The 56,764-nt window shown below is 69.0% G+C and carries 50 protein-coding genes, 3 tRNA genes and 2 rRNA genes (1 of these 55 cut by a window edge); 25 read left to right on the top strand and 30 right to left on the bottom strand.

Going from position 1 to position 56,764, the window contains the following annotated elements; translation table 11 throughout:
- On the bottom strand, positions 1-657 hold the 5' portion of the coding sequence (locus tag BLV25_RS03320) for a hypothetical protein (protein ID WP_092730845.1). Its footprint begins 354 nt before the window's first position; the window shows 657 of its 1,011 coding nt (coding positions 1-657); its start codon is at positions 655-657; its stop codon lies beyond the left edge, outside the window.
- A 287-nt stretch (positions 658-944) separates the two neighbouring features.
- On the opposite strand from BLV25_RS03320, the gene BLV25_RS03315 reads away from it, so the two are divergent.
- The 6 genes from BLV25_RS03315 (at position 945) to BLV25_RS17635 (ending at position 8,113) form a co-directional block, all read left to right on the top strand.
- Positions 945-2,162: a substrate-binding domain-containing protein gene (locus BLV25_RS03315; protein WP_092730843.1), complete on the top strand. Its 1,218-nt coding sequence runs from the start codon at positions 945-947 to the stop codon at positions 2,160-2,162.
- 228 nt (positions 2,163-2,390) lie between these two features.
- Positions 2,391-3,515 (top strand): phosphate ABC transporter permease subunit PstC, encoded by a 1,125-nt coding sequence (gene pstC / locus BLV25_RS03310; protein ID WP_092730841.1) that lies wholly within the window; start codon positions 2,391-2,393, stop codon positions 3,513-3,515.
- On the top strand, positions 3,515-5,161 hold the full coding sequence (pstA, locus tag BLV25_RS03305; RefSeq protein ID WP_039399819.1) for a phosphate ABC transporter permease PstA: 1,647 nt from the start codon (positions 3,515-3,517) through the stop codon (positions 5,159-5,161). The genes pstC and pstA overlap by 1 nt, the downstream gene beginning before the upstream one ends.
- Complete coding sequence (gene pstB / locus BLV25_RS03300) at positions 5,154-6,170, top strand: phosphate ABC transporter ATP-binding protein PstB (protein WP_092730839.1); 1,017 nt, start codon at positions 5,154-5,156, stop codon at positions 6,168-6,170. Before pstA ends, pstB begins: the two co-directional genes overlap by 8 nt.
- Positions 6,171-6,174: 4 nt before the next feature.
- Positions 6,175-6,849, top strand: a complete 675-nt coding sequence (gene phoU / locus BLV25_RS03295; RefSeq protein ID WP_021072500.1) for a phosphate signaling complex protein PhoU — start codon at positions 6,175-6,177, stop codon at positions 6,847-6,849.
- A 16-nt stretch (positions 6,850-6,865) separates the two neighbouring features.
- Positions 6,866-8,113 carry an AbrB/MazE/SpoVT family DNA-binding domain-containing protein gene (locus BLV25_RS17635; protein WP_218128599.1) on the top strand — a complete coding sequence of 416 codons (1,248 nt, stop codon included), beginning with the start codon at positions 6,866-6,868 and terminating at the stop codon, positions 8,111-8,113.
- A gap of 33 nt (positions 8,114-8,146) precedes the next feature.
- Here BLV25_RS17635 and BLV25_RS03285 read toward each other — a convergent pair whose 3' ends face one another.
- Both BLV25_RS03285 and BLV25_RS18090 read right to left on the bottom strand, forming a co-directional pair.
- Positions 8,147-9,397, bottom strand: a complete 1,251-nt coding sequence (locus BLV25_RS03285; RefSeq protein WP_143114379.1) for a M24 family metallopeptidase — start codon at positions 9,395-9,397, stop codon at positions 8,147-8,149.
- Positions 9,398-9,450: 53 nt separating this feature from the next.
- On the bottom strand, positions 9,451-11,301 hold the full coding sequence (locus tag BLV25_RS18090) for a UvrD-helicase domain-containing protein (RefSeq protein ID WP_092730835.1): 1,851 nt from the start codon (positions 11,299-11,301) through the stop codon (positions 9,451-9,453).
- Between the two features lie 242 nt (positions 11,302-11,543).
- On the opposite strand from BLV25_RS18090, the gene BLV25_RS03275 reads away from it, so the two are divergent.
- Positions 11,544-11,616 (top strand) — tRNA-Arg (locus BLV25_RS03275).
- Between the two features lie 151 nt (positions 11,617-11,767).
- Here the strand turns inward: BLV25_RS03275 and BLV25_RS03270 are convergent.
- Positions 11,768-12,412 (bottom strand): hypothetical protein, encoded by a 645-nt coding sequence (locus BLV25_RS03270; RefSeq protein WP_092730833.1) that lies wholly within the window; start codon positions 12,410-12,412, stop codon positions 11,768-11,770.
- A gap of 112 nt (positions 12,413-12,524) precedes the next feature.
- Here BLV25_RS03270 and BLV25_RS03265 point away from each other — a divergent pair, with 112 nt between their 5' ends.
- The gene (locus BLV25_RS03265) at positions 12,525-13,082 is read left to right on the top strand and encodes a hypothetical protein (RefSeq protein ID WP_092730831.1); all 558 of its coding nucleotides are present in this window, start codon (positions 12,525-12,527) and stop codon (positions 13,080-13,082) included.
- Between the two features lie 134 nt (positions 13,083-13,216).
- Positions 13,217-13,708, top strand: coding sequence for a DUF5790 family protein (locus tag BLV25_RS03260; protein ID WP_021072493.1), 492 nt, complete (start codon positions 13,217-13,219; stop codon positions 13,706-13,708).
- 98 nt (positions 13,709-13,806) lie between these two features.
- Here BLV25_RS03260 and BLV25_RS03255 read toward each other — a convergent pair whose 3' ends face one another.
- The 3 genes from BLV25_RS03255 to BLV25_RS03245 all read right to left on the bottom strand — a co-directional run bounded on the left by BLV25_RS03255 (position 13,807) and on the right by BLV25_RS03245 (position 17,167).
- On the bottom strand, positions 13,807-14,577 hold the full coding sequence (locus tag BLV25_RS03255) for a creatininase family protein (protein WP_092730829.1): 771 nt from the start codon (positions 14,575-14,577) through the stop codon (positions 13,807-13,809).
- A gap of 25 nt (positions 14,578-14,602) precedes the next feature.
- The gene (locus BLV25_RS03250; protein ID WP_092730827.1) at positions 14,603-16,573 is read right to left on the bottom strand and encodes an ABC transporter ATP-binding protein; all 1,971 of its coding nucleotides are present in this window, start codon (positions 16,571-16,573) and stop codon (positions 14,603-14,605) included.
- A 123-nt stretch (positions 16,574-16,696) separates the two neighbouring features.
- Positions 16,697-17,167: a DUF192 domain-containing protein gene (locus BLV25_RS03245; RefSeq protein ID WP_092730825.1), complete on the bottom strand. Its 471-nt coding sequence runs from the start codon at positions 17,165-17,167 to the stop codon at positions 16,697-16,699.
- Between the two features lie 61 nt (positions 17,168-17,228).
- On the opposite strand from BLV25_RS03245, the gene BLV25_RS03240 reads away from it, so the two are divergent.
- Together BLV25_RS03240 and BLV25_RS03235 are read left to right on the top strand one after the other, a co-directional pair.
- Positions 17,229-17,302, top strand: a tRNA-Val gene (locus tag BLV25_RS03240).
- Positions 17,303-17,521: 219 nt separating this feature from the next.
- Entirely contained in the window at positions 17,522-18,532 is a 1,011-nt protein-coding gene (locus tag BLV25_RS03235; RefSeq protein WP_092730823.1) for an NADP-dependent oxidoreductase, read from the top strand.
- Positions 18,533-18,872: 340 nt separating this feature from the next.
- On the opposite strand, the gene BLV25_RS03230 is transcribed toward BLV25_RS03235, so the two are convergent.
- From BLV25_RS03230 to BLV25_RS03200, 7 genes are all read right to left on the bottom strand, one after another.
- Positions 18,873-19,562, bottom strand: coding sequence for a lipoyl protein ligase domain-containing protein (locus BLV25_RS03230; RefSeq protein WP_092730821.1), 690 nt, complete (start codon positions 19,560-19,562; stop codon positions 18,873-18,875).
- A gap of 100 nt (positions 19,563-19,662) precedes the next feature.
- Positions 19,663-21,039 carry an FAD-binding oxidoreductase gene (locus BLV25_RS03225; RefSeq protein ID WP_021072487.1) on the bottom strand — a complete coding sequence of 459 codons (1,377 nt, stop codon included), beginning with the start codon at positions 21,037-21,039 and terminating at the stop codon, positions 19,663-19,665.
- Positions 21,040-21,158: 119 nt separating this feature from the next.
- On the bottom strand, positions 21,159-22,568 hold the full coding sequence (locus BLV25_RS03220; RefSeq protein WP_092730819.1) for a GntP family permease: 1,410 nt from the start codon (positions 22,566-22,568) through the stop codon (positions 21,159-21,161).
- A 118-nt stretch (positions 22,569-22,686) separates the two neighbouring features.
- Complete coding sequence (locus BLV25_RS03215) at positions 22,687-23,655, bottom strand: alpha-ketoacid dehydrogenase subunit beta (RefSeq protein WP_092730817.1); 969 nt, start codon at positions 23,653-23,655, stop codon at positions 22,687-22,689.
- Between the two features lie 2 nt (positions 23,656-23,657).
- Positions 23,658-24,818: a pyruvate dehydrogenase (acetyl-transferring) E1 component subunit alpha gene (gene pdhA, locus BLV25_RS03210; protein ID WP_092730815.1), complete on the bottom strand. Its 1,161-nt coding sequence runs from the start codon at positions 24,816-24,818 to the stop codon at positions 23,658-23,660.
- Positions 24,819-24,893: 75 nt separating this feature from the next.
- Entirely contained in the window at positions 24,894-26,318 is a 1,425-nt protein-coding gene (gene lpdA / locus BLV25_RS03205; protein ID WP_092730813.1) for a dihydrolipoyl dehydrogenase, read from the bottom strand.
- Between the two features lie 2 nt (positions 26,319-26,320).
- The gene (locus BLV25_RS03200) at positions 26,321-27,895 is read right to left on the bottom strand and encodes a 2-oxo acid dehydrogenase subunit E2 (protein ID WP_092730811.1); all 1,575 of its coding nucleotides are present in this window, start codon (positions 27,893-27,895) and stop codon (positions 26,321-26,323) included.
- A gap of 144 nt (positions 27,896-28,039) precedes the next feature.
- On the opposite strand from BLV25_RS03200, the gene BLV25_RS03195 reads away from it, so the two are divergent.
- The 3 genes from BLV25_RS03195 (at position 28,040) to BLV25_RS03185 (ending at position 32,697) form a co-directional block, all read left to right on the top strand.
- Positions 28,040-28,798: an IclR family transcriptional regulator gene (locus BLV25_RS03195; protein WP_176819427.1), complete on the top strand. Its 759-nt coding sequence runs from the start codon at positions 28,040-28,042 to the stop codon at positions 28,796-28,798.
- A gap of 706 nt (positions 28,799-29,504) precedes the next feature.
- A complete protein-coding gene (locus BLV25_RS03190; protein WP_092730807.1) occupies positions 29,505-30,254 on the top strand; it encodes a helix-turn-helix domain-containing protein in 750 nt (249 codons plus the stop codon).
- Positions 30,255-30,315: 61 nt separating this feature from the next.
- Complete coding sequence (locus tag BLV25_RS03185; RefSeq protein ID WP_092730805.1) at positions 30,316-32,697, top strand: heavy metal translocating P-type ATPase; 2,382 nt, start codon at positions 30,316-30,318, stop codon at positions 32,695-32,697.
- Between the two features lie 45 nt (positions 32,698-32,742).
- Here the strand turns inward: BLV25_RS03185 and BLV25_RS03180 are convergent, their stop codons facing one another.
- Positions 32,743-33,918 carry an inorganic phosphate transporter gene (locus BLV25_RS03180; protein ID WP_092730803.1) on the bottom strand — a complete coding sequence of 392 codons (1,176 nt, stop codon included), beginning with the start codon at positions 33,916-33,918 and terminating at the stop codon, positions 32,743-32,745.
- Between the two features lie 321 nt (positions 33,919-34,239).
- On the opposite strand from BLV25_RS03180, the gene BLV25_RS03175 reads away from it, so the two are divergent.
- The 3 genes from BLV25_RS03175 to BLV25_RS03165 are packed head-to-tail and all read left to right on the top strand — an operon-like array spanning position 34,240 to position 35,774.
- The gene (locus BLV25_RS03175; protein ID WP_092730801.1) at positions 34,240-34,485 is read left to right on the top strand and encodes a sulfurtransferase TusA family protein; all 246 of its coding nucleotides are present in this window, start codon (positions 34,240-34,242) and stop codon (positions 34,483-34,485) included.
- 2 nt (positions 34,486-34,487) lie between these two features.
- Positions 34,488-35,165: a DsrE/DsrF/DrsH-like family protein gene (locus BLV25_RS03170; protein ID WP_256335641.1), complete on the top strand. Its 678-nt coding sequence runs from the start codon at positions 34,488-34,490 to the stop codon at positions 35,163-35,165.
- 39 nt (positions 35,166-35,204) lie between these two features.
- Positions 35,205-35,774, top strand: a complete 570-nt coding sequence (locus tag BLV25_RS03165; protein WP_021074447.1) for a hypothetical protein — start codon at positions 35,205-35,207, stop codon at positions 35,772-35,774.
- Positions 35,775-35,827: 53 nt separating this feature from the next.
- Here BLV25_RS03165 and BLV25_RS03160 read toward each other — a convergent pair whose 3' ends face one another.
- Complete coding sequence (locus BLV25_RS03160; protein ID WP_394327110.1) at positions 35,828-36,937, bottom strand: putative sulfate/molybdate transporter; 1,110 nt, start codon at positions 36,935-36,937, stop codon at positions 35,828-35,830.
- A gap of 164 nt (positions 36,938-37,101) precedes the next feature.
- On the opposite strand from BLV25_RS03160, the gene BLV25_RS03155 reads away from it, so the two are divergent.
- The 3 genes from BLV25_RS03155 (at position 37,102) to BLV25_RS03145 (ending at position 39,431) form a co-directional block, all read left to right on the top strand.
- The gene (locus BLV25_RS03155; RefSeq protein ID WP_092730799.1) at positions 37,102-37,410 is read left to right on the top strand and encodes a hypothetical protein; all 309 of its coding nucleotides are present in this window, start codon (positions 37,102-37,104) and stop codon (positions 37,408-37,410) included.
- Positions 37,411-37,505: 95 nt separating this feature from the next.
- Positions 37,506-38,546, top strand: a complete 1,041-nt coding sequence (locus tag BLV25_RS03150) for a beta-ribofuranosylaminobenzene 5'-phosphate synthase family protein (protein ID WP_039399787.1) — start codon at positions 37,506-37,508, stop codon at positions 38,544-38,546.
- Positions 38,547-38,594: 48 nt separating this feature from the next.
- Positions 38,595-39,431 (top strand): RAD55 family ATPase, encoded by an 837-nt coding sequence (locus BLV25_RS03145; RefSeq protein WP_039399784.1) that lies wholly within the window; start codon positions 38,595-38,597, stop codon positions 39,429-39,431.
- A gap of 96 nt (positions 39,432-39,527) precedes the next feature.
- On the opposite strand, the gene uvrB is transcribed toward BLV25_RS03145, so the two are convergent.
- The 3 genes from uvrB to BLV25_RS03130 form a co-directional block, all read right to left on the bottom strand.
- A complete protein-coding gene (uvrB, locus tag BLV25_RS03140) occupies positions 39,528-41,588 on the bottom strand; it encodes an excinuclease ABC subunit UvrB (RefSeq protein WP_092730797.1) in 2,061 nt (686 codons plus the stop codon).
- 129 nt (positions 41,589-41,717) lie between these two features.
- Complete coding sequence (locus BLV25_RS03135; protein ID WP_092730795.1) at positions 41,718-43,340, bottom strand: DUF402 domain-containing protein; 1,623 nt, start codon at positions 43,338-43,340, stop codon at positions 41,718-41,720.
- Entirely contained in the window at positions 43,337-43,711 is a 375-nt protein-coding gene (locus BLV25_RS03130; protein WP_021072931.1) for a DUF7532 family protein, read from the bottom strand. The genes BLV25_RS03135 and BLV25_RS03130 overlap by 4 nt, the downstream gene beginning before the upstream one ends.
- Positions 43,712-43,871: 160 nt before the next feature.
- Between BLV25_RS03130 and BLV25_RS03125 the strand changes: the two genes are divergently transcribed.
- The 3 genes from BLV25_RS03125 (at position 43,872) to BLV25_RS03115 (ending at position 46,230) form a co-directional block, all read left to right on the top strand.
- Positions 43,872-44,873, top strand: coding sequence for a PrsW family intramembrane metalloprotease (locus BLV25_RS03125; protein WP_092730793.1), 1,002 nt, complete (start codon positions 43,872-43,874; stop codon positions 44,871-44,873).
- 142 nt (positions 44,874-45,015) lie between these two features.
- Positions 45,016-45,435, top strand: a complete 420-nt coding sequence (locus BLV25_RS03120) for an HIT family protein (RefSeq protein ID WP_021072933.1) — start codon at positions 45,016-45,018, stop codon at positions 45,433-45,435.
- Positions 45,436-45,504: 69 nt separating this feature from the next.
- Positions 45,505-46,230, top strand: a complete 726-nt coding sequence (locus tag BLV25_RS03115) for an AAA family ATPase (RefSeq protein WP_092730791.1) — start codon at positions 45,505-45,507, stop codon at positions 46,228-46,230.
- A gap of 53 nt (positions 46,231-46,283) precedes the next feature.
- Here BLV25_RS03115 and BLV25_RS03110 read toward each other — a convergent pair whose 3' ends face one another.
- Positions 46,284-47,183, bottom strand: a complete 900-nt coding sequence (locus tag BLV25_RS03110; protein ID WP_021072935.1) for a transcription initiation factor IIB — start codon at positions 47,181-47,183, stop codon at positions 46,284-46,286.
- A gap of 193 nt (positions 47,184-47,376) precedes the next feature.
- On the opposite strand from BLV25_RS03110, the gene BLV25_RS03105 reads away from it, so the two are divergent.
- Complete coding sequence (locus BLV25_RS03105) at positions 47,377-47,877, top strand: DUF7858 family protein (protein WP_021072936.1); 501 nt, start codon at positions 47,377-47,379, stop codon at positions 47,875-47,877.
- Positions 47,878-48,067: 190 nt separating this feature from the next.
- Here the strand turns inward: BLV25_RS03105 and BLV25_RS03100 are convergent, their stop codons facing one another.
- From BLV25_RS03100 to BLV25_RS03075, 6 genes are all read right to left on the bottom strand, one after another.
- Positions 48,068-48,946, bottom strand: coding sequence for a class I SAM-dependent methyltransferase (locus tag BLV25_RS03100; protein ID WP_092731218.1), 879 nt, complete (start codon positions 48,944-48,946; stop codon positions 48,068-48,070).
- The gene (locus BLV25_RS03095; RefSeq protein ID WP_092730789.1) at positions 48,943-50,148 is read right to left on the bottom strand and encodes a glycosyltransferase family 4 protein; all 1,206 of its coding nucleotides are present in this window, start codon (positions 50,146-50,148) and stop codon (positions 48,943-48,945) included. Before BLV25_RS03095 ends, BLV25_RS03100 begins: the two co-directional genes overlap by 4 nt.
- Position 50,149: 1 nt before the next feature.
- Positions 50,150-50,527, bottom strand: coding sequence for a 6-pyruvoyl trahydropterin synthase family protein (locus tag BLV25_RS03090; protein WP_092730787.1), 378 nt, complete (start codon positions 50,525-50,527; stop codon positions 50,150-50,152).
- Between the two features lie 74 nt (positions 50,528-50,601).
- Positions 50,602-51,615 carry a zinc-dependent alcohol dehydrogenase gene (locus BLV25_RS03085; RefSeq protein WP_092730785.1) on the bottom strand — a complete coding sequence of 338 codons (1,014 nt, stop codon included), beginning with the start codon at positions 51,613-51,615 and terminating at the stop codon, positions 50,602-50,604.
- A gap of 189 nt (positions 51,616-51,804) precedes the next feature.
- Complete coding sequence (locus BLV25_RS03080; protein ID WP_021072941.1) at positions 51,805-52,575, bottom strand: CDP-alcohol phosphatidyltransferase family protein; 771 nt, start codon at positions 52,573-52,575, stop codon at positions 51,805-51,807.
- 6 nt (positions 52,576-52,581) lie between these two features.
- Positions 52,582-52,965 (bottom strand): hypothetical protein, encoded by a 384-nt coding sequence (locus tag BLV25_RS03075; RefSeq protein ID WP_092730783.1) that lies wholly within the window; start codon positions 52,963-52,965, stop codon positions 52,582-52,584.
- A 293-nt stretch (positions 52,966-53,258) separates the two neighbouring features.
- On the opposite strand from BLV25_RS03075, the gene BLV25_RS03070 reads away from it, so the two are divergent.
- Positions 53,259-54,017 carry an FkbM family methyltransferase gene (locus BLV25_RS03070; protein WP_092730781.1) on the top strand — a complete coding sequence of 253 codons (759 nt, stop codon included), beginning with the start codon at positions 53,259-53,261 and terminating at the stop codon, positions 54,015-54,017.
- Positions 54,018-54,049: 32 nt separating this feature from the next.
- On the opposite strand, the gene BLV25_RS03065 is transcribed toward BLV25_RS03070, so the two are convergent.
- From BLV25_RS03065 to BLV25_RS17630, 4 genes are all read right to left on the bottom strand, one after another.
- The gene (locus tag BLV25_RS03065; protein WP_092730779.1) at positions 54,050-54,511 is read right to left on the bottom strand and encodes a hypothetical protein; all 462 of its coding nucleotides are present in this window, start codon (positions 54,509-54,511) and stop codon (positions 54,050-54,052) included.
- Positions 54,512-54,629: 118 nt separating this feature from the next.
- Positions 54,630-54,705, bottom strand: a tRNA-Cys gene (locus BLV25_RS03060).
- Positions 54,706-54,976: 271 nt separating this feature from the next.
- A 5S ribosomal RNA gene (gene rrf / locus BLV25_RS03055) occupies positions 54,977-55,098 on the bottom strand.
- Positions 55,099-55,241: 143 nt separating this feature from the next.
- Positions 55,242-56,764: ribosomal RNA gene (locus BLV25_RS17630) — 23S ribosomal RNA — on the bottom strand; the annotation flags it as partial.

The following is a 56,764-nucleotide window of genomic DNA, read 5'->3' as shown; positions in this document are numbered from 1 at the left end:
CGTTGACGCCTCCTTCAGTCGCTCGGCCGTGGTCGACAGCTCGCCCAGCGCCTCCTCGAGGGCGTCGACGTCGTCCGCGAGCGTCCAGGCGCGCTCGGCGGGCGACTCGAGCCAGGACTCGAACGCCTCGAGGTCGGTTGCGAGGTCGTCGGCCACCCGGACGACGCGCTGTGCGTCGGCCGCCGTCTCGCGCAGGTCGACCGCCGATCGGTGGATGCCCGCGGGCGTATCGAGCCGGTCGCGGGCGGCCCCGACCGTCTCGCCGAGTTCGGCGGTGCGACGCTGGAGGGCGGCGAGGCGGTGCTCGAGCGTCCGCAACCGGTCCCGAACGACGACGAGGTCGGTCACCGGATCGGCCGCCGCTCGAACGTCGTCGGCCGCGCGGGCGGCGAGGTCGACGCGCGTCTCCGCGGTGGCGACGATCTGCGACACGTCCGAGACGGTCGCCCTGACGGCGTCGCCGGTGAGGACGCCGTCGTCGGCGAACGGATCCAGGTCCCGGCGGATCGCGGCCGGATCGTGGTCAGCTTCCTCGGCGACCGCCGTGACGACCGCCTCGACGGTCGGCTCGCGTTCGAGGAGCGACTGTGCAGTCGACGCCGCGTCGGTAGCAGCCGGATCGGCGGCGGACGGCTCGGGACGGTCTGTCTCGGTCACGAACGGGATTTCATCATACGCTTATGTATACGTTCCGTCAGAACCGATCGTTACGGACCGTTTCACCAAATACCGGTCCGATCGGCTATATAGGGCTCCGGAGCGTTCGTATCTGGACGCGCCACTCAGTAGCGTTTCATACCACTCAACGGGGATATTCGCCGGTCCGTAGCGGACGGTTCCGATCGGGACGGGCCCGTACCGGTCCCCCCGTCTTCGAACGCATCCTGACGCGGATATATCAGAAATATAAACCCGTTTACAAGGACGGCCGGATCGTACTGGTGATGTCAGACCGTAACTGGGCTGAACGCGGCGTATCACGGCGGAAGTTTCTGGTCACCTCGGGCGCCGTGGGGTCGGCCGGGCTGGCCGGCTGCAGCGGAAGCACGGGGACGGAAAGCGGGAACGGCAACGGCGGCGGAAACGGAGGCAGCGGGAACGGCGGTGGAAACGGCAACGGCGGCGGCAACGGAAACGGAAACGGCGACGAAACCGAGACGAACGGCGGGAACGGGCCGGCGCTGCTCACCGCCGAGGGATCCTCGACGGTCTACCCCATCTCGAACACGGGCAGCTCCTACTGGAACGCCAACGCGCCGCCGAGCGACGGCGAGTACTGGGGGTCGAACGAGGAGACGTCCGTGCCGGGGTGGGACGAGATCGAGACGGACATGTACCTCGCCGACTACTTCGCCAGCCAGTTCGGCTTCGAGCCGACCGGACAGCGGTCGAACCCGCCGTACAACACGACGGTCAGCCTGAGCCACTCCGGGACGGGCTGTGAAGCGGTGCGGGACGAGCTGGTCGACATCGGCAACTCCTCGGGACCGATCACGGCGGAGCTCGGGATCAGCGAGTCGGCGGCTGACGAGCAGTTCGTCGACCACGTCGTCGGGCGGGACGGCCAGCCCGTCGTCGTGAGCAGCGACGTCTACGAGAACGGCGTTCAGCAGCTCACCGGCGAGCAGATCCGCGGGATCTACCAGGACGAGATCACGAACTGGTCGGAGGTCGGCGGTCCGGATCAGGAGATCTACGCCATCGGCCGCGCCGAGGGGTCCGGGACGGACACGTCGTTCCGGCTGAACATGCTCGGCAGCGCCGACGCGTCGATGTCCGGCGTCGACACCCGGTTCGGACAGAACCAGCAGGTCGCCGAGGCGGTCGCCAACAACGAGGGCGCCATCGCGTACATGGCGCTCGCGTTCACGAGCGACGCCGTCCAGCCGATCGCGATCGACTTCGAGGGAACGGTCTACGAGCCGGACCGTGACGCCGAGAACACGATCTTCGACAGCGAGTACCCGCTCAACCGCGACCTCCACATGTACACGAAGGTCACCGACGACACGCCGAGCGGGACGGACCGCCGCGAGGGAGCGTTCCTCAACATGTTCTTGACCGAGTTCGGCCAGACCGTCTTCGTCGAGGACAACAACTACATCCCGCTGCCGACGGCCGACATCGAGGCCGAGGCGGAGAAGCTTCCGGATCCGGCGTGAGCATACGCGTGAGCTGCGACGTGGCCACCGGCGTGAGCTGCGACGTGAGTCCGCACGGGAGCTGCGGCGTGAGTCCGCGCGTGAGCAGTGGCGTGAGTCCGCGCGTGAGCAGTGGCGTGAGTCCGCGCGTGAGCAGTGGCGTGAATCCGCACGGGAACTGCGGCGTGGGTCCACGCCTGACCTGATCCCGAGCGGACCGCAGCTATTTATCATCATCATACTACGATCATGTCTCACACAACCGATACACGAACCGACGCGGCGGTGACGCGATGGCGGCGACGGCTGCGCGCGTTCCGCGAGGAGACCTCGACCGCCGCGCTCGTCACCGTCGGCACGATGACGGTCGCGCTGTTGGCCTCGCTGGTCGGGTTCCTGCTGGCGTCGCCGCTCACGGCCCTCCCCTTCGCCGTTTTCCTCCTCGCTGCCGGCGTCGGCTGGATCCGGCACCAGGGGTTGACCGCTCGGGTGGTGACCTTCGCGATGACGGTCTCGACGGTGCTCATCCTGCTTTTGATCACCGCGTTCATCGCCGTCGAGTCGATCCCCGTGATCCGCTACGGGACCGCGACGGCGTTCGGCGTCCCGGTGCCGGGACTCCGGCTGTTCACCGAGACGCGGTGGGACGCGGTCTCGGAACCGATCCGGTACTCGATGGTCCCGATGATCCACGGGACCGTGATGGTGACGGCGATCGCGACGGCGGTCGCCGCCCCGCTGGGCGTCGCCGCGGCGCTGTTCCTGTCGGAGATCGCGCCGGGTCCCGTCCGCGAGTTCGTCAAGCCCGGCGTCGAGATCCTCGCCGGCATTCCGTCGATCGTCTACGGCTTCATCGGGTTCACGATCCTGAGCCCGTGGGCGTCCGACCAGTTCCGGACCACGGGCCAGGGGTCGTACCTCTTCGTGGGCATCGTGGTCGGGCTGATGGCGCTCCCGACGGTCGTCTCGGTGGCCGAGGACGCGCTGAGCAGCGTCCCCGAGTCGATGAAGAGCGGCTCGCTCGCGATGGGGACCACCGACTGGCAGACGATGACGTCGATCACGCTGCCGGCGGCCTTCTCGGGCGTCTCCGCGGCCGTCCTCCTCGGCGTCGGTCGCGCCATCGGCGAGACGATGGCGGCGACGGTGATGCTCCGCGGCGTCCCGCAACTGACGAAGCCGCTGTACAACGTCTTCTACGGCCAGGAGACGCTCACCTCGCTGATCGCGAACAACTACGGGAACGCCCACGGACTGCAGATGGACGCCCTCTTTCTCGCGGGCGTGATCCTGTTCATCACGGTCCTGGCCATCTCGATCGGCTCGCAGTACATCGAGTGGCGGATGCACCGGAAGCTCGGGGGTGAACTCTGATGGCGGGCGCGACGCGGACGCCCCTGATCCGTGAGGACGCCTCGCGACCCGAGGCGGTCGCCGGCCTGGCGATCGCGGTCGCGGTGGCCCTGATAGCGGTCGGGATCGCGTCGCTGTTCGGCCTCGTCGGGATCGACGCAACGCTCGGCGGCGGCTCGGGGATGACCGCGATCGGTGGCGTCACGACGGTAACCGCACTCGGCGGACTCCTCGTGGCGCTCGGCGCTGCGGTCATCGGTCTCGGCGTCGGATCGGCCCTCGGATACGTGGAGACCGAGCCGAGCCCGAACGCCGGGCTCGTCGCGACCGTCGCGTTCGCGGGCGTCTGGTTCGTCCTCGGCGGGCTGGCCGCCTCGGTGGCGTTCGACGGCGTGCTCGCGTGGCTCCCGGCGGGAGCGGCGACCGGCGGCGCCGCGTTCGTGACGGCGGCGGCGACCCGGGAGGACGTCGGATCGACGCTGCCCGCCGGCGCGGTGGCGGTCGTCATCGGCGGGACGTTCCTGACCGGAACGATCGGCCCGTCCTGGGTGTGGGACCTGGGGTTCGAACAGCAGGCGTCGCTGACCGCGACGTTCGTCGTCCCGGCGGCGACGATCGGCTGCGGGCTGCTCGCCGGCTGGGCCGCGGCGAAGGCGTACGGCGGGTTCGGGGCTCGCGGGCGGCGGATGGGCGCGTACCTCCTCATCTACGTGAACGCGAGCGCCATCATCGGCGTGCTGTTCCTGCTGATCGCGTTCACCGCCGTCCGCGGGATCCCGGGACTGCTGACCGGTGCCACGGTCGCGCCCGGCGCCGGGCCCACGGTGTCGGTTCTCGGCGTTTCGGTCGCGCTCCCGGTCTCGGTCCCGTTCGTGATGAACGGCGTCTCGCTTTTGAACGACTTCCAGGGCGTGCTCCCCGCGATCGTCGGCACGGTCTGGCTCGTCGTCGGCGCCGTCGTGTTCGCGGTGCCGCTGGGCGTCGGCGCCGCGGTGTTCCTGACCGAGTACGCCGAGCGCGGGCGGCTGACGCAGGCGGTCGAGATCGCGACCAACGGGCTCTGGAGCACCCCGAGCATCGTCTTCGGGCTGTTCGGGTTCACGTTCCTCGTCCCGCGGTTCGGCGGGACCAAGTCGCTGCTGTCGGGAATGCTGACGCTCGGCTTCATGCTCCTCCCGCTGGTGCTCATCACGAGCCGGGAGGCGCTGTTGGCGGTGCCCGACGAGTACCGGGACGCCAGCGCGGCGCTGGGCGTCTCGAAGTGGCACACGATCCGCAGCGTCGTCGTGCCGGCCGCGCTCCCGGGCGTCGTCACCGGGGTCATCCTCGGCGTCGGGCGGATCGCCGGCGAGACGGCGCCCATCCTGTTGACGATGACCGGCGGCACCTTCGTGTCCGGGGACCGGGCGGCCGACGTCATCGGCGGCTTCGCGTTCACCGCCCAGCCCCCGTTCGTCACGAACCCCGAGCTGTTGCGGGCGACCACGGCGCTGCCGTTCCAGCTGTACGCGCTCATCACCGCCGGCGTCGGACTCGGCGACAACGTCTCGAACCCGACCGAGTTCCAGTGGGCGACGGCGTTCGTGCTGCTGCTCGTCGTGTTGTCGTTCTACGCGGTCGGCATCGGCGCGCGATACTACTTCCGGAGGCGACTTCGACATGAGTGAAACCACACCAACGAGCGAAACGGATCGGACGACGACAGAGGAACCGGACCGAGAAACGACCGAGGAACCGAACCAAACCACGACAGAGGAACCGAACCAAACCACGACCGCTGAATCGACCGAAGCGGACGACTCGACGAACGCCACGACCCACACCACCACCGGCGAGGCCGACGAGCGGGTGCGCGAGGAGTGGCGGGAGTACGAGTTCGCGGGAAAGCCGAAGTTCGCCGTCGAGGACCTCGACGTCCACTACGGCGACGACCACGCGCTGCAGGGCGTGTCGATCGAGATCCCCGAGAACAGCGTCACCGCGCTCATCGGCCCCTCGGGCTGCGGGAAGTCGACGTTCCTCCGGTGTCTCAACCGGATGAACGACCGGATCAAGGGCGCTCGCGTCGACGGGTCGGTGCGGATCGACGGACGGGAGATCTACCAGGACGGGGTGAACCTCGTCGAGCTGCGAAAGCGGGTCGGGATGGTGTTCCAGTCGCCGAACCCGTTCCCGAAGTCGATCCGCGAGAACGTCGCGTACGGCCCGGCGAAACACGGCGACATCGAGACCGGCCTCCTGGCGCGGCTGCTCGGGCGGAGCGACGAGGCGGCCCGCGACCGGTTGGTGGAGGAGTGTCTTCGGGACGCGGCCCTCTGGGAGGAGGTCAACGACCGCCTCGAGGACAACGCGCTCGGGCTGTCCGGCGGCCAGCAGCAGCGGCTCTGCATCGCGCGCTGTCTCTCGGTCGATCCGGAGGTCATCCTGATGGACGAGCCCGCCTCCGCGCTCGACCCGATCGCCACCGCGCGGATCGAGGACCTCATCGAACAGCTCAGCGAGGAGTACACGGTGGTCATCGTCACGCACAACATGCAGCAGGCCGCGCGCATCTCGGACCAGACCGCCGTCTTCCTCACGGGCGGCGAGCTCGTCGAGTACGGGGACACCGACCAGGTGTTCGAGGACCCCCGCAGCGAGCGCGTCGAGGACTACATCACGGGCAAGTTCGGGTGATCGAATGCCACGGGAACGCTACCAGGACGCCCTCGAGACGCTCCGTGGCGACGTCCTCGAGATGGGCGAGCAGGTGGACGCACAGCTCGAGACGGCCCTCGAGAGCCTCGCGACCGGGTCGGAGGCATCGGCGCGGGCGGTCATCGAGGGCGACGCCGGGATCAACGAGCGGTACCTGGCGCTCGAGACCGACTGCGTCGACCTGTTCGCGCTGCAACAGCCGGTGGCCGGCGACCTCCGGTTCGTCACGGCCTCGTTCAAGATCATCACCGACCTCGAGCGGATCGGCGACCTCGCCGTCAACCTGGCGCGGTACGCACGCGCCGCGGATCGGACCCTCGATCCCGACGTCGCCCTCGACGCGATCGGCGAGGCGGCGCGGTCGCTGCTCGACCGCAGCCTCGAGGCGTACGCCGCCGAGGACGCCGCCGCGTGCCGGCGGATCGCCGCCGACGATGACGACGTCGACGCGCTGTGTCAGCGGGCCAGCGAGACCGTGACCCGCGAGCTGATCGAACGGCGCGTCGACGAGGACCCGTGGACGGTCGAGCGGCTGCTCGACGACGTCTCTCGCGTGCTGTTGACGATCCGTGATCTCGAACGGGTCGCCGACCACGCCGTGAACGTCGCCGCGCGCACGCTGTACATGGTCGACGGCGATCCGGAGCTGATCTACTGATGGGCGACTGAAACCGATGGAGACACGCAAAGTACAGACGGTCGGCAACGGAACGTACACGGTCTCCCTGCCGAAGGAGTGGGCCGAGGCGGAGGGCGTCGCCGCGGGCGACACGGTGACGCTGCATCGCCACACGGACGGGATCCTCGCGATCCAGGCGCGGAACGCGAGCGAGAACGACGGTCGAGACGAGACGGTCGACCGTGACGCGGACGGTGACGGGAGCGGGACGACCGACCGATCCGGCCCCGCGGTTCGGACGGCGGCTCTCGATCCGCGGTCCCTGGCGGGCACGCTCCGGGCGGCCTACGCGGCCGGCGTACGGACGGTGGAACTGGACCACGAGGAACCGCTCGACGTCGAGTGCCGGCGCGCCATCGAGTCGGTCCTCCGGCGCCGGATCGGAACGTCGACGACGGAAACCGCAATGACCGAGACGGCAACGACCGAGACAGCGACGACCGAAACGTCAACGACCGAAACGTCAACGACCGAAACGTCAACGACCGAAACGCCAGTAACTGAGACGTCAACGACCGAAACGTCAACGACCGAAACGTCAACGACCGAAACGGACGGGAGCGGAACCGCCGTCCGGATGCTGCTCGATCCCGGGGAAGTCTCGGTGTCCCAGTCGGTCCGCCAGCTCGCGTTCGTGGTGGACGCGACGCAGCGGGCCGCGATCGAGGCGCTGGCGACGGCCGGCGACCGATCGACCGTCGCGGAGCGTTCGGACCACGCCGCGCGCCTCTCGGCGATGATCGACCGGACGGTCACGCTCGGACTGGCCGACCTCGAGGCGGCGGACGCGATCGGCGCGTCCAGGCCGGCGCTGTTCGAGTCGTGGACCGCGATGCGCGAGCTGGAGCGGGTCCGCGAGGCCGCCGCCGACGTCGCCGCGGCCGCGGATCGAATGGACGAGCCGCCGACCGAGTCCCGGGTCGCCGAAACCCGGGAGCTCGCCGCCGACGTCCGGTCGATCGTGGCCGACGGGGTGGGCGTCGTCGTCGGCGACGACGATGCCGAGGCGGCACGGCAGGCGCTTGCAGCCGAGGCTCGGACGCGCGAGGCGATCGACGCGTTCGATCGGCGACTGGCCACGGCCGAGGGGAGCACCCCGGAGCTGCGAGCCGTCCTCTCCCGACTGCGACGGACCGCGGAACGCGGCGGCGCCATCGCTGAGCTGGGGCTTCGACGGACGATGCGACGGGAGAACGTGGCGGCGGACCGACCCGTGAGGACGGCCGAATCCGCGTCGCGATAGGTTGCCGGGTCAGTATCGATCCGATACGGAGCCTCAGTATCGGTCCGGCGCGAGCGCCGTCGGGCATTCGCACACGTACTCGACGGCCGAATCACGAACGACGACGAGCTCCCGCAACCGGACCGCACCGTGGTCGGGGTCGCGAACGCCCGCCTCGACCGCCAGCACGGTGCCGGCCCGGAGCGGCATGCTGGAGTCGGGACCGGGCGGCTCCCGCCGGGCGAGTCCGACGCCGTACCCCCCGGCGTGGGTCGTGCCGGTCGTCCGGTCCCCGAGGGTCGGATCGAACCCGTAGGCGCCGATCTCGGCCGCGGCCTCCTCGCGCAGCAGCGAGACCGGGTCGCCGGGATCGACCGTCCCGACCGCGGCCGCGAGCGCGGACTCGGCCGCGAGATGGGCTCGCCGCTGCCAGCCGCCGTCGCCGTCGACGACGACCGTCCGCGCCAGCGCGCCGTGATGGCCCGCCGGACCTCGCGGCGCGAGCGCGACGACGATGGGGTCACCCGCGTGGAGGGCGTCGGCATCGGTCGGCGCCTGAACGCGGTCGGCCGACGCCGCCCGAACGGTCGTGTTCCCGGCGGGATCGACGCCGGCCCGAGCCAGGGCCGCGTTCGCCTCCCGCCGGAGCCGCTCGGCGGACAGGGGAGATCCCTGCCATCGGAGCTCTCGGGACGCCTCGTCGACGTTGACGTCGACGTCGGTAAGCAGCGACGTCACCGCACGCATCGCCGTCACGGCTGCGGACTGAACGGCGCGCTGGCGGTCGATCTCCGCGTCGGATTTGACCGATCGAGCGTCCCGGATCGCCGTGGTCGACCGGACGCCGTGACCGGCCTCCTCGAGATAGACCGCCGCGTCGTGCGGGAGGTCCCGCGGGACGACCACGTCCGCGTTCGAACCGGCGCGGTCGGTGACTGCAGCGGCGGCGCGCTCGCCGACCGGTACGGACCCACCGACCGGTGCACGTTCACCGACCGATGCGTCCTCGCCCGCCTCGACCGGGCGAACGACCCGGCCGAGCGCGTCGCTCCCCGACGCCTCGCGGAAGCGTTCGGCGGCCGCCGTCGACCGGCCGGGGCGAGGGTCGGCGGGCGGACACAACACCGCCTCGTCGGCGGTCACGACGACCGCGGCCCGGGCATCGAACGCGCCGAGGCGAGCGAGGTACTGCAGGTCCGCGTCGAACCGGTCGCCGACCACGACCAGCGCGTCCGCGCCGTCCTCGGCAAGCGCGTCGGCGATCGGGGCGAGATCGGTCGCGACCAGGGGGTCGAGTTCGGTCACGGCCGGCGGCTCACGATCAGTCGCGGCCGGCGGATCGGGACGGGAGTCGCCGGTCACGGCTCGGGTTCCGGCGCCGCCAGCTCCGCCTGGACCTCCTCGATCAGCTCGTCGGGGGGGTCCTCACGCAGTTCGTTGAACAGCAGGACGCTCACCGGGAGCGTCGGCGCGCCGGTGATCAGGTTCTCGAGGATCACGAGCCGCTCGCGGGCACGGGACATCCCGACGTAGAAGACGCGGCGCTCGTTGTCGGTGAGGACGGGCACCGGGCTGGTGGATTTGGTGAACTCCTCGACGCCGTCGACGTCGGTCGGGTCCGCCACGGAGGCGGCGAGCTGTTCGACCACCTTCTCGGTGAGGTCCGTCGAGACGAAGACGTGGTCGGCCTCACGGCCCTTCGCGGAGTGGATCGTCCCGATCCGGATGCGGTCGGGGGCGACGTCCTGATAATCGCCGTCGAAGTAGGCCTCGACCGAGTTGCGCTGGAAGCTCGTCACCTTCCGGACCATGTCGCCGGCGCTCGCCCGGTCGGGCATGAACGGCGCGTACTCGGCGATCGTCTCGGGTTCGACCTCCAGCTGCGTGATGTCGTCGGCGTCGGCGGCTTCCTCGCGGTCGTCGAGGTAGTCGTAGAAGTCGTCGCGCTCGTTCGTGCCGAACGTCGACTCCTGGAGCATATCCGCCAGGCGGCGGGCCTCGAGGCCGGTGACGGGCTCGCCGTCGTTGTACTTCTCGATCGCCCGGACGTAGTCGGTGAGCCGGTCGGTCCACATCCGGCCGTCGGTGAGCAGCTTGAACGGGATGCCGTGGTCGATGAACTCGTCGATGAAGTCGAACATCTGGTAGCGCGCCCGGAACAGACACATCACGCTGCCGTCGTCGTCGTCGATCGTGTACCGGACGTTGCGGACGAGCTCGAGCATCGAGGGGCTCTCGATGGCCTCGACGACGCCGCCCTCCTTGCGGGGCCGGAGGTCCTTCTCCTGGCGCTTGTCGATGTGGCGGATCTCCGCGTTGACCACGTTGAGGATCCGGGAGGGCAGCCGGTAGGAGTTCGGGAGGACGACGTCCTCGTCGACGTCGGTGTCGAGCAGGAGGTCGGGATCGGCGCCCTGCCAGGCGTAGACGACCTGGTCGTCGTCGCCGGCGATGAGCGCCTTCTCCACGTGGGGGAGCCACTCCTCGAAGACGTCGTACTGCAGGGTCGTGATGTCCTGGAACTCGTCGATCACGAGGTAGTCGACGTTCGGAATGAGCGAGCGCTGGGCGACGCGCTCGAGCATGTCCGCGAAGCCGACGAGCTCGTGGTCGCCCTTGTAGGCCCGCCAGGCGCGGATCGTCTCGGGGACGTCGATCCGGTCGTCGTCCGACGACCACGTGGGCGTGTACTTGTTGCCCTCCTGGGCGTTCGGGTCCTCCTCGGGCGGGAGCCGGACCTCCTCGACGTCCCACTGGAAGGGGACGTCGTACCAGTCGGCGACGTCGCGTTTGGTCCGCTGGAGCCACTGGGAGGTCGCGATGATCTTGTTGCCGATCGTCGTCGAGCGCGCGGTCCGGCGGTTGGCGCCGCCGTACTCGTCCTCGAACTCGATCCCGTACTCCTCACAGAAGTCGGACTTGTCGTCCTCGCCGACGACGTCGCCCCGCGAGAGGTTGAGCAGCTCGTAGGCCTTCGCGTGCATCGTACAGACGTTTCCCTGGAGGGACCGCGGGGAGACGTCGAGCCGCTCGGCGAGTCGCTCCCGGACCTCGGCGGCGGCCGCACGGGTGTACGAGACGACGAGCACGTCGCGGACGTCGACGTCGTCGTCCCGCAGGAGGTCGTCGACGCGGTCGAGCAGCGCTGTCGTCTTCCCGCTGCCCGGACCGCCGAACAGACGCGTTACGGTCGGGTCGGCATCGGTCATTGTACCCCCACACGGGCCCCGCTCGGATAAACGACGTGGCTTCGGCCGGGTCGCCGAATCGGGGCCGTTCGGTGCCTTCATCCTCGCAAATCGTGGGGTCGCGATCGCCGCAGTCGTGGCGGCTCACATCGTCGCCACGACCACGGCGCGGGGCGATTCCCGTTCCGTCGATCGTGTCCCGTGGCCGCACACGCGCGACGGACCGTAACCATCTTAAGCATCTCCCGGTTACTGGAAGATGAGTCCTGGTAGGGTAGTGGACTATCCTCTTGGCTTGCGGAGCCAGGGACCGGAGTTCAAATCTCCGTCAGGACGTTCACTTCGTTCGTTTCACTCACCCGTTCACGTCCTGACTAGCTCCACGCTCGCTCCGCTCGCGTGGAACTCCGTCAGGACGTTCACACTCCGTAGATGGCTTCCCCCACTTGTGTGGACTCCGCCAGGACGTTGCGCCACGGATCCAGCACTACGTGTTAGTATCCGAACGGACGGGAGTCGGTCCGTCCGTGTTCTCGGGATAGTACGGTTCCGTGATGGAGGCGATCTCGTCGACCGTGGGAACGGCATCCGGGTCCACCTGCTCCACCGCGAAGGGCTCGAGCTGATACACCTGCTCGCCGATGAGGCGCGCCGAGTCGTCATATGCCCAGAACATCGCCTGCCTGCAGGTTCGCTGATACATCGCGTCGGGGTCGTCCACCTCGGCGTCGCCGTAATACGGCTCGTCGAGCCCGTCGGCGATGAGCGTCTCGCCGCGCAGAAACTCGACGTACGTCGCCAGATCGGCGATGCCCCAATCGTTGACGAACAGTTGGTGGCCGTCCTCGTCCGAGAGCAGGAAGACGTCCTCCTCGCCGGCCTCGTAGAACGCCTTCACTTCCTCGGTCCCGTCGAGTACGATCGGCGCTTCGGTGCCGAGACGCATCTCGTACTGCGGATCGTCGACGATCAGCTCGGGGTCGAAGATGGCCTCCCAGTCGCCGCTCACTTCGAGGGCGGCATGGTGGAGGTAGTTCCACAGCATCGCCCGTCGATGCGGGTCACGCTCCTCCTGTGCCGCCCGTTCGATGTCGCTGATGTGGCCGAGGTGGCCGTCGGGGTAGTGTGCCATACAATGCCTATCACTAGAAATGAAATAAATATGTCCGGGGAGACGGCGTGTCTCGAGACGCCGATTCGGCGGGGAAAGTGGATTTATAAGGGGTCGAGACAACGCGACACGTATGCGGCCACGGCCCCCGCGTCGCGCCCTCCTCGGAGTCTTCGGAGCCCTCGGCTCGATCGCGCTCGGCGGCTGTCTCGCCGAGGGCAACCGAGCGACGCCGACCCCCAGGCCGGATGCGGACGGCGACGGGGCGCCGGACCACGGCGACGACTACCCGACCGACGACCGACGGGCGGTCCGAACGTTCCGGTCGACGGGATCGCCGACGCTGCAGCCGGGGGAATTCACCGCGATCGCGCTCACGAACGCGCCGACTGCACGCGGGGACGTCCTCCACTACGAGGTGACCGTCGCCGGGTCGACGCCGGTCGACTGTCTCGTCCTCGAGCGGGACCCCTACGACGCGTACGTCGACGGCGCCCGCGACGTGCCGATCGTGGACGAATATAGCCGGGTCGGGGTCCGGGAGGCCGAGGTGACCGTCGAGCTCGACCGGGGCGAGTACCTGTTCGTCCTCGACCACACCGCGCTGAAGACGGATCCGGGATCGGACCCGGTCACCGTGGAGCACGTCGTCGAGATGGCCGAACCGGCGCCGACGTCGACGGAGGAGTGATCGCCCCGGATCGAAGGCGAACAACGCGAAGCGGATCGAAGCAGCACGATCGGCGGGGAGCAACCGTCAGTCCGCCGCGTTTCACTTTCGCTTTCGGGGTCGCTTTTAAAGGTCGACGGGGCGAATCCGTACGTATGGGCCAGTCAACGTTCGACGACGACGACCTGTTCGGCGAGGCGGCCGCCGAGACCCGCGCGGAGGTCGAGAGCCACCTGGAGGCGGCACGCGCCGAGCTTCCCGACCCGGATTCGGTCTGGGAGACGGAGGGGGACAACGTCCTGGGCGTGCTCAACGGCCTCAAGTCCGCCCTGGACGCCGGCGACGCCGCCGACCACCTCCGGCAGGCGAAGAAGGCCTACGTGCTCGGCGAGCGCGCGGACGCCTTCGAGGACGCCGACGACCTCGAGGCGGCGATCGACGACGTCGCCGATCTGATCGCCGACCTCGAGGACGCGGCCGCGGACGTCGCCGACCTCACCGGAACGGTGCCGGCGATCCGCGGCGCGCTGCAGGACGCCGCGGCGGACGACGCCGAGGATGCCGACGATGCGAGCGACGCGGACGACGGCGCGGATGCGAGCGCGGAGGCCGACGACGCCGCCGAGGCGGAGGAAGCCGAGGAGTAGCGCTCCGTCCTCGTCGTTTTCCTTATGAATACCCGGGAAGTTGTCCGAACTCGCTTATAAACAGCCGACGGTCCGGACCGCCCGCCGACCGAGGTCGATCAGTTCTCCGCCAGGTCGCGGTCGACGACCGCGGCCAGCAGGTCCACGAGCGAGTCGCTCGCGAGATCGAGCAGGCGCTCGCCGCGCTCGCGGTCGCCCTCGCGCGGGTCGCCGATCACGCCGTTGTCGGTGAACGCGTCGGAGTCGTGCGCCAGGTTGACCCCGGCGACCCACTCGCCCCAGCGGTCGGCCGCCCCCGCGGCCGCCGCCTCGATCCGGTCCTCGCGAACGAGCTCGGGATGGGTGGCTCGCAGAAGTGCGGTCTCGAGGGGGCCGCCGTGCCCCATCTCGCTCGCGTGCTCGCCGACCGCGTCGAACCAGGTGAACGCGACCGCGTAGCCGTCGTGGTCCGGATCGCGTGAGAACCGGCGGGCGACCTCCGCCAGGGCGTCGATGTTCCCGCCGTGGCCGTTCGCGAACACGACGCGGTCGATCCCGTGGTGGACAAGCGAGGCGGCCGTCTCGCGGACGTACGCGCGGAACGCGTCCGGACTCACCCAGAGCGTGCCGTCGAACCCACGGTGCTCCTCGGCGATCCCGACCGGGATCGTCGGCGTCACGAGGACGTCGCCGCGCCGTGACTCCGCCGCGTCGTAGCGATCTGCCGTGTCGTACCGATCCGCCGCCTCCGTCGCCACGGACGCGGCGTTGAGCGCGTCGGTCCCCAGCGGCGCGTGGGGGCCGTGCTGTTCGGTGCTGCCCACGGGGATCACCGCCGCGTCGATGGTCGCGTCGCGGACGTCGGTCCAGGTCGCATCCGAGAGGTGCATACCCCCACTCCGGGGGCCGGGGACTTTAGTCGTCGAGGTCGGCCTCCGCGTCGGCGTCGATCGCCGCGGTGCGCTCGGTCGCGCGCTCGATGAACTCCTGCGGGAGATCGTCGATCTCGCCGGCCTGGACGCCCCAGAGGTTCGCGTAGAGCCCGTCGTTCTCGAGCAGCTCCTCGTGGGTGCCCCGCTCGACGATCTCGCCGTCCTCCAGCACGAGGATCGTGTCGGCGTCCTTGATCGTCGAGAGCCGGTGGGCGATCGCGAAGGTGGTGCGGTCGGACGTCAGCCGGTCGAGGGAGCGCTGGATCAGCATCTCCGTCTCGGTGTCGACGTCGGAGGTGGCCTCGTCGAGGACGAGGATCTCCGGGTCGGCGAGGACGGCGCGGGCGATCGTCAACCGCTGGCGCTGGCCGCCCGAGAGCTTCACGCCGCGCTCGCCGACCATCGTGTCGTAGCCGTCCGGCAGGTTCTGGATGAACGCGTGTGCTTCGGCGGCCTTCGCCGCCTCGACGACGTCCTCGTCGGTGGCCTCGAAGGTGCCGTAGGTGATGTTCTCCCGCACCGTCCCGTAAAAGAGGTACGAGGACTGGCCGACGTAGCCGATCGACCGCCGGAGCGACGGGAGCGTGACGTCCCGGACGTCCTGCCCGTCGATCCGGATCGCCCCCTCGTCGACGTCGTACATCCGGAGCAGCAGCTTGAGCACGGTCGACTTCCCGGCGCCGGTCGGCCCGACGAGCGCGACCGTTTCGCCGCCGTCAACCGTGAAGTCGACGTCGGAGACGATCGGCTCGTCGTCGTAGCCGAAGGTGACGTCGTCGTACTCGACGCGTCCCTCCTCGACGACGAGCTCGTCGGCGTCCGGGTTCTCGCCGAGCCGCGAGGGCTCGTCCATCAGCCCGAAGACGCGGGCGGCGGAGGCGCGAGCGCGCTGGTACATATTGATGATCTGTCCGAACTGGGCCATCGGCCAGATGAACCGCTGCGTGTAGAGGATGAAGACGACGAACATCCCCGGCGAGAGGTCCCCCGAGAAGGGACCCGGCGGGCCCTGGAACACCCACAGGCCGCCGATGATGAAGGTGATCACGAAGCCGATGCCGGCGACCAACCGAAGGGCGGGGAAGAAGGTGATCCGCGTCTCGATGGCGTCCCAGTTGGCGTCGAAGTACTCCCCGGAGACGTCGTCGACGCGGTCGGACTCGTAGCCCTCGGTCGTCGCGGACTTGATCACCTGGATGCCGCCGAGGTTGTTCTCGAGCCGGGAGTTCAGCTTGCCGACCGTCGACCGCACGGCGGCGTACTTCGGCTGGATCGTCCGCACGAACAGGTAGGTGAACCCCGCGATGAGCGGCACCGGCGCGAGCGCGACGACCGCCAGCTGCGGGTTGATCCACAGAAGGATGCCGCCGATCCCCAGCACCATCACCGCCAGCCGGAACAGCGAGTTCATCCCGTCGTTGAGGAAGCGCTCGAGGCGGTTGACGTCGTTCGAGAGCACCGACATCATCTCGCCGGTCTGCTTGTCGGCGAAGAAGGTCATGTTCAGCCGCTGCATCCGGTCGTAGGTGTCGGTCCGGACGTCGTGTTGGACGTGTTGCGCGAAGGCGTTGAACCCCCGGTTGCGGAGCCAGTGGAACCCGGCCCCGAGGAGAAACGCGCCGGCCACGACCGCGACGATGAACCGAAACTGCTCGAACTGGGTCGTCGGAAGCCACGTCTCCGGCAACAGGACGAGCGGGATCTGTTCGGCGAAGGGTGGCACCTCGCCCGCCTCGCGCTGGGCGGCCGTGACGAAGATGGTGTCGACCGCGATCCCGAGCATCAGCGGCGGGAGGAGGTCGGCGAGACGCGCGATCACGCTCGCGAGGATCCCCACGATCACGTGCCGACGATAGGTCCAGCCGTACTCGCGGAACAGCCGCTTCATCGGGTTCTCGACGGCCTCCCGCTGGTCCTCGAAGGGGTCGTCGTCCTCCCACTCCGGAGCGCTCATTCGAGTTCCACTACCGGAGTCCCGGCAAAGAGACTTCGCTTCGGGCGACCAGATGGCCGGCCACCCGGCTCGCTGCGGCCGGTCGGGACGTTCGTTTCGGGGGCCACGACGTTCGTTTCGGGGTCACGGCGAGTCGTCGATCACGACGCGGTCGCCGACCTCGATCCCGTGCGCCTCGAGGTAGCCGTATCGGACCTCGAGGACGTACTGGCCGTGACCGTCGTATCCCGTGTAGGGCTCCGCCTCGGGCTCGGCCGAGTAGGCCGTCGTGATCGTCCCGTCGGCGTCGATGAAGACGATGTCGATCGCGAAGGACATGTTCCGCATCACGTAGGTCCGGTTGCCGGGCTCCTCGTAGGTGAACAGCATTCCCTCGTTCGGCCCGAGCGAGTCGGTCTCCGAGAGGCCGGTGTAGCGCTTCTCGAAGGTGTCGGCGATCCGGACGTCGACGGTCGCCAGTCGCTCGCCGGTCTCGGCGTCCTCGATCTCGACCGTGGTCCGGTCGTAGTCGTCGGCCGTCCACAGGTCGACCGCGAGCAGGCCGAGGGCGGCCGCGACGAGCACCAGCGTGACGGCGATGAGGCGGCGGTTCACGGGCGTGGTTCGTGGCGCGGAAAGAAACCGTTTTCCGCTCCGGGGGCGATCGAATCGATACGGGCTCGTGGTCTAGTTGGTTATGACGCGGCCTTTACAAGGCTGAGGTCGGTGGTTCGAATCCGCCCGAGCCCATGCCCGTGGCGAACCGAACGGTGAGCCGCAGGCATGGCGGGGCGATTCGAACCAGGGAACGGAGCGAGCGGCGCGAGCGAAGTGAGTGAGGTTCGAATCCGCCCGAGCCCATACGTATTGCGCACGGGTTCGAAGACATAATTGTCGGACCGTAGAGACCGACCGCCGCTCGATCCGACGATGGGGAAGTCTCTTTGATGCGACGAGCCGAAGGTGGGTATGAAAGAGACGAACCGCAGTTGGTACTTCGTCGAACGGCCGACCGGCGAACCGGACGCGGACTGTTTCGAACTCAGGGAGGAGGCCGTCCCGGAGCCCGCCGACGGCGAGCTGCTCGTGCGCGTCGAGTACCTCTCCGTCGACCCGTATATGCGCGGCCGGATGCGGGACGCCGAATCGTACGCGGAGCCGTGGGACGTCGGGGACGTCCTGAAAGGAGGCGTCGTCGGCGAAGTCGTCGAGAGCAACGACGAGCGGTACGACGACGGCGACCTCGTGACCGGGGAGGGAACGTGGGCCGAGTACGGCGTTCTCGATGCGGATGAGGTCGCTCCCGTCGATCCCGCGATCGCCGACCCGCCGGCCTATCTCGGCGTGCTCGGGATGCCGGGCCGGACGGCGTACTTCGGGCTGCTCGACGTCGGCGAGCCCATTCCCGGCGACACCGTCGTCGTGTCCGGGGCGGCGGGTGCGGTCGGATCGGTCGTCGGGCAGATCGCGAAGCTGAACGGCTGCCGCGTCGTCGGGTTCGCGGGATCGAACGAGAAGACCCGCTGGCTCACCGACGACCTCGGATTCGACGCCGCGATCAATTATCAGGAGACCGACGACTACGAAGCTGCGCTCGCGGAGGCCGCACCCGACGGCGTCGACGTCTACTACGACAACGTCGGCGGGCCGATCACGGACGCCGTGTTCACGAAACTGAACCTCGACGCTCGGGTGGCCGTCTGCGGACAGATCGCGCACTACAACGACGAGAGCGTCCCGACCGGCCCGCGAAAGCTGCCGCTGCTCATCGCGACGCGCGCGAAGGTCGAAGGTCTTCTCGTCGCCGATTACGCGACCCGGTTCGGAGAAGCGACCGAACGGCTCGCAACGTGGGTGGAAAGCGGCGAGATCGAACACCGTGAATCGGTCGTCGAGGGCTTGGAGAACGCACCGGACGCGTTCCTCGGCCTGTTCTCAGGCGACAACATCGGGAAGCAGGTCGTCCGCGTGGCGGAGTGACCACGGCGGGGCCGCGCGGCACCGAGACCACGGATGTCGCACGCGCTCGATCACGTTTGTCGATCGCCGCCGGGCCGGTTTGGTTGATATATAAATATTCTTAATATTATCCAGAGATAGTATTTAGGGAAGGGGAGCGAATCACCGTGTTCCTGGAACGGCTTCAGTACCGTCCCGTTTCGTATCCCCGCCCGATCGTGTTCGAAACGTATTTAAAAATTGGTGTTTATATACATACATAAATGACTGTATTGCAAAAATTTGTTCAAATATTCTTGATTAATGGACAATTTTGATCGCGTCTCGAGACGTCAGTCGGGCCACGATCGAACGCTGCCGATCACGGGTCGATCACCTCGGAGACGTGTTTCCCGCGATCGTCGTTATGTCTGATTTCGGACTCAAGTCGTGAAATAACCGTTTTCGGAGACAAAGTCGCGTCGTGGTCGCGAACGCCGTCGACCGTCGCCGGATCGAAGGAGAGATCGAGCCCGTCGTAGATCCGCGACGTCAGCCTCGCGATCTCGGCGACGTCCTGGACGATCAGGATCGCGGCGGTCAGCGCGCAGTCGGTGGTGACGCGCTGGGCGACGCCGCAGACCTTCCCGTCGATCATCAACGAATGGTCCCCCGGACACCAGCTGTTCGGCGGCTCCCCCTCGCTGACCTCTGCGTGCGTTCCGCGAAGGGCTCCCTGCACCCACGAGCGAAGCCGATCGTATCGTTCGGGGATCGCGAACCGGCGTTCGGCCGCGGGGGCGATCCAGGCGATCGAAACCGTGGTGCCCGTATGGACGACTGCCCGGCCGCCGACCGCCCGTTCGCGGACCGCGTAGCCGGCGTCGGAGACGTGCTCCCGGACGTCCGCATATCCGTCCCGCGTCGCGTCGCGCCGACCGAACGCGACGTGTTTCGGCGGCCGCCAGACCCGGACGACCGAGTCGCCGGATGCCGCACAGCGATCGAGCAGGGTCGCGGTGGCCCGCGCGTCGCGGTCGACGGCGTCGAAGCCGCCACGAACGACGTTCATACGCCGTCGGTCGGGGAGCGTGCGATATCGGCGTTATGGTCCGGCCGCGTCGATGCGGAGGTCGACGTCGCACCCGGACCGGGAGTCGGCGACCGCACGGCTACTCGAAGATCTTCCCGGGGTTCAGGATCCCGTTGGGATCCATCGCGCGCTTGATCCGCTCCATCACGTCGACGGTCGCCCGATTGAACTCCTCGGGGAGGTACTCCCGTTTTCCCATCCCGACGCCGTGTTCGCCGGTGCAGGTGCCGCCGAGTTCGATCGCGTGGCGGACGATCTCCGAGTCGACGCGTTTCCCGAGCGCGCGGTGCTCCTCGTCGCCGACGCGAACCATCACCGTGTAGTGGACGTTGCCGTCCCCGGCGTGGCCGAAGCAGGGGATCTCGAGGTCGTGTTCCGCCTCGAGCGTCGAGATGTGGTCGATCAGATCCGCGTACTTGCTGATCGGGACGGTGACGTCGCCGGAGGTGAGCATCGTGAGGTCCGGGTCGTAGTGTTTCAGCGCGGAGGCCATCTCCTCGCGCACCTCCCAGAGGCGCTCCATCTCGGGGCCGGACTCGGTGATCGTGACGTCCTCGACGTCGTAGTCGTTCAGAATGGCGGTGAAGAACTCGACCTCCGTCTCGACGTGGTGGTTCGCGTGGAACTCGACGAACGCCATCGGGACGTCCGGCAGGTCGGCGTCGAGGTAGCGGTTCGCCATCGCCGCGCTCAGCTCGTCGATGAGCTCGATCTTGGCCACGTCGACCCCGGACTGGACCACGTCGGCGATGGCGGCCGACGCCTCGGTGCGGTTCGGGAAGACGACCCGCCCGCCCCAGACCTGCTCGGGGATCCCCGCGAGCTCGAGCGTCGCCTCGGTGACGACGGCCAGCGTCCCCTCGCTGCCGACGAGCAGGTCCATCAGGTTGTAGCCCGCGGACGTCTTGCTCGCCGTGCTCCCGGTCTCGATCACCGTCCCGTCGGCGAGCACGGCCTCGAGCCGGAGGATCCAGTCGTGGATCTCCCCGTACTTGACCGTCTGCATCCCGCTGGCGTCGTTCGCGATCATCCCGCCGATCGTCGAGATCTTCCCCGAGGACGGCAGCGGCGGGAAGAACAGCCCGTGTTCGGCCACGGCGTCGTTGACGGCCGACCCCAGCGCGCCGGGCTGGACGTCGATCTGGAAGTCCTCGGGACGGACGTCAAGGACGTCGTCCATCCGCGTCATGTTCATGCTGATCCCGCCCTCGACCGGGACCGCGTGCCCCTCGAGGCTGGTGCCGGCCGCGTACGGCGTGACGGGGATCCCCCGGTCGTTCGCCGCCGCGAGGACGCTCGAGACGTCCGCGACGGATTCCGGCCAGACGACGACGTCCGGCGGGTGTTCCTCGCCGGACACCGTTCCCCAGTCGCTGGCGTGGTCGGTCAGGGACTCGCGGGTGGTCGCGATCTGCGACGCCGCGAGCGAGGTCTCGTGGAGGAACTCGATGTCCATGTGTGGTGGTCTCACGCGATACGCCTACTTATAAGACTCGACTGCCGAAGGAGGGCGAGGCGGAACGGGCCGGCCGGACCGGACGGACGGTCAAACCATCCGAACGCTCGTCGAACCGATCACGCCATCGGGAACACCGTCGCCACGATCAGCGTGATGATCAACCCGGTGACGGACATCACCAGGCCGACGAACGAGAACGTGCGGAGCGTCTCGTCCTGCTCGAGCCCGCCGATCTCGTTGATGATCCAGAACGGGCTGGAGTTGTGCCACGCGAAGAACATCGCGCCGGTGCCGATCGTCAACAGCAGGTAGACCGGATGGACGGCGAGCTGGTCGACGAAGGAGGACATGATCGTCGCGCCAGTGATCATCGCGACCGTCAGCGATCCGGTCGAGACGATCAGCACGGCGGCGATGAGCCACGCGGTGACCAGCGGACCGACGCCGAGGTTCTGCATCACGCTCACGAGGAAATCGCCGACGCCGGCCGATCCGAGCATCGCACCGAAGGCGCCGCCGGCCGCCGTGATCGCGATGATGTTGCCGCCGTCCTTCAGCGCGGTGACGAGCTCGTCGTGAAACGCCTCGAGGTCGCCCTCCTGGAACCGATAGAACGTCCAGATCGACGCCAGCGCGGCGACCGTCAGCGCGATGTTCGCGTCGCCGAAGAACGTCGTGACCGGGATCACCGGGGATCCCTCCGGGAGGACGTTCGACGCGATCGTGCTCGTCGCGACGAGGATCACCGCGAGCCCGATCGGCGCGAACGCCTCGAGGAAGCTCGGCAGCTCCGCGTTCGACCGCTCCATCGTCTCGTTGAGGTCCTCCACGGTCGTCCCGAGCGCCTCCCGGAGCGGGACGTCCATCCGGGCGTCGATCCACCGGCCGTAGACGAGGCCGCCGATGACCGAGGTCGGGAACCCGATCAACAGCCCCGCGATGATGACCGTGCCCAGGTCGATCCCGAACTCGCCGGCGACGGCGATCGGTCCGGGCGTCGGCGGAACCAGGGCGTGGGCGGCGAAGGCGCCACCGATGATCGCCGTGGTGTACAGCCCCATCTTCTCGCCGGTTCGAGCCCGCATCGCCCGGGCGATGGGCGCGAGCAGGTAGAACACGGTGTCGAAGAACACCGGGATCGACAGCACGAAGCTGCTTCCGAGCAGCGTCACGTCCTCGCGACCCTCGCCGATCGTCGAGTGGAATCCCCGAACGATCCGGTCGGCGGCCCCGCTCTCGATCAGACACTTGCCGATGAGAGCGGCCATCAGGATCGGGATCCCGACCGCTCCCAGTATCGAGCCGAAGGTGTTCGCCGCCGACGACGGAATGTCGGCCAGCGCCACGCTCGGGGAGATGAGACCGACGCCGAACGTGGCGAGGATCAACGCGAGAAACGCCGGCAGGTTCAGTCGCATCATGAACAGGACCACGAGCCCGATCCCGATCGCCAGCACCACGATGGGGTTCAGGATCGTGTCGACGACGAGCGGTGCACTCCCTGTTAACGAGTCTATTGGTAGCATCCGGCTAGAACGATGCGAAACACCAAATAAATAACTTACGAATGTTATATTCATCGACCGGCGCGGAGTCGACCGGTTCGGTCGAAAAGTGGGTGCCGCGCGGGACCGGTCGCCGGCGTCAGTACTCGACGGTCTCGGCGATCGCCTCCTCGATGCGGGGCGGGTGCGGGATGTAGTAATCCTCCATCGACAGCAGCGGCACCGGGGTGTCGAACCCGGTGACCCGGCGCACCGGCGCCTCGAGGTACGCGAGCGCCTCGTCGTTGATCGTCGCGATCAGCTCGCCGGCGAATCCGCCGCTCTTGGCGGCCTCGTGGACCACCACGCAGCGGCCGGTCTTTCGCACCGACTCGACGACGGTCTCCCGGTCGAGCGGGGAGATCGACCGGAGGTCGATCACCTCCGCGTCCACGTCCGGCAGCTCCGCGAGCGCCTCCAGCGTGTTGTGCATCATCGCGCCCCACGCGATCACCGTCACGTCCCGGCCCTCCCGGCGGACAGCGGCCTCGCCCAAGGGGGTCGTGTGTTCGCCCTCCGGCACCTCCTCGCGGAACGACCGGTAGACGTGTTTCGGCTCCATGAACAACACCGGGTCGGGGTCGCGGATCGCGCTGGTCAACATCCCCTTCGCGTCCGCAGGCGTGCTCGGGATCGCCACCTTCAGTCCCGGTATATGGCCGTAGGCCGCCTCCAGGCTCTCCGAGTGGTGTTCGAGCGCACGGACGCCGGCGCCGTAGGGGGTTCGCACCGTCATCGGCGCGGTGATCTCCCCGCGGGTGCGCCACCGGATCCGGCTCGCATTCGTCACGAGCTGGTCGAACGCCGGCGGCAGGAACCCCGAGAACTGGATCTCCGCGACCGGCCGGTAGCCGTGGGCGGCCAGCCCGATCGCGGCCCCGACGATCGCGATCTCCGAGAGGGGCGTGTCGAGCACGCGGTCCTCGCCGAACTCCTCGAGGAGCCCCTCGGTCGCCCGGAACACGCCGCCGGACTCGGCGACGTCCTCGCCGAAGACCACGGTCCGGTCGTCGCTCGCCATCTCCTCGTGTAGCGCGTCGTTTATCGCCTCGATGATCGTTGCCTGCATGATTACCCCTTGGGCCGGTGCTCGATGTGGTCGTGCATCTCGGGCCGCCGATCGAGCAGGTCGCGGAACTCCTCGAGCTGTCGCTCCAGCTCGGGCGTCGGCTCCGCGTGGACGTACCGGAACAGCTCCGCGACGTCGCGCTCCGGATAGGCGTCGGCCGCCGCGACCGCCTCGTCGAACAGCTCGCTTACCTCCTCCCGGATCGCCTCCTCGTCGACCGCCTCGAGCAGGCCGCGATCCGCCAGGAACGACCGGTACCGCTCGACCGGGTCCCGGCGCTCCCACTCCTCGACCTCCTCGTCCTCCCGGTACCGCGTCGGGTCGTCGCTCGTGGTGTGGGCCGCCCGCCGGTAGGTCACCGCCTCGACGAGGACGGGATCGCCGGCGAGGGCGCGCTCGCGAGCCGTCGCGACCGCGTTGTACACCGCCAGGACGTCGTTACCGTCGACCCGGATCCCGTCCATCCCGTAGGCGATCGCCTTCTGAGCCACCGTGTCGGCGGCGGTCTGCTCCTCGAAGGGCATCGAGATCGCGTACTGGTTGTTCTGGGTGAAGAAGACCGCCGGAACGCCGAGCACGCCCGCGAAGTTGATCCCCTCGTGGAACGCGCCGGTGGAGGTCGCTCCGTCGCCCAGGTTGACGAACGAGACCGCGTCCGACCCGTCGAGCTTCTGCCCCCACGCCTTCCCGGTCGCGACCGGGATGTGGGAGCCGATCGAGATCGCGAACCCGAAGACGTTGGCGCCCTCCATCCGCGAGGCGTCCTCGACGCCGCGCCAGTACAACAGGAGGTCCCGCATCGAGAGGCCGTGCATCAGGAGCGCGCCCGCCTCCCGACCGTACGGGAAGATCCAGTCGTCGTCGGTCAGCGCGAAGGCGCTGCCGATGATGCTCGCCTCCTGCCCCTGGCCGGAGGCGTAGGTGCCGAGCAGTCCGCGGCGCTGGAGCTTCGTCGCGCGCTCGTCGAAGGTTCGTTGCAGCACCATCCAACGATAGAGGTCGAGAAACCGGTCGTCCGCGAGGTCGGGGACCGCCTCGGGGTCGACGACCGATCCGTCGGCGTCGACCACCCGATGCGTGGCGACGTCGACGTCGCGTTCCGAGACGGCCGCGACGTCGGCATCGGTCGATCCCGGCGACTCGGGACGTGACTGTTCGTTCATGCGACTACGATCACGGTCGAACAGGACCGTAATATGTGTTCCGGTGGGTCCCGTTCCGGTTCCCGTGGCAACCGATCAGCGATTGAGGGTGTGGATCGCCTGCCCCATCGCGTTCTCGGCCGCCTCCATCACGGCCTCCGAGAGGGTTGGATGCGTGTGGATCGTCCCGGCGACGTCCGCCAGGGTCGCTCCCATCTCGATCGCGAGCCCGATCTCGGCGATCAGCTCGGACGCCTCCGGAGCGACGACCTGCCCGCCGAGGACGTAGCCGCTCGGCTCGTCGGCGACGATCCGGACGAACCCGTCGGTTTCGTCCATCGTGAGCGCGCGACCGCTCGCGCGAAGCGGCATCTCGCCGACCACCGTGTCGAACCCCTCCGCGGTCGCCTCCGCCTCGGTGAGTCCGACCGTCGCGATTTCGGGGTCGGTGAACACGGCGCTCGGGACGGCCTGCGCGTCGAGGGCGGCCGGCTCGCCGGCGATGGTCTCGGCGGCGACGATCCCCTCGCGGCTGGCCGCGTGGGCGAGCATCGGGTCGCCCGCCACGTCGCCCACGGCGAAGACGTGATCGAGGTCGGTCCGTCCCTGCGCGTCCGTCTCAAGGAAGCCGTCCGCGTCGGGCTCGAGGCCGGCCGCGTCCAGTTCGAGCGTGTCGGTCACCGGCTCGCGCCCGACCGCGACCAGCACGCGGTCAGCCGCGTAGACCGATTCCTCGCCGTCCTCGGTTTCGGTGACGACCTCGATCCCGTCGGCGGTCTCGCGCCGGTCGCTGGCGCCCTCGCCGAACGAGAACTCGATCCCCAGCTCCTCCGCACGCGAGCGAACGACGCGTTTCACGTCGTCCTCGTAGGTCGGGAGCACGTCGTCGAGCATCTCGACCACCGTCACGTCGGCGCCGAGCTTCGCGAACGTCGTGGAAAGCTCCATCCCGATGTACCCCGCACCGACGACCACGAGGTGGTCGGGAACGGTTTCGGCGCCGAGCGCGTCCCGCGAGGACCAGACCGCCTCCTCGGCGTACGGGAAGTTCGGGACCTCGATCGGTCGGCTCCCGGTCGCGACGATCGCGTGCTCGAACTCGACGGACTCCATCCCCTGGCCGTCGCCGCCGTGGGCGATCCGGGCGGTGTGCTCGCCGGAGAACGCGGCGGTGCCCTCGATGAGGGTCACGCCGTTCGCCTTGCAGAGCTTCTCGACGCCGCCGGTAAGCTGGTCGACGACGCCGTCCTTCCAGTCGGCCAACGCCGCGGCGTCGACCGCCGGATCGGCGTGGATGCCCAGCGCCTCGGCGGTGCCCGCCTCGTGGGCCACGTCCGCCGCGTGGATGAGCGCCTTCGAGGGGATGCAGCCGTGGTTCAGACAGGTCCCGCCGTAGGCGTCCTTCTCGACGAGCGTCACGTCGAGGTCGCGCTGTGCGGCGCGGATCGCGGCCACGTAGCCGCCGGGGCCCCCGCCGATGACCAATACGTCAGTGCCGGTCGTCACGTCTCCCATAACCATGATTACTCGAGCAACAGCAGGTCCGGATCGTTCAGGTACCGGGTTACCTCGTTCGTGAACCGTGCGGCGTCGGCGCCGTCGACCACGCGATGGTCGACCGACATCGAGACGGTCAGCAGGTCGCGGGGAACCACCTCGCCCTCGTGGACCGCCGGCTTCCGCTTGATCTCGCCGAGCGCCAGGATCCCCACCTCGGGGTAGTTGATGATCGGCGAGGCGTGTTCGCCGCCGATCGCCCCCAGGTTCGTGATCGTGAACGTGCTCCCCTGCAGCTCCTCGGGGGAGATCGTCCGGTTGCGCGCACGGGCAGCGAGGTCCCGAACCTCGGCGGCCAGCTCGAGGAGCCCCTTCTCGTCGGCGTTCTCGACGACGGGCACCATCAATCCGGCGTCGGTCGCGACCGCGATGCCGATGTCGTAGCGGTCGTGGACGACGATCTCCTCGGCCTCCTCGTCGAGCTCCGCGTTGAGGATGGGCTGTGCCCGCAGCCCCGCCACGACCGCCTTGATCACGAACGGCAGGTAGGTCAGCCGGGGCTCGTCCTCGGCGGTCGCCGCGGTCAACCGCTCGCGGATCGCCACGAGGTCGGTCACGTCGACCTCGTCGTGATGGCTGACGTGCGGGGCAGTGTACTTCGCGGTGGCCATCCGCTCGCCGATGGTCCGCCGGACGCCGCGGTACGGGATCCGGTCGCCCGGTCGGGTCGCGTCCGTATCCGATTGCACTGTGTCCGCGTCCGATTGCGTTGCGTCCGCGTCGGCGCCCGTCTCGCCGGCCGCGTAGGCGCGCACGTCGTCGGGCGTGACGTACGCCTCGCCGTCGCGCCGTTCGCTGGCGGGCACGGCGTCGATGTCGACGCCCTCCTCCCGAGCGATCCGCCGGGTCGCCGGCATCGCGAGGGTCCGATCCCGGTCGGCCGTCCCGCTCGAATCGCCCCCGCCCGACGTCGTCGCCGATCGACTTCGATCCGCCGTTCCGGCGTCCTCGGGGGCCGCCTGCGTTCGTCCGTCATCATCGGTCGATCGCGCCCGTGCGTCGATGGCCGCACGGAGGTCGGCCGCCGTGATCCGGCCGCCGGGCCCGCTGCCGGAAACGCTCGCGGGATCGACGCCCGCCTCCCGGGCGGCCGTGCGTACGCTCGGCGGCGCGAACACGCGACCGGTCGCGACGTCGGTCGTGTCGGCGCCTTCGGCCTCCGCGGCGTCGTCACCGGCGACATCGTCACCGGCGACGTCTTCGGCGCTCGTGGCGTCCTTGGCGCTCGCGGCCTCGTCCCCGACTGCGGCGTCCTCGGCGCCGGGGTCGGCCGACCCCTCGTCGACGCTCGCCGACTCCTCATCGACGTCGAAGGTCACGATCACGTCGCCGACCGGAACGACCTCGCCCTCCTCGGCGTGCAGCCGGGAGACGACGCCGTCGTACGCCGCGGGGATCTCGACGATCGCCTTGTCCGTTTCCACCTCGGCGACGGACTGGTCCTCCTCGACGCGCTCGCCCTCCTCGACGAGCCAGGCGACGAGTTCGCCCTCGGCGACGCCCTCGCCGACGTCGGGCAACGCGAATTGGGTTTCTCCCATCTCGATCGGAGGTCTTGCTCCCGAGATATATCTTCTTCGGTGACCGCGACCGCTTCGCGGCCACATCTCGCCGCCGTTCCTCCAGTCCAGCACGTTCACTATCGATGAAAAGGTATTTGATAACACACCGGATATGGGATGCATATGGCCGGAACCACCAAGACGATCGGCGCCGTCGAGCGAGCGTTCGACATCGTTGAAGCTCTGGAACGACTCGAGAGCGCGGGGGCGTCCGCGGTCGCGGAGGAGCTGTCGCTGTCGAAGAGCACGGCGTACACGCATCTCCACACGCTCCACGAGCAGGGCTATCTGCACAAGACGGACGGGGAATACCGGTTGAGCGGCCAGTTCCTCCGTCTCGGAACGACGGTGCAACAGGGGTATCCGGTCTACCGACACGGACGAGCGCACGTCGAGGAGCTGGCGGACCGAACCGGAGAGCGGGCGAACCTCGTCGTCGAGGAGCGGGGGAAGGGCACCTGCGTCCACGCGGCGAACGCCAGCGGAAGAACCGATGGCGCGATGATTCGAGGCGAACGACGCCATATGCACGCGACCGCCACCGGCAAGGCCTTGCTCGCGCACCTCCCCGCGGAACGCGTCGACGAGATCGTGGAGACGCACGGCCTGCCGTCGTTCACCGACCACACGATCACCTCGCGGGAGGAGCTCGAATCGGAGCTGGCCGAGATCCGGGAAACCGGGATCGCGATCGACGCCGAGGAGAGCATCGACGGCCTGCGCTGTCTCGCCGCCCCGATACTCGTGGAGGGAACCGCGTACGGGTCGGTCAGCGTCTCGGGGCCGGCACGCGAGTTCGCCGACCCGGAACGCGACGCCGAACTGTCCGAGGCCGTCCGGAAGGCGGCCAACGTCATCGAGCTCGACTTCGTCTTCGAGTGAGCGTCGGGAGCTGCCCCGCGGAACGGACGTCGTTCAGTATTGTTGAACGAACGGTCGATGATGATGACGTCATATGATGCGGACGGGGCGACGACGTTTCAAGCAAACTATTACAACCGTACGTTTGTTATGGATCTTGGGCAGGATATAAGTAATAAATACTATAAATATATAGAAGTATAATATTTATTAATTGTTTGGATGTCCCTTCACCAACGATCCGAGACGGGAGTCGAAGAGATGGGGGTTCTCCGTGACGCCACTGACTCCCTGAACCCATCGGGCCCCATCGATCGGGGACGTACGACGGAATAAACGGCCGGTTTACCGCGGAATATCGGTCGTTATGAAGCAACGTCAACGACGGTTCGGCTGGTCCAGGACGATCGACGAAGCGACGGACGCCGATGGTCTCCGACGCGACCCGCTCACCGATGGTCGCCTCAGTCGAACCGTCGGTGGTCGCCGCTCGTGAGCAACGATTCCGTAGAATGATATATAAAATAAATATATAGAATTAATAACTGATATGTGTTGGATGTCGGAAGATGCCACGCTTTGGATGAGGGAAGTGTACGCTTAACGCCCACCCCGCCCTGAATGACCCCGTCTTCTCGGTCGACTCCTCTGACCGACGCCGGCCGCAGCTGACAGACGCCGAAACGCCAGCCGATGGATTATATCCCGAGCAGCCGTAGGAAGGAGTATGCGCGAACTCGTCTTCGCTCTCGAATACGAGCCGGGGTGCAACGAGGTGGCGGACGCGCTCGCCGAGCATCCCGACGCCCGCGTCCGGTCGCTCTCGCTGCACGCCACCGCAGACCGTCTCTGGCGGGTCGACCACGCCGCCGGAACCCCCGATGCGCTCGACGCCATCGCGGACGCCTTCCGCGACGGCGACTACTACGCCGACTGCCTGGCGACCGACGACTGCGGCGCCACGCAGACCACCCGCGTCCTCGACCGCACGAGCGACACGCTCGTGCTCTACTCGGACTGGGAGCGCACCCCCGCCTGCGCGTCCGTCCCCCACATCGCTCGCGACCACCTCGGCGACGGCGTGCTGTTCGAGACGCGCCACGAGGGGCGCCACTACACCTGGCGTCTCATCCACTCCGGCGAGGGCGACGTCGCCGCGTTCTTCGACGCCCTCCGGACGGCGGTCGGGGAGTGCGCCAGGATGGAGATGCTCCGAACCGCCGACACGGCCGCATCCGCAGGAGGAAGCGAGGGTGACCGGAACGGCCTGGCGCCGGAACAGGAGGCCGCACTCGAAGCCGCCGTCGAACACGGATACTACGAGTCGCCGCGCGAGATCGACGTCGGCGAGCTGGCCGCACATCTCGGCGTGCCGCGGTCGACGCTCACCTACCGGCTCCGTCGGGCGGAGGAACGCCTGGCGAAGGCGCACGTCGCCGGCGAGTGGACCGCCGAGGAACGGTTGGCATCGCGCTGACGCCCGCGAGTTGGAACATTCCAACAAAGGTATATCGACGTCCCGCTCCTACGGCGTGGTAATGACGGAGACCTCGGATGCGGCAGGGTCGGCCAGCGGCGGCGGGCGGCGACGGGAACTGACCGCCCGCCTGGCCGTTCCCGAGATGGACTGTCCCTCGTGTGCACAGAAGGTCGACAAGAGCCTCCGGCGCGTCGACGGCGTCGTCGACGCCACGCTCCAGCCGACCACGGGCACGGCCACGGTCACCTACGATCCCGACCGCGTTACCGAGGCCGACGTCGTCCGGGCCATCGAGGGCGCGGGTTACGAGGTCGCCGCCGGCGACGGTGACGCCGCCACCGGCGAGACGTCGACCGGCGGGCCGGCGATCGCCCCTCCCTCGGAGGTTTGGACGAGCCCGCGAGCGCGGAAGACGTGGATCGGGGCGGGGTTGCTCGTCCTGGGACTTCTCTTCGAGTTCCTCCTGGCCGCGCAGAACGTCACGGTGGCGAGCGTTCTCACGCACCCCCTGCACGTGGCCGACGTGCTCTTTCTCGGCGCGGCCGTCGCCAGCGGCGTCCCCATCGTCCGCGGCGGCTACTACTCGGCGAAGAACCTGAGTCTCGACATCGACCTGTTGATGGGGACGGCGATCGTCGCCGCGACCGGCATCGGCTACTTCGTCGAGGCGGCGACGCTGGCGGTCCTGTTCAGCATCGCCGAGCTGCTCGAGGACTACGCGATGGACCGGGCACGGGACTCCCTCCGCGAGCTGATGGAGCTGTCGCCCGACGAGGCCACCGTCCGCCGCGAGGGCACGGAGACGACCGTCCCCGCCGAGGACGTCGCGGTCGGCGAGACGGTCGTCGTCCGTCCGGGCGAGAAGATCCCGCTCGACGGCACGGTCGTCGAGGGAGGAAGCGCGGTCGACGAGTCCCCGATCACCGGCGAGAGCGTGCCCGTCGACAAGGGCGTCGGCGACGAGGTGTACGCCGGCAGCATCACCCAGGAGGGCTACCTCGAGTTCGAGGCCACCGCGCCCGCCTCGGAGTCGACGCTCTCACGGATCATCGAGCTGGTGCAGGGCGCACAGGAGCAGAAGACCGACAAGGAGCAGTTCGTCGACCGATTCGCCGGGTACTACACGCCGACGGTCGTCGTCCTGGCGATTCTGACCGCCGTGCTCCCGCCGCTGCTCATCGGCGGCGGCGCCACCGTCAGTCTCGCCGGGGTCTCACACACCTTCGGCGGCGGGTGGGGGACGTGGTTCGTCCGCGGGCTCACCCTGCTGGTGATCGCCTGCCCGTGTGCGTTCGTCATCTCGACGCCCGTCTCCGTGGTGTCGGGGATCACGAGCGCCGCCAGGAACGGCGTCCTGATCAAGGGCGGCACCCACCTCGAGGCGATGGGCGAGGTGGACGCCATCGCGCTCGACAAGACGGGCACCCTCACCAAGGGCGAGCTCGCCGTCACCGACGTCGTGGCGCTCGGCGACGCGACCGACGCCGACGTGCTCCGGTACGCGGCCGCGCTGGAGGCGCGCAGCGAACACCCCATCGCCGAGGCGATCCTCGAGCGAGCGAGGGCGGCGGGCGCCGACGACGAGCTGCCGCCGGTCGAAGCGTTCGAGAGCATCACCGGGGAGGGGATCCGCGCGGACGTCGACGGCGAGACGTACTACGCGGGCAAGCCCGCCCTCTTCGAGGACCTGGGCTTCGACCTGTCGCACACGCACGCCCGCACTGACGGCGGCGCGGTCGTCGAGGCGACACGCGAGGAGTGCGAGCGCGACGACTGTGCGGACCTCGATGGCGGCGCGATCTCGCGGTTCGAGGCCGAGGGCAAGACCGTCATCCTCGTCGGTACGGAGTCCGAACTGCTCGGGATCGTCGCCATCGCCGACGAGGTGCGGCCGGCCGCCGAACGGGCGGTCGACCGGCTCCACGACCTCGGCGTCGCACACGTGGTGATGCTGACCGGCGACAACGAGGGAACGGCCCGCGCGATCGCCGAGCGCGTCGGCGTCGACGCGTACCGGGCGGAGCTGCTGCCCGAGGAGAAGGTCGACGCCGTGGAGTCGTTACGGGCGGAGTACGGCGACGTGGCGATGGTCGGCGACGGGATCAACGACGCGCCCGCGTTGGCGGCCGCCGACGTGGGGATCGCGATGGGCGCCGCCGGCACCGACACCGCACTCGAGACCGCCGACATCGCGCTGATGGGCGACGACGTCGGCAAGCTACCGTACCTCTACGCGCTCTCGCACACGGCGAACGGCGTGATCCGCCAGAACATCTGGGCGAGCCTCGGCGTGAAGGCGCTGCTCGCGCTCGGCGTCCCGCTGGGTCTGGTGAGCGTCGCCCTCGCGGTCGTGGTCGGCGACATGGGGATGAGCCTCGGCGTGACCGGGAACGCGATGCGGCTCTCGCGGATCGAGCCCGACCGGTTCTTCGACGCCTGAGAGCACGCGGACCGCCGGCCGACCGTCACGGGCAGCCAGCCACGATCACAACAGGAGGACCGCCGACGCGTACGCGAGCAGGAACGAGAGGGCGAACGACCCCGCCCACGCCCCCAGCGTCACGAGGATCTTTCGCGCGTCCACCGCGTCCCACCCGCCGACCGCGGCGCCGCTTCCGACGATGGCGCTGACGACGATCTCGTTGAACGAGACGGGAACGCCGAGCAGGACCGCCAGCTGCGCGATCAGAAACGACGGGACGAGCGCCGAGATGGAGCGCCGTGGCCCGAGAGACGAATAATCCTGTGCCAGCGATTTGATCATTCGAGGCGCGCCGGTCCACGAGCCCGCGAGCATCCCGAGGCCGCCGCCGACCAGCACCGCGACCGGCGAGACCACACCCACGGCGTCGGTCAGCGGAAGCAGCGGTCCGACCGCGAGCCCCACCTGGCTCCCGCCCGCGGAGAACGCGACGAGGGATCCGAGCGCGAGCAGCACGCGCCGCAGGCCGCCCTGCTCGTCGCGGCCGACGTCCCAGCGAACGAGGGCGGCGACGAGCAGCGCCGCACCGCCGGTGACGGTGGCCGCGGCGACGAGGTCAGCGACCGGAAGCACCTGGCGGCCGACGTCGCTGAGGGTTCCCGCGTCGGGTCCCCGACCGAGAACGCTGAACTCGACGTTCACGAGGACGGCGGCCACGACGCCGGCCAGCGCCGCCACGCTGTCGCGTTCGGGGACGTCCGGACGCGGGAGCACGCTGGCGATGCCGAAGGCGATGCCGCCGCCGACGACCGGCGTTAGCACCCAGACCGCGGCGATCTGCCGGTACTTCGGCCAGACCGGCGTGCCCCCGAGCGCGAGTCCGACCCCGATGACGGCCCCGGTCACCGTGAACGCGGTCGCGATCGGATAGCCCGTGACGATGCCGATCGCCATCAGTCCGGCGCCCAACAGCAACACCAGGATGACGCCGGCAACCGGCAGGCTACCGCCACCCACGAGGCCGGTTCCGACGGCCTCGGAGACGCTTGCACCCTGCGTGACGGCGCCGGCGAACCCGAAGATGCCGACCAGGAAGGCCGCCCGCATCGTCGCGATCGCGTTCGCGCCGACGGCGGGCGCGAACGGCGTCGCGCCGCTCGAGCCGGCGCCGATGACCCACGCCATAAACAGGCTGGCCAGCGCCGCGCCGACGAAGAGGGTGATGAGGGCGAGGTTCATGGAGCGCGTCGGCTCACTCCACACCCGCCACGGCGGCGTCACGGGGGTGATTGCGAGTCCGGCGGCGGTCGACGACGATCATGGTGGGTACTCACCGATACCGGACGAACGCACAAAAGGGTTCTTATAGAAATCCCATATATGCACAAGACTACTGGCGCGCGATATTCCGGCGATATTTATATAGTTTAAACTATTCTGAAGTACCATACCGGGCTAGATCCCTATGTAGTTGTTTGCCGTATGCACAAGAATCAACAATCTTTTAAACGGGTGGAGAGTATTGTGCGGTAGCTCCAAGACGAACGGAGCGGATACCAAATGAGTGACGCATTCGACATCACGGAGACGCTCGACGTGAAAGGCGCATCGTGCCCCATGCCGGTGGTGCAAACGAAATCAGCGATCGACGAGCTCGAGACGGGAGACGTGCTCGAGGTGCTGGCGACCGACCCGGGCAGCATGAGCGACATCGACGGGTGGGCGGCCGGAACCGAGGGCGTCGAACTCCTCGACCAGGCGGCGGGCGACGACGTGTACAAACACTACGTCCGCAGGACGGAGTGACGATGCGTTCGGACACGCCCGACGCAGCGGACACGTCCGAGGCAGCCGACGGCCCCGCCGAAGCGGACGCTCCCGACGCAACCGACGCGGCCGACGCGGCCGACGCCGTCACCGATTCCACCTCCTCCGACGCCGCAGCCGAGGCCCCCTCGCGTGCCGAGCTGGCCGCACGCGTCGAGGAACTCGAGGACGCGATCGCGGCGGCCACGGCCGACGACGACGGCAAGAAGATGAGCATCATCGCGACGAAGGGGACGCTGGACATGGCGTATCCGCCGCTCATCCTCGCCAGCACCGCCGCCGCGTTCGGCTACGAGGTGACCGTCTTCCACACGTTCTGGGGGCTCGACATCCTCCACGAGGAGCGCTCGAAGAACCTCAAACTCAGCTCCGTGGGCAACCCCAATATGCCCGTGCCGAACGTCGTCGGCGCGCTGCCCGGCATGGACCGCGTGACGACGTCGATGATGGAGAAGAAGATCGACGACAACGACACCGCCACCATCGAGGAGCTCATCGACACCTCCCTGGAGATGGGCGTGGAGTTCCAGGCCTGTCAGATGACCATCGACCTGATGGACTACGACGAGGACGACTTCTACGACGGCGTCACCACGGGCGTCGGCGCGGCGACGGCCATCCAGGACCTGGCCGAGGCCGACATCCAGCTGCTCGTGTGACCGCCACAGCTTTCGGAGAGCGCCGCGAGTACCCATCCGATGAGCGACGAGACCCTCACCGATCGACTGCCGCTCGTTCCGGGCGCCGTCGCGGGCGCCGGCGCATACCTGCTCGGCTACCTCCTGACGTATCTCTGGCAGGGCAGCGCCGTCGAGGAGCAGCTCCAGGGGATCAACGTCATCGCCGACCTGCTCGGCGGCGAGCCGATCGCCGTCTGGCAGGGCGTCGGCTGGCTCTTTTATAACGCCCACTTCGTTCGGACGCGCGCCGAGGGCGTGATCGGGGGGACGCGGTCGTGGAACGCCATCGCGGCGGCCGACGACGGAACGCTCACGCTGTTGTACCTCGTTCCCGTGCTCCTGCTGGTCGCCGTCGGCGCCCTCCTTGCCCGCGTCGCGACCGCCGAGACGCCCGGAGACGGCGCCATAGCCGGCACGGCGGCGGTCGTCGGCTACCTCCCGCCGGCAGTCGTTGGGGCGGTCGTCTTCACCTACGACGGCTCGGTCGCTCCGGACCTCGTGACCGCGGTCCTGCTCGCGGGCATCGCGTACCCGGTCGTGCTCGGCGCGATCGGCGGAGCGGTCGGCGGCGTGGCCGGCGGGAAGTGAGACCGGACCGGTGACGGCGAAGAGTGAAGCGGGACTCATCACGCGTCGACCGGTCACGCGTCCGCCCGTCCGCCGCCGAACCGCTCGAGCGCGAGGTGGACGACGACGCCGAGAAGGAAGGCGACGCCGAGGTTCACGACGAGCGCCGCGAGGCCGATCGCGACCGAGAGCGCGAGGTTCGAGGACTGCCGGACGCTCCCGGCCAGCGACAGCGAGACGACCGCGAGCAGGGCCCCCAGAAGCGCGAGCGGGAACGCCGCCAGCAGGCTCGCCGTCGCGAACGGCGCGGCGAGGAGGTAGCCGGCGCCGAGATACACGTTCGCGCCGCCGGTCCGGGCGCCGAAGGCGTGTTTCCCGGCGACGCCGTCGCAGCCGTGGCACATCGGGATCCCGCCGATCGGCACCGCGAGGAGGTTCATCGCGCCCATGCTCGTCGAGAGGTCGTCCGCCGAGACCTCGGCGTCGAAGCGGTCGGCGAACAGCAGCGAGGTCGCGAGGGCGGCGTTGCCGATCGTCATCGCGAGCTGCGCGACCATCCCCTCGGCCGCACCCCGGGTGACGCCGTCGGCGAGGGCCGGCAACGGCGGGAGGCCGGGAAGCGTCGGTGCCGGGAGGCCGGCGGTCCAGACCGCCGCGCCGACGCCGACGGCCAACACGGCGAGCGCGCTGGCGTGCCCGTACCCGACCGCGACCGCCAGAACCGCGACCGCGACCCCGGCGGCGGCCACGGTCGGGTCGCCGACCGCGAGGCCGACCGCCGTCTCGAACAGGACCAGCCCGACGGCCAGCTGGACGCCCCGGACGACCGGCTCGCCGATCCACTCCTCGAGAAGCGCGAGCGTGCCCGAGCGACCGATGACGAGGAGCACGACGCCCAAAAGCAACCCCGAGAGGGCCAGCTCCGCGTAGCTCAACGCACCCGCCACCCCGAGGGCTGCCAGCGCCTTCATCGGCTCGACCGAGACGGGGAGCCCGTAGACGACGCCCCAGACGACCTGGAAGAGCCCGAAGGCGACGAGCACGTGCGGCAGGGAGACCTCGGTCACCACCGCGAGCGCGACGACGAGCGGGAGGACCGTAATCGAATCACCTATCGCGCCCGTCACCTCGTTCGCGGAGAACGACAGTCGATCCCGATCGCGGTCGTGGAGCAGAGAGGCCACCGTACCGCGGTATTCGCCCGATGAACTTGAGCGTGTCCGGAAACCGTTCGCAGCCACGTATTTATCCGTTCGAAACCGATATCAGGTACGCGGTGTTCGCGCACACGACGAGTACCCCGTGCCCGCGCGGACGGTTTATCCGGGCGCCGACCGTACCGCCAGCCATGGACGACTTCGACGCCATCGCTCGGGCGGCGGTCGCCGCGGCCGAGGCGGCCGACGGGATGGATCCGGCGATCGTCGAGGACGCGATCCGGTACGCACGCGAGGAGCGGGGAACCGGCCAGTCGCGGTACCGGAGTCTCCTCGTCGACGTCGCCGGCGCGGACGGGGCCGACGAGCCGGTTCGATCCGAAAGCGCGGCCGGCGCTCCCACCACCACGGACCGCCAGCGTGCCGCGTACGCGAGGCTCCGGGACCACGTCGAGCGGAGACGAGGACGGGAGTCCGACGTGGACGGTCTCTTCGATTGATCGGCGGAGATTGCGCGGCTACGACCGGGTTCCGACGCCGGCAAGCGCCGCCACGGTTGGGACGCTTATGCCGTCGGGGGGCGAAACGCGACCGAATGGCCCCCGTCAGCGTCGCCGCCGGTGCCCGCCTCCATTTCGGCTTCGAGAACCTGAGCCTGGAACACGAGCGGCTCTACGGAGCGCTGGGCGTGGCGCTCGACGAGCCGGCGGTCGAGCTTGCGGCCGAGCCAGCGGACGCCGTGGCGGTGAGGGACGACGGGCGCGGCGGCGCGGACGCGCCGAGCACCGAGACGGTGGCCGACGTCCGCAGCTACGCCGAGCTGGCGTGTGAACTCCTGAACGTTCCGGGAGCCGCGATCACGGTCCGGGCGGCGATCCCCCGCCACGTCGGGCTCGGCAGCGGGACTCAGCTCGCGCTGGCGACGATGGCGGCCGTCGCGCGGGCACACGACCGCGAGGCGGCCGTCCGCGAGCGTGCGCCGGACCTCGGCCGCGGCGGGCGGTCGGGGATCGGCGTCGCGGCATTCGAGGCGGGCGGATTCGTCCTCGATGCCGGCCACCCGACCTCGCGGTTCACGACCCATCGGCCGCCGGTCGGCGAGTGGACGGTACCGGCGGTCGCCGCGCGGCACCCGATCCCCGACGACTGGCGGTTCCTCCTCGTGCTCCCGGACGCCGAGCCCGGACGGAACGGCGAGGACGAGGACGAGAGCATCCGGGCGGCGGTCGAGCGCGCGGACCCCGACGTCGCCGACCGGATCGCCGGGATCGTGGCGCGGCGCGTCCTCCCGGCGGTCGCCGACGGGCGGGCGGACGCCTTCGGCGAGGCCGTCGCGGCGGTGGGGCGACTCAACGGGACGTGGTACGCCGACGAGCAGGGCGGCGTCTACCGCCCGCCGGTCGGCGAGATCGTCGCGTCCCTGTCGGACGCGCCGGCGGTCTCCGGCGCCGGACAGTCCTCGTGGGGGCCGGCCGTCTACGGGGTGACCGACGCCGAGCACGCGGCGGCCGCGCTCGAGGCGGGCGAGGACGCGCTGGCGGCCGCCGGCGTGGACGGCGACGTCCGGATCGTGGCGGGCCGGAACCGCGGCGCGCGGGTGGAACGACGGCGCGGGGATGGACCCACGGCGAATTGACCCCCTCCACGGCGTAACCGATAAACCACCCGCGCGCGCCTATCCGGTATGTCGAACGTGCCGTTCGGGGTCGCCCGGCTCGACTCGATCCTCGGCGGCGGCGCGCCGCCGGGAAGCGTCGTGTTGCTGTCGGGGGAGTCCGGCGCGGGCGCCCGCGAGTTCCTGTACACGAGCGCCGCGATGAACGTGCTCGCGCGGGCCGACGAGGAGCTCTTCGACCTGTATTACGGCGACCTGGAGGACTCCTCGGCGGTCCCGCCGGAGGTTCACTACGTCTCGTTCACCTCGGGGGAGGCGGCGATCGAGCGGGAGCTCGGCTACACGATGGCCGACGAGATCGCCGCGGCGGCCGCGGACGGGATCCGCTTTGCGGACCTGTCGACGCCGTACTTCCAGCTGAGCCCGATCCCGCGCGACTGGTACCACGGGGAGCCCTCGACGATCGGGGACCTCGGCGAGCGGGAACACCACGGGGACCTCCTCTCCGAGCTCGGCGAGTACCTCTCGGCGCACGCCGCGGGCAACCTGGTCGTGATCGACTCGGTCACCGACCTCGTCTCCTCGATCTCCGAGGAGATGGACTGGAACGACATCGCGATGGTGATGAAGGGACTCAAGAAGGCGGCCCACCACTGGGGCGGGCTGATCCTGCTTCTGGTCAACGAGGACACGCTCACCGACACCGAACGGGGGATCCTGATGGACTCGGTCGGCGGCACGTTCCGGTTCACCTGGGAGACGGGCGGGTCACAGCGTGCCCGGACGATGGTCGTCCGGGAGTTCCGGGGCGTCCTCTCCCGGCTCGAGGAGGAGAACATCATCCGGTTCGAGACGGAGATCCACGAGGGCGGCTTCGACATCACCGACGTCCGGAAGATCCGGTAGGCCGGTCGCGTCGACGGTCCGGATGGGTCCCAACGGCGAGAACTCGACGGTCGGTGAGAACTCCTCGACCGCCGGCTAGAATTCCTCGAGCGCCGGCTAGAACTCCTCGACCGCCGGCTCCGGAACGGTCCCCTCCTCGCGCTCATCGAGCTCGAAGGCCGAGCGCAGCTCGGCGATCCGGTCGCGGATGTCGGCCGCCAGCTCGAACTCGAGGTTGCTGGCCGCCTCGTTCATCCGTTCCTCGAGCGCCTCGATCCGGTCGCGGGCCCCGTCCTCGGTCTCGACGTCGCCGACGGAGACGCCGCTCGTGTCCGTCTTCGAGCCGGGGAGGGTCGTCTCGCCGACCGGCTTGTCGATCGTCGTCGGGGTGTGGCCGTGTTCCTCGTTGAACTCCCGTTGGATCTCCCGGCGGCGGCGCGTCTCCTCGATGGCCGCCCGCATCGAGTCGGTCACCTCGTCGGCGTAGAGGACGACCTCGCCGTTGACGTTGCGGGCGGCCCGCCCCATCGTCTGGACGAGCGTGGTCGTCGAGCGGAGGAACCCCTCCTGGTCGGCGTCGAGGATCGCCACGAGGCTCACCTCGGGGATGTCCAGTCCCTCCCGGAGGAGGTTGATGCCGACGAGGACGTCGATGTTCCCGAGCCGGAGGTCCCGGATGATCTCGTGGCGCTCGAGGGTGTCGGTCTCGTCGTGCATATACGCCACCTCGACGCCGGCCTCCTCGAGGTACTCCGTGAGGTCCTCGGCCATCCGTTTCGTCAGCGTGGTCACGAGGGTCCGCTCGCCGCGCTCGATGCGGTCGTCGATGCGGTCGAGCAGGTCGTCGACCTGCCCGGTCGCGTCGGCGATCTCGACGGCGGGGTCGACGAGGTAGGTCGGCCGGACGATCTGTTCGACCACCTGCGCGGAACGCTCGCGCTCGTAGTCGCCGGGCGTCGCGGAGACGTAGAGGGTCCGGTCGGTCTTGGCCTCGAACTCCTCGAAGGTCAGCGGCCGGTTGTCGTAGGCGGTCGGCAGCCGGAAGCCGTTCTCGACCAGCGAGTCCTTCCGGGATTTGTCGCCCTCGTACTGGCCCTTGATCTGGGGGATCGTCTGGTGGGACTCGTCGATCACCGTCAGGAAGTCGTCGGGGAAGTAATCGAGCAGGGTGTACGGCGGGTCACCGCGGTCGCGGTCGTCCATGTGGACCGAGTAGTTCTCGATGCCCGAACAGTAGCCGGCCTCCCGCAGCATCTCGAGGTCGAAGGTCGTCCGTTCGTCGATGCGCTGGGCGGCGACGAGGTCGCCCTCCCGCTCGAACTGCCTGACGCGTTGGTCCCGGAGCGTCTCGATCTCCTCGATCGCCTGCTCGAGCTGCTCCTCGGGGATCGAGTAGTGTTCCGCGGGGTGGATCAGCGTCGCCGGCTCCTCGGAGACGACTTCGCCCTGCATCGGGTCGACCTTCAGGATCCGGTCGACCTCGTCGCCCCACAGCTCGATCCGGAGCGCGTACCGGCCGTACATCGGGAACACCTCGATCGTGTCGCCACGGACGCGGAAGGTGCCCTGGGTGAAGTCCACGTCGTTGCGGTCGTAGTTCCGGTCGACCAGCTCGGCCAGCAGGTCCTCGCGGCCGATCCGGTCGCCGACGGACAGCTCCAGGGCCATCTCGCGGTAGTTCCCGGGATCGCCGAGCCCGTAGATGGCGGAGACGGACGCGACCACGATGACGTCGTCCCGGGTCAAAAGCGACCGTGTCGCCGAGTGGCGCAGGCGGTCGATCTCCTCGTTGATCGACATCTCCTTGTCGATGTAGGTGTCCGTCTGCTCGACGTAGGCCTCCGGCTGGTAGTAGTTGTAGTAGGAGACGAAGTACTCGACGGCGTTGTCGGGGAACAGCTCGCGGAACTCCTCGTAGAGCTGCGCCGCGAGCGTCTTGTTGTGCGCCAACACCAGGGTCGGTTGGTTCAGCTCCTCGAGCACCCACGAGACCGTGTTCGTCTTTCCCGACCCCGTCACGCCGAGCAGCGTCTGTTCGGTCGCGCCGTCCCGGTACCCCTCGACGAGCGCCTCGATGGCGTCGGGCTGGTCGCCGGCCGGCTCGAAGGGGGCATCGACGCGCAGCGGCCGGTCGGCGGTCGGGCGGTCCTCCGACAGCGGGGAGTCGGCGTCGCTCACGGTCCTCGTTGGCGGCGCAGACACTTGAGCGGCGCGCCCCCCACCTCGGTCGGCGTTGCGGTTCGGCTCGCCCCTGTCTCGGTTCGGCGCGTCCCCTCCCGGCATTCACACCGCACCCGGCCGGCCGAGCTAGAGCGCGTTCTCGATCGACGCGGCCACCGACCGGGCCCGCTCCGCCAGCGGCTCGGGGACGGTCCCCGCCGCGACCGCGGCGTCGAGCTCGTCGTCGTCGACGCGCTCGACGGTCCCGTCGGCGTGCTTGATCACGTCAACGTGGAGGTCGACGTAGCGGACCGTCTCCGGGAACACCTCGACCGGGGTACAGACGTTGAGATAGGTTCCCTTCAGATCGCCCGCGTCGTCGCGGTAGGTGGTCGGATACCACCACCGTCCCTCGGTGAACGTCGTCGTCGCGACGTCGCCCGACTCGCGGGGAACCTCGAGCGCGTCGTAGGTTCCGCCCGCGGTCATCGCCCGCTCGACGGTGATCTGACCCGCGTCGGCGTCGCGGTCGGTCACCTCGCCGTCGCCCAACACCACGAGGTGGCCGGCTGGCTTGCCGTGGGCGATCCGGACGCGGTCGCCGACGAGCGGACCGAACGTCTCCGTGACGACGCCGAACGGGAAGTCGACGTCGTCCCCGCCGGTATCCTCGTCCTCGCCGGTATCCTCGTCCCCATCGGTTTCGGCGGCTCCGGAGTCGCCGTCGGAGACGGGTCCCGACGCGAGGGTCTCGGGGGAGCAGAACGCCTCGACGAAGTCGACGCCGGCGCTTGCCCCATCCGAGCCGGCCTTCACGCGGTGATGGCCGGGCATCGTCGTCGTCACCGCGCGGCGCCGGTCGTCGAGGGCGAACCGCGATTCGCGGCCGAACCAGACCCAGGCGCCGACGACCGGTGCCGCAAGCGGCCGCGGCGCGGAGACGTCGGCCTCGCGAACGGCGGCGACCGCGTCGAGCCGGTCGATCGCCCGCGAGAGGCCCGCCTCCAGCGCGTCCATCCCGGCGTCGACCGCCGGCCGGTGCCAGCGGATCCCCCACCCATCCGGCGGCTCCAGCCCGAGGAGGTCGGCCATCCCGGCCAGCTCGCGGCCGGCCGCCTCCTCGCGGGCGTCCACGCGCGTCCCCTCGCCGGGAACGAGCGACGCGAGCGGCCCCGGAACGCGAAGGTCGACGCCGAGTTCGGGCCGCCGGTCGTCCCACGGCGGGGCGGGCTCGCGGACCTGCACGCGCAGCGCGTCCCCGACCGTGATCCGGTCCGCGGTTTCGCCGTACGGGAGGTAGCCCTCGACCGCTCCGCGACCGCCGACCGCGAGGTCGGACGACGCGGACGCCGCGACCGGCCACGCGCCGTCGGAGGCCGTGTCGTCGGTGCCCGAAAGCCGAGCCCGGACGGCGTCCGGTCCGTCGGCCAGCCGGACGACGGCCCCGCCGCCGAGCGTCTCCGTCACCTCGCCGTCGAAGACGGCCCCGCGCGGGGCCGGGTCGAGCCAGGCGAGCGCGTCGATCCCGACCTCGCGCAGCCGGTCCGTCAGGGTCGCCACCGCCTCGCCGTCGCCGTGGACGCCGACGCCCTGTCGATCGTCGGTCGTGCGAACCGAGGCGTCGACGGGCGCGGGCCCGCGGGCGTCGGGCAGCGACTCCGCCGCGAAGCGCTCGCGGATGGGCGCGGACGCATCGACGACGTCGTGGCCGGCGTCGCCGAACGCCGCCGTGAGCGCGGTCGCGTAGATCCCGCGGACGCGGACGTTCATAGGTCCGCGACCGTCCGCGCGAAGCGGACGCGGTCGTGAACCGTCGGGCCCAGCGTCAGCTCCACGACGTCCTGCGAGAGCACGCGGCCGTCCTCGACGGGAACGCCCCAGGAGTCGAACGAGAGGTAACCGCGGAGGTCCCCGCCGTGCGTGTACAGATCGACGCCGGTGACCGCGTGCTCGGTCGGCCCGTCCGGGCCGTGGGCGGTCTCCATGTCGGAGTGAAACGTCCCGCCGTCGCCGAAGAACGACTCGATCGCCGCGGCGTCCTCCCGAACCAGCTCGGCGACGCGGTCGCTCGCCTCCCGGATGGCGTCGGTCTCGAGACCGGCCTCGCGAAGCGCCTGCTGCGTGCGCTGATCGAAGTGCATACGCGCGGTTGGGGCGGCGGGCTTTTGAAGCCTCGCGGTTCGTCACGGGCAGCCACTCGGAGCGAGGGTTGTCGCTCGGAGCGAGGGTGCTTACTCGGAGCGAGGACGGCCACCTGCCGGCGTGGCAAGGCCTTACTATCCCGCGGTTGATGGGACGCGTATGCCAGATCGAACGGATCCGATCGAGAGCGCGGACGACGCGGGGCGGGACCTCTACGACGTCGCGACCTGGGAGCCGCGAACGCTTCTCGACCGCACGGCGGTCGCGGGCTACTGGACGCTGACGACGGGCACGAAGGCGTTCGTGATCGTGCTCGCCGCGGCGATCCTCCTCGGTATCGGGGCCCTCGGTGCGTTCGCCGATCCGGTGATCCGGATCCTCACGGTGCTGTCGGTCGTGCCGGCCGCGGCGCTTGCCGGATACGTCCGGGCGAGCGACGTGACGACGACCGAGCCGCTCGCGCTTTTGGTGGCGACGTTCCTGCTTGCGGTGTTGACCGCGACGTTCGCGGCGGTGCTCAACTCCGCGGTCACGAGCCTGTTCGGCCCCTTCGTCGGCATCAGCCAGGTGGTCTTCTTCTTCCTCGTCGTCGGACCGGTCGAGGAGACCGTCAAGCTGCTGGCGGTGCGGCTGTACGCCTACACCGACGTCCGGTTCGACGCCGTGATCGACGGCGCCGTCTACGGCGCGGTCGCGGGGCTGGGGTTCGCGACGATCGAGAACCTGCTGTACATCTCGCGGAACGTCGACGCCGTGGAGATGGGGATCAGCCTGGCGATCCTCGGCGCGGGCGACGGGATCGCGGCGGTCCGCGCGTTCGCCGGGCCGGGACACGTCATCTACTCCGCGTTCGCCGGCTACTACCTCGGACTCGCGAAGTTCAACCCCGAACACCGGGGGCCGATCGTCCTGAAGGGGATCGCGATCGCGGCCGTGATCCACGCGACGTACAACTCGACGGTCGGGATCGGCACCGGGCTGATCGGCGCGGTGACGGGACTGGGGTCGCTTCCGTCGCTGGTCGTCTACGTGCTCGTCTTCGACGGGATCTTCGGCTTCGTCCTCCTGCGGAAGATCTGGCGCTACCGCGAGACCTACCGGACGGTGCACGCCGAGATCGACCGGGAGACCGACCCCGAGCTGACCGAGTTCGAGGAGTGACGGCACGCGGCCGGTACTCCCCCCGAGGCCGGTACTCCCCCCGAAGCCGGTGCTCCCTCGAGGCCGGTCGGAACGCCCTCGACCCCGACCTCGGATCCGTCGACGGGAAACCTTGATACTCGCGGACGCAAACCGATCGCGTATGTCGGACGACTGCATCTTCTGTTCGATCGTCGACGGCGACATCCCGGCTCGAACCGTGGCGGAGACCGACGACGTGCTCGCGTTCCTGGACGCGAACCCGCTGGCACGGGGACACACGCTCGTCATTCCGAAGGCCCACCACGAGCACGTCGGCGACCTCCCCGCCGACCTCTCGGGGGCGGTCTTCGACGTCGTCGCCGAGTTGACCCCCCGCGTGCAGGCCGCCGTGGACGCGGACGGCGCCAACGTCGGGATCAACGACGGCGCGGCGGCCGGCCAGGAGGTCCCGCACGTTCACGTTCACATCGTCCCCCGGTTCGAGGGCGACGGCGGCGCGCCGATCCACGCCGTGGCCGGCGAGCGCCCCGACCTCGACGACGACGAACTCGACGCCGTCGCCGAAGCGATCCGCGAGTGAGCCGGCTGACGGCAGTTGTTTCCTCGATCGATCCGACGTATTTAACCCCCGGACGAGCCGCGGGTGCGTATGGGCGAGACGACGCTCGCGCTGGTGGGCGCGACCGGCGGCGCGGGAACGACGCGGACCGCGGTGGAGCTGGCGGCGATGGGCGCGATCGACGGCCGCGAGGTCGTCGTTATCGACGCCGCCTACGCGACGCAGGGGCTCTCGGAGTACGTCTCCGGCCGGATCGATCCGGACGTCACGACGCTCGTGACCGAGGGGCGGACCGAGGATCCCGACCCCGCGGCGTACGCGGTCGATGGCGACTGGGACGGGGCGGTGCGGCTCGTGCCCGCGTCCGCGCCGTTCGAACGCATCGCGCGGGCGAAGGGTGTCGACGCGGCGGAGGGGCTGGCGTCGCTGATCGAGGCGGCTGCCGAGGAGGTCGACCACGTGGTCGTTGACGCCCCGCCGGTCGCCTCGAACCAGGCGGTTGCATCCGTGACCGCAGCCGACCGGATCGCGGCGGTGACGCCGGCCACCGTCCACGGACGCGATGCCCTCGAACGGCTTCGGGGCCGGGTGCAGGACGTCGGCGAACGCGTCGACGCGACGGTCGCGACGCGCGGATCCCTCCCGGCCGCCGACGTCGACCTCCCGACCGCCGAGTCGGAACCGGTCACACGGCCGACCGTCCGGCCCAACGGGGACGCGTACGGCCGGGCGATCGCGACCGGCTTCGAGGTCTGTTTCGAGGCCACGCTCGCCGCGGGCGGCGAGGGCACGGGCGTCCTCAACCGGTTTCGATAGCGTCCCGATTCGCTTCCGAGAGATCGGACTCGGCGGATCGAAACGCGGAGACGCTACTCGATCGCCGTCTCGAGCCGGTCGCGAAGATCCACGTAGGTGTTTCGAACGGTGACGGGCGTCACGTCGGCGACGTCCGCCGCCGCCTGCTGCGTGAGTTCCGCGTCGTGCTCGCGGCCCGCGGTGTACAGACAGGCGGCCGCGACGCCGCTCGGATTCTTGCCGCCGACGAGCCCCGCCTCGACGGCCGTTTCCGCCAGCTCGCGGGCGCGTGACTCGACGTCCGACGCGCAGTCGAGCCGGGAGGCGAACCGGGCGAGGTACTCCGCCGGATGGACCGCGCCGATCGGCAACCCGAGCTCGCGGTTCATCGCGTCGAAGGCGGCGTGGTGTTCGTCGGTCGACGCCTTCGCGGCCGAACACACCTCCGGAACCGTCCGCGAGACGTTCGCGGCGCGGGCGGCCGCGTAGACGCTCGCCGCGGCGAACCCCTCGATGGAGCGTCCCCGAAGGAGGTCGGCGTCCTGGGCGGACTCGAAGAGCACGCACGCCTGATCGCGGATGGCCTCGGGCACCCCGAGCACGTCACACAGCCGTCGGATCTCCGTGAAGGCGTACACGCGGTTCCGGTCCCGCTTCGATCCGATCTGCGCCCGGTTGTGGTGGGTCCGCAACCGCGCGAAGCGACGGCGCTTGCGTGCCGTCGTACGCGTCGGACGGCCGATCTCGGTCGAGAGACCGCGGTCGTGGCGTGCCCGCGTTCGCGGCGCGCCGGTTCGCTCCGGATTCGTGTCGTCCTCCGAGAAGGAGCGCCACTCTGGCCCGTGGTCGATGCGGTGCTCGCCGACGACGAGCCCGCAGTCGGTACAGACGGTTTCGGTGCCGTCGGCGCGCACGCGACCGCCACACTCCGGACACCCGCTCTCACTCACCTGAGTCGACTGGGTCTGACTCATCACACCCGAACCTTGGGCCCGATGCCTTACTTAAAGGCGGGTCGAATCGCCCGACCACACCGTCCATCGGCGGATCGAACCGACCGGTGGCCGGTCGGTTTCCCGGCGGCGGATCCGCTGTCGCCCCCCGATCCGCGATAATTCCGCCGTTAGAACGGATATATTTAAGGCGCGTGTCGCGGAACGGGGTGGTGTGACACTATCGGAGATCGCGGCCGGGATCGAGGTGACGGCCGAACAGCACGACCGGGGTGCGGCGGTCGTCGACGACACGGGCGTCGAGCTCGCGGAACGAGCACGGCCACACGCCGCATCGTTGCCGTGTACCCCCGCCGCGGTCGCGACGCTGGTCGAGGCGTACACCGCGGGCGCGAGCGTCGGCGACGCCGCCCGGGAGGCCGCCGTGGCGCCGATGACGGCGGCCAAGGCGCTTCACCGCTGTGGCGTCGCCGGCGTCTGCCCGCTGGCACCCACGCGCCGCGACGTCGTTCGCGATTGGCTCGCGGGCCGGATCACGAGGGACGAGGCGGTCGCGCTCGCGGGCGGCGACGAGGCCGCGGTCGCGCTCACCGTCTACATCGAGACCCACGACCCGATCCCCGAGATCGCCGACGCGGTCACGAGCGCGACCGCGGTGGAGCCCGGCTCCGACGCGCTCGGCGGATCGGTCGAGACGCCCGACGAGCTGCGGTAGCGACCGACCGGCTGCGGTAGCGACCGACCGGCTGCGGTAGCATCGATGTGCAACGAACCGCAGCGGTCTCCCGACGGAGCCGTCCGAAAAGTGATACGGACACCGTTCGCCGCGGAAAACGGTCCTCCGAAGGCGACTCCAGATCGAAAGACGACTCCCGTCCGAAGACGCTTCCCGCCCCCCGTCCGAGTCACGTTCGGACCAGCACGTCGAGGTTGTGTGCCACGAACGAGAGCCTCGCCCGGTCCAGCTGGTCACGTCTAACTGCCAGCCACTCATCGATCGTTTCCGGAGTGACGGCCCCGTCCGGGACCTCCCGGACCGCCTCCGTGACGGTCTCCAACAGTCGGGACAACACGACGTCCTCGCGGGCGGGATAGGAGCCGTTCCGCGGACGGATCACCTGGGTCGACCCGCCGACGTCGACGACCTCGCCGCCGACGTCGGAAGCGGTCGACGGGAGCCGTCGTCCGACGCGTGGTCCGCCCCCGTCACGGACCTCGGCCATATGTCGATGGTACGCCCGCTCGATCGCCGGGTCGTCGGGATGGGCCGGAAGGAATCCGGTCCCACCGTCGAAGACTATCGGTGCGTACAGGACGCCGCCGGGCACGAGGTGGCTGGTCAGTCCCTCAAGCGCCGGCGATGGATCCATAAGGTCGAGGACGGCCATCGCGATACAGACGTCCGCACTCGCGTCGATCGCGAACGCGTCGGCCGCTTCGAAGCGGACGGTGAGTCGGTCGCCGTCGCGCGTGGCGACGATCCCCTCCTCGTCCGCCTCGATGCGATACCCGGCGGCAGCGAGCCGCTCCGGAACGTGCGTGCGTGCAGCCGCCACGTGGGCCGGGTCGCGATCGACCATCCGATAGGTGACGCGCGAGGGCAGGACTCCACGTTCGGCGAGTCGGACGACCATCGTTCCGGTCCCCGCTCCGACGTCGAGAACCGACACGGGACCGTCCGCGGCCGCCTCACGCAGTGCGGTCACGAACGCATCGAAGACGCGAGCGTTGAGCGCACGGTCGTCGACCGTGCGCTTTGCCGTGAGATAGTCGGGATCGCTCATCGGCGCCGGCACCCATCGTCGGGGTCCCCCGACTCGTCCGCCCGACCGGCGGCCGCGGAACGCGTCGCCGCGGCCGCGGAACGCGTCGCCGCGGTCCCGGATACTCGCTCGGCCGGCGCCGTCACGGCGGGCGGTGCCGTCACGTCGTCCTCGACGCGGGACCGGAGGAACCGTCGCACTCGCCCCATGGAATCCCCCCAAGTGGAGTGGTCCCTGGCCGTCTCGAGGGCTCCTTCACCCAGCGACGCGAGCGTCTCACGATCCGCCAGCAATCCCCGGAGCGCCGTTCGAAGCGCCGCCGGATCGCGGGGCGGGACGAGCCTGCCGTTGTATCCGTCGACCACGAACTCGGGTGGCCCGCCGACGGTCGTCGCGACCGGAACCGTGCCGTACTCCATCGCCTCCAAGTAGACCATCCCGAACGACTCCCGGCGGGCGGGGACCGCAAGAACGTGCGCCTCCGCGAGCACCGTTGCCAGCCGGTCGTCCGAAACCCCGCCCAGGATCTCGATCCGGGACGAGGCGTCGTGACGGTCGACCGCCCGCCGAACGGTCCGTGCGTGCGCCGGATCGGCGTCGAGATCCCCGACGATCGTGGCCCGCCAGTCGCCGGCGAGGTCCGTCAGCGCATCCAACACGGTCAACACCCCCTTCCGTGGAACGACGTTGCCCACGAAGGTGATGGTGAGCGGCGCGTCGGTCGCCCGCGACCGGACGGTCGCGCGGTCGGTCGCCCGCCCCTCGTGTCTGCCGGCCGGATAGGCGACGGCGGCGGGCGTCGGAGCAAGGGTTCCCGTCGCGGCGCGCGTGGCGGCGCTGGGACAGACCACGCCGTCCACCGTCCGCAGATAGCGCCGCTCGAGCCACCGCCACGGCGATCGAGGGGCCGTCCCCACCGTGGCCGACCGCAAGAGGTGGACGATCGCGACGACGGAATCGGGGTCGGTCAGGCGTCGATTGTGGTGCCAGAGAACGTCCTCACAGAGCGCGTCCTGAAGGAGGACGTCGAACGGTCGATCGAGCGCACGCCGGATCGACGGCGAGAACGCGAGCCGGGCCGTCCCGAGCGTCCCCCTTCGGGGGAGGGCGATCACCTCGACGTCGTCGCCCCGTTCGCGCAGGTACGAGACCAACTGACGGTCGTATCGGTAGCCGCCCGACCGTTCGTCGAGACCGTCGTAGACCACCAGCCCGACGTGCATCTCACAGGTCCCGCGTGTGCGCGGCGGTCGCCACGTCGTCCTCCTGGACGGCGACCGTGAGTTCGGTCGCGTTGCTCGCGTCGACCCGCGCCAGCAACTCGTCTCCAAAGTTCCGGGCGAGACGCTCGGCGCTCGGGTTCATCCCCTCGAATCCCGGCAGCTCGTTCAACAGTTCGTCGCGAAAACGGGCGAACGTCTCGTCCAGGGCCGCCTCGAGAGCGTCGACGTCGAGCACGTAGCCGTACTCGTCGAGCGTCGGCGCTTCGAAGGTCGTTTCGACGGTGAAGTGGTGGGAATGGGTCTCACCCTCAGCGCCGGGGTCGGGCACCGTGAGGTAGTGCTGGGCCACGAACGACCGCGAAACCGAGAGGCTGTACATATGATACCGTGGGACTCAGACGGCAAAAACGTGCGGTCGGTCGTCAGGGCCCGGCCGGTGACGGGTCGTTCTCCCTACTCGTAGACGAGCAACACCTGCCCGACGTCCCGTGGATGCTCGGCGAGCAACTCGTAGGCGCGGTCGGCCTCCTCGACCGGAATTCGGTGGGTGATCAGATCATCGACCGGGAGCGATTCGAGCCGGTTCCAGGCCACCTGGCGGCGTCGATCGCGGGACCACCGGCCGCGATACCGCGGTGCGATGGTGCTGACCTGGCTGCTTTCGATGTCGATCCGATTGCGGTGGAACCGACCGCCAAGCGGGAGGTCGACGGGCTTCGTGCCGTACCACGAACCGACGACCACGCGGCCATCGTATCGCGTCGCGGCGATCGCGCTCTCCAAGGCGTTCGGGTTGCCGGACACCTCGACGCAGCAATCGACGCGCTCGTCGATCGCCTCCCGGATCGCCCGCCCGGGATCGCTCGTGTCCGGCGGAACGGCGTGGGTTGCCCCCATACTGCGTGCGCGCTCCCGGCGCGCGGACAACGGCTCAACCGCCACGAGGTCGGTCAGGGAGGAGCCGGCGAGCAGCCCCGTCACGAGCACGCCGACGACCCCCTGGCCGAAGATCGCGACGCGCTCGCCGATCGCCGGGTTCGCGTCGAGGGCGAGCGTCACCGCGGTCTCGACGTTGGCGAACAGCGGCGCCCGTTCGGACGGCACCGATTCGGGAACGCGAACGAGTTCCGTCGGTGACACGCGGACGTGGCTGCTGTGCGGCGCGTAGGCGAACACGCGCTCGTCGAGCCAGTCGTCATCGATCGCCTCGCCGACGGCGACGACGCGTCCGACCGTCGCGTAGCCGTAGGCGACGGGATACGTGAAGTCGTCGGCGAGCGGCTTGACCGGTCCCGTCGACTGCAGCGGGGTGGGGACGTCTCCCCTGTAGACCAGTCCCTCCGTTCCGGCGCTGATGCCCGAGTACGTCGTCTCGACCAGGACCGTCTCCGGCGTCACCTCGGGCACGGATTCGCGTTTGACCTCGACCGCTTCGTCGCCGGTGAAATAGACGGTTCGAGCACTCATACCTCGACGTCCAACGAGCACGCGGTCGTCGAATCCGGGACCGGTCGATCCCCGGGTCGAGCGCCGACAGTGCGGAATGATACCATTACGATAAACGATACACACGGGAGTCTCTTAGGAATTCCCCCGACGTCACCGGGGCAGTCCGAGCTGACCGAACCGATCCGACCTCACCGAACCGATCCGACCTCACCGAACCGGGCCCTCGCGGCGGCCGGTGGCAAGCAACCAGTCCCGACCGAAGACGAGCAGAAACGGCACCATAGCGACGGTCGCGAGCGGACGCGACGCGGCCGTTCCCGGCCAGGGAGCAAGCAGGACGATCAGCACGGCCATCTGTCCACCGGCGTTGAGCCGCCGCAGGCGACTCTCGGGCAACTCGCTGACGGGGTTCCCGCGCCACCGGCGTCCCACGAGCCCGGCGATGAAGACGTAGCGCGCCAGGCCGACGAGCAGGTAGACCGCGGGTGCCATACCGAACGAGATCGCCACGGCGGCGCCGACGAGCATCCCCAACGCGTCCATCTCGGTGTCGAGCCGCGCGCCCAGGTCGGTGACCGTCCCCGTCGCCCGAGCAAGGAAGCCGTCGACCGCGTCGAGGCCGGCAGCGGCGGCATAGAGGAGGGCGGCCGTCCAGCCGGTGACATCCGGGGACGCAAGGAGGAATCCGGCGAGAACGGCGATCGCGCCGCCACGAACCACCGTGAGTGCCGTCGGCGGCGTGAACGGGGGGCGTCCGCCAGCCACGGCATCGGGGCGGTAGACGGCCACAAGCACCGTCGCTTGCAACACGAGAAGGCCGGTTACTGCCACAAGGAACGGGAACGGAAGCGGGAACGGAACCGCGAGATCACCCGACTCCAGGACGCCGACCACGGCGAGCCAGCCCACGACGCCCCCGACCGAGGTGAGGAGGCTCGCAGCGAGCGGATCGACGCGAGCGAGACGTCCCCCAGTCACGACCGGTCACTCCCCCGCAGATCCGCTTCGTCGCACGATCGCGACGCAGACGGCGATCAGCAACAGCTGAACCGGCTTGTCAACCATCGCGGCCGGCGAGACGGCCGCCAGCGACGATGGCCGATTGATCACGTACCAGAGGACGACCTGGCTGCCGACGTAGCCGATCCCGATCGCGGCAACCAGCCGTCGGCGGTACCCGACCAGAACGAGGCCGATCGCCACGGCGTAGCCGATCCCCGCAAGGATCGACGCCGCTCCCAGCGGCGTCGTCGGCGCGCCGAGCCCCAATAGCAGATGGATCACGCCCGTCACCGCGGCCAACCCGATCCCGAGCCGGTGGAGTCGATCCAGGGATTCGAGGTCGAGGCGAGCGCCAACCGGGTCCATACCCAGTCCGGTCGCTCCCCGCACGGATATTGCTTGCCCCGAGATCACGGGTGTGCACGGTGACGTCGGCGCGACGTCCGGCCCCGATACGTGGACGCGATCCAACCGGACTGCGGGGACGAGCAGCGATCACCATCCGGGAGCGTGGGGACCCCGACCTCGAGGAGCGACCGAGCGCACCGCGTAAGGGAACGGGCAGGGGTGAGGAGTTCACCAGAAGCGTGTCCCCGCCGGTGCCGGTCACGAACCCATCGTGCGCAATCGGCAAGTCAGTCCATCCCCTGGATCCGGACGTGACGGACGGCGCACTCGACCGGATTCGGACGTGGCTCGAGCGGCGCCGCTACGGAACCTACGACCGCGTCGTGGGCTGGAACTACGATCGCCGCCTGTTCGCTGCGTCCCGGGCGACGCCCGGCGGCCGGATTCGGACCTACGAACTGTACAATCGCCACGGCCGCCAGGAGATGCTTCGGGCGATCTGCGCACGCTGCGAGGCGGACGACGTGGTCTACGACGTCGGGGCGAACGTCGGCGTGTACGCCCTCGCGGTCGCGGCCGGCGGCCCCGACCGTCGCGTGATCGCCTACGAGCCGGCCCCGCCGACCATCGAGCGCTTGCGGGCCAACTGCGAGCGCAACGACTGCGGCGATCGGGTGACGATCCGCCCGGTCGGCTTGGGCGCAACCGCCGGATGTCGCCGGTTCTACGTCTCGACGTACCCCGAGCTCTCGAGCTTCGACCGCGAGAGCGCGACGCGGTGGGGAGCGAGCGTGGCCGCGACGGACTCCGTCCGGGTTCGACGCCTCGACGAGGAGATCCGCGACCGGCCGGCACCCGACGTTCTCAAGATCGACGTGGAGGGAACCGGCGCGGCCGTCCTCCGCGGCGCCCGCGAGACCCTTCGAACCCATCGGCCGGACGTGTTCCTCGAGGTCCATCGGGAAGCGCTCTCCGGGGATCGAACCGCGGCCGTCCGTGAGGAGCTCGAGGCGGCCGGCTACGTCGTCGACGAACGCGACCGGTTCTGGCGGTGCGAGCCGCGGGAGTGACTCCCTGACGGTGACCGAGCATCGGTCGGGCGTCACGAAGCGGTTCCGGCGGCGGCATACTGCCGGCGAACGACGTATCCGAACGCGATCCAGATCGAGACGTCGAGGAGGATCCCCGGGGTCCGGAGATAGTGCCGGAAAAACGGGACGGGACCGAGCCCCAGCGAGGACTCCCGCACGACGACTGGCCACAGCAGGACGACCGCGTCCCCCGGACGGGCGTTGACGGCCATATGAACGGCATCAAGGACGAGATGTGACGCCCAGCCCAGCCAGGCCGCGAGCCAGGCACGTCCGCACAGGACGACCGGCAGCAACGCCGCGAGAACGAGCGCGGAGTGGCCCACCGACTGGTAGATCCCGACGACGCCACCCATGGCGAGGGGCTTGTCGATCAGGTCCGGGAGCGCGGCGCCGGCCGCCGCCGGAACGGGCGGTAGTCGGCGCCCGTAGCCCACGACGTAGCCCGCGACGACGTGTGTCGGGAAGAGCATTGCCGGTCGAGTGACGGTTCGGGATGGTGACTCGTTAACCCGTCGCGCCGAACCGCCGACCGCAACGCCCTGCGATGGGGCAACGGCGTTCTCCGTGGTCCGAACCGAAAACTGAGCAAGCCAAGGGCCGGATTTGAACCGGCGTTGGGCGGCTCTGCAGGCCGCTGCGTCTGACCGAACTCTGCCACCTTGGCGCGTCCGGTCGTAGCCACGTCGCGCGCTTAAGCCTAGCGGTCCACCATCACGGACCCATCGTCGACGCCGTCCGCATCGAGCGCGCCGGCCCACCGTGATGCGACCGGCCGGGATGGCGTCGCCACTCGGGATCGTTCACGTTCGGGTGTGGTGGTGTGGGATGGACGCGGATGCTCGGACGTGCCGTTCTCTCCGGTTTTGGCTATCGGTATCGGAGAGCGTGCTTGGAGTCGTCACTGGCCGTGCGAATGAATGCTGAAAGTATGAGTGGGCAGGCGGCGAACCACCTCTCCCAGAGGGTCTCCCACTCCAGTACTCGGTGATACGCTGGCAGGCTTCACTTCCGTGTTCGGAATGGGTACGGGTCTTTCCCTGCCGCTGTGGCCGCCTTCATGCTGACTCCCGGAGTCGAACCGGGACGACGCCGACGCGTCGTCTCCCGCGTCAGTGGTCCGTCTTGCTCGTGTAGAGCGTGACGACCGTGTGTACGTGCGATCCAGTTACCGCCTGAACTCGGCGTCCGTGCGTGGACGCGTATGACTGTGGCTTGGTCTGTTAGTGCTCGTGGGCTTAACACCTCGTTGCCTTGGTGCGTACACCCCGAGTCTATCTACCGCCTCTTCTAGGCGGGACCTCTACGGTACCTCGTTTCCATGTGGGTTTCGAGCTTAGATGCGTTCAGCTCTTACCCCGTGTCGCGTGGCTACCCGGCATCTGCTCTCTCGAACAACCGGTACACCAGTGGCGACCAATCGTAGTTCCTCTCGTACTATACGACCGTTCACGTCAGGTACCTCACACCCCCAATAGATAGCAGCCGACCTGTCTCACGACGGTCTAAACCCAGCTCACGACCTCCTTTAATAGGCGAACAACCTCACCCTTGCCCGCTTCTGCACGGGCAGGATGGAGGGAACCGACATCGAGGTAGCAAGCCACCCGGTCGATATGTGCTCTTGCGGGTGACGACTCTGTTATCCCTAAGGTAGCTTTTCTGTCATCTACGGGCCCCATTCCGGAGCCTCGTAGGTTCGCTAGACCACGCTTTCGCGTCAGCGTCACTCGTTGGGAATGACACTGTCAGACCTCCGTGTGCTCTTGCGCTCTTCCCCGGGTTCCCGACCCGGGTGAGGAGATCTTCGGGCGCGCTCGATATCTTTTCGAGCGCGTACCGCCCCAGTCAAACTGCCCGGCTACCGGTGTCCTCCGCCAGGAGTGAGAGTCGCAGTCACTACCGGGTAGTATTTCAATGCTGCCTCGGTGGCCCGCTAGCGCGGGTACCTGTGTAACGGCTCCTACCTATGCTGCACAGTAGCGACCACGTCTCAGCGACAGCCTGCAGTAAAGCTCTATAGGGTCTTCGCTTCCCCTTGGGGGTCTCCAGACTCCGCACTGGAACGTACAGTTCACCGGGTCCAACGTTGGGACAGTGGCGCTCTCGTTTATCCATTCATGCAAGCCGCTACTGAAGCGGCAAGGTACTACGCTACCTTAAGAGGGTCATAGTTACCCCCGCCGTTGACGGGTCCTTCGTCCTCTTGTACGAGGTGTTCAGATACCCGCACTGGGCAGGATTCAGTGACCGTACGAGTCCTTGCGGATTTGCGGTCACCTGTGTTGTTACTAGACAGTCGGAGCGCCCGAGTCACTGCGACCTGCTTTCTCCAAAGCAGGCATCCCTTCTTCCGAAGGTACGGGACTAACTTGCCGAATTCCCTAACGTCGGTTCTCCCGACGGGCCTTCCCTTTCGCTGGGAGAGCACCTGTGTCGGATCTCGGTACGATCATCACGCTCGTCGTTTCACGGACCCCGGATACCATCGACTTGCCCTGTCTCGGGCTTCGCTCGCTTCTTGCCGTGACGGCGTCCACGAGCTTCTCCGATTCGACCGGGCGAAGGCCCGGCTCGATGTTTTCCGCGGTGTTGACTTTTGTTGCGTGATGGCACTGGAATATTAACCAGTTTCCCGTTGTCCCCGTCGACTTACGGGGGGACTTAGGATCGGCTAACCCTCGGCTGATTGACAGTGCCGAGGAACCCTTGCTCATCAGGCCGTC

It is taken from the genome of Halopenitus persicus, assembly GCF_900107205.1.
Lineage (GTDB): Archaea > Halobacteriota > Halobacteria > Halobacteriales > Haloferacaceae > Halopenitus > Halopenitus persicus.
The sequence above is the reverse complement of the archived record's forward strand: the minus strand, read 5'-3'. Positions and strand labels throughout refer to the sequence as shown.

Excerpts from the sequence above, each read along its gene's own strand:
- BLV25_RS03315 (WP_092730843.1), top strand. The coding sequence starts at position 945 with ATGTCAGACCGTAACTGGGCTGAACGCGGCGTATCACGGCGGAAGTTT.
- BLV25_RS03175 (WP_092730801.1), top strand. The coding sequence starts at position 34,240 with ATGAGTGACGCATTCGACATCACGGAGACGCTCGACGTGAAAGGCGCA.
- BLV25_RS03150 (WP_039399787.1), top strand. The coding sequence starts at position 37,506 with ATGGCCCCCGTCAGCGTCGCCGCCGGTGCCCGCCTCCATTTCGGCTTC.
- phoU (WP_021072500.1), top strand. The coding sequence starts at position 6,175 with ATGCCACGGGAACGCTACCAGGACGCCCTCGAGACGCTCCGTGGCGAC.
- BLV25_RS03165 (WP_021074447.1), top strand. The coding sequence starts at position 35,205 with ATGAGCGACGAGACCCTCACCGATCGACTGCCGCTCGTTCCGGGCGCC.
- BLV25_RS03185 (WP_092730805.1), top strand. The coding sequence starts at position 30,316 with ATGACGGAGACCTCGGATGCGGCAGGGTCGGCCAGCGGCGGCGGGCGG.
- BLV25_RS03155 (WP_092730799.1), top strand. The coding sequence starts at position 37,102 with ATGGACGACTTCGACGCCATCGCTCGGGCGGCGGTCGCCGCGGCCGAG.
- BLV25_RS17635 (WP_218128599.1), top strand. The coding sequence starts at position 6,866 with ATGGAGACACGCAAAGTACAGACGGTCGGCAACGGAACGTACACGGTC.
- pstA (WP_039399819.1), top strand. The coding sequence starts at position 3,515 with ATGGCGGGCGCGACGCGGACGCCCCTGATCCGTGAGGACGCCTCGCGA.
- BLV25_RS03190 (WP_092730807.1), top strand. The coding sequence starts at position 29,505 with ATGCGCGAACTCGTCTTCGCTCTCGAATACGAGCCGGGGTGCAACGAG.
- BLV25_RS03095 (WP_092730789.1), bottom strand. The coding sequence starts at position 50,148 with ATGCACGTCGGGCTGGTGGTCTACGACGGTCTCGACGAACGGTCGGGC.
- BLV25_RS03170 (WP_256335641.1), top strand. The coding sequence starts at position 34,488 with ATGCGTTCGGACACGCCCGACGCAGCGGACACGTCCGAGGCAGCCGAC.
- BLV25_RS03260 (WP_021072493.1), top strand. The coding sequence starts at position 13,217 with ATGGGCCAGTCAACGTTCGACGACGACGACCTGTTCGGCGAGGCGGCC.
- BLV25_RS03065 (WP_092730779.1), bottom strand. The coding sequence starts at position 54,511 with ATGCTCTTCCCGACACACGTCGTCGCGGGCTACGTCGTGGGCTACGGG.
- BLV25_RS03130 (WP_021072931.1), bottom strand. The coding sequence starts at position 43,711 with ATGCACTTCGATCAGCGCACGCAGCAGGCGCTTCGCGAGGCCGGTCTC.
- BLV25_RS03180 (WP_092730803.1), bottom strand. The coding sequence starts at position 33,918 with ATGAACCTCGCCCTCATCACCCTCTTCGTCGGCGCGGCGCTGGCCAGC.
- BLV25_RS03085 (WP_092730785.1), bottom strand. The coding sequence starts at position 51,615 with ATGAGTGCTCGAACCGTCTATTTCACCGGCGACGAAGCGGTCGAGGTC.
- BLV25_RS03100 (WP_092731218.1), bottom strand. The coding sequence starts at position 48,946 with ATGAGCGATCCCGACTATCTCACGGCAAAGCGCACGGTCGACGACCGT.
- BLV25_RS18090 (WP_092730835.1), bottom strand. The coding sequence starts at position 11,301 with ATGACCGATGCCGACCCGACCGTAACGCGTCTGTTCGGCGGTCCGGGC.
- BLV25_RS03270 (WP_092730833.1), bottom strand. The coding sequence starts at position 12,412 with ATGGCACACTACCCCGACGGCCACCTCGGCCACATCAGCGACATCGAA.
- BLV25_RS03125 (WP_092730793.1), top strand. The coding sequence starts at position 43,872 with ATGCCAGATCGAACGGATCCGATCGAGAGCGCGGACGACGCGGGGCGG.
- BLV25_RS03225 (WP_021072487.1), bottom strand. The coding sequence starts at position 21,039 with ATGGACATCGAGTTCCTCCACGAGACCTCGCTCGCGGCGTCGCAGATC.
- BLV25_RS03230 (WP_092730821.1), bottom strand. The coding sequence starts at position 19,562 with ATGAACGTCGTTCGTGGCGGCTTCGACGCCGTCGACCGCGACGCGCGG.
- pdhA (WP_092730815.1), bottom strand. The coding sequence starts at position 24,818 with ATGAACGAACAGTCACGTCCCGAGTCGCCGGGATCGACCGATGCCGAC.
- BLV25_RS03135 (WP_092730795.1), bottom strand. The coding sequence starts at position 43,340 with ATGAACGTCCGCGTCCGCGGGATCTACGCGACCGCGCTCACGGCGGCG.
- BLV25_RS03250 (WP_092730827.1), bottom strand. The coding sequence starts at position 16,573 with ATGAGCGCTCCGGAGTGGGAGGACGACGACCCCTTCGAGGACCAGCGG.
- BLV25_RS03145 (WP_039399784.1), top strand. The coding sequence starts at position 38,595 with ATGTCGAACGTGCCGTTCGGGGTCGCCCGGCTCGACTCGATCCTCGGC.
- lpdA (WP_092730813.1), bottom strand. The coding sequence starts at position 26,318 with ATGGTTATGGGAGACGTGACGACCGGCACTGACGTATTGGTCATCGGC.
- BLV25_RS03115 (WP_092730791.1), top strand. The coding sequence starts at position 45,505 with ATGGGCGAGACGACGCTCGCGCTGGTGGGCGCGACCGGCGGCGCGGGA.
- BLV25_RS03110 (WP_021072935.1), bottom strand. The coding sequence starts at position 47,183 with ATGAGTCAGACCCAGTCGACTCAGGTGAGTGAGAGCGGGTGTCCGGAG.
- BLV25_RS03255 (WP_092730829.1), bottom strand. The coding sequence starts at position 14,577 with ATGCACCTCTCGGATGCGACCTGGACCGACGTCCGCGACGCGACCATC.
- pstB (WP_092730839.1), top strand. The coding sequence starts at position 5,154 with ATGAGTGAAACCACACCAACGAGCGAAACGGATCGGACGACGACAGAG.
- BLV25_RS03075 (WP_092730783.1), bottom strand. The coding sequence starts at position 52,965 with ATGGACCCGGTTGGCGCTCGCCTCGACCTCGAATCCCTGGATCGACTC.
- pstC (WP_092730841.1), top strand. The coding sequence starts at position 2,391 with ATGTCTCACACAACCGATACACGAACCGACGCGGCGGTGACGCGATGG.
- BLV25_RS03200 (WP_092730811.1), bottom strand. The coding sequence starts at position 27,895 with ATGGGAGAAACCCAATTCGCGTTGCCCGACGTCGGCGAGGGCGTCGCC.
- BLV25_RS03195 (WP_176819427.1), top strand. The coding sequence starts at position 28,040 with ATGGCCGGAACCACCAAGACGATCGGCGCCGTCGAGCGAGCGTTCGAC.
- BLV25_RS03235 (WP_092730823.1), top strand. The coding sequence starts at position 17,522 with ATGAAAGAGACGAACCGCAGTTGGTACTTCGTCGAACGGCCGACCGGC.
- BLV25_RS03120 (WP_021072933.1), top strand. The coding sequence starts at position 45,016 with ATGTCGGACGACTGCATCTTCTGTTCGATCGTCGACGGCGACATCCCG.
- BLV25_RS03215 (WP_092730817.1), bottom strand. The coding sequence starts at position 23,655 with ATGCAGGCAACGATCATCGAGGCGATAAACGACGCGCTACACGAGGAG.
- BLV25_RS03220 (WP_092730819.1), bottom strand. The coding sequence starts at position 22,568 with ATGCTACCAATAGACTCGTTAACAGGGAGTGCACCGCTCGTCGTCGAC.
- BLV25_RS03090 (WP_092730787.1), bottom strand. The coding sequence starts at position 50,527 with ATGTACAGCCTCTCGGTTTCGCGGTCGTTCGTGGCCCAGCACTACCTC.
- BLV25_RS03265 (WP_092730831.1), top strand. The coding sequence starts at position 12,525 with ATGCGGCCACGGCCCCCGCGTCGCGCCCTCCTCGGAGTCTTCGGAGCC.